This window comes from Streptomyces sp. NPDC037126, assembly GCF_055605965.1.
The window spans coordinates 1-56,255 of sequence record NZ_JBVJTD010000010.1 but is presented as its reverse complement, the minus strand read 5'-3'; the positions used below and the strand labels follow the sequence as shown (position 1 = coordinate 56,255).

The following is a 56,255-nucleotide window of genomic DNA, read 5'->3' as shown; positions in this document are numbered from 1 at the left end:
CTTGCCGCCGCCGGGCAGGCCGGCGACCACCACGACGTCACCGGGGGCGAAGAGCAGGGCCCGCGGGCCGCGCGCGGCGAGGTCGCGCAGGTCCCGGACGGCCGGCTCGGGGTGCTCGGCGCGGCGCTCGCGGGCCGGGGCGCGGCGCTGCCGCGGCACCGCGGCGGCGGTGCCCGTCGCGTACGCCGTGGTTCTGTTCACCGTGATCGCCCTCCCCTGTGTCCCGGTAATATCCATGCCCGGCCAAAGTAAAGAGAAGGTAATGGAATGAGTGCGGCGGCCGGGGGCGCGTACCGCCACGGCGCGGTTACGGAGACGGCCCTGACGGGCGGGGCCGTGGCGTGCAATGATGTGGCCGCCAACTGCATACCGGCCGTTTGAATCCGCGCGGGAGAGTCCCCGGGTCCCCTCTGGACCGCCCGGGGCGCCGAAGGAGCAAGTCCCTCCCTTGAATCTCTCAGGCACCGTTACCGCGCGGGCGAGGCACATCTGAAAAGCGGGCCGCTGTGTCAGTGGCTCCACCCAAGGTGCAAGCCCTGATCGCCCCCGTGGCGGTCCTGGCGAACCTCTCAGGTTCCGATGACAGATGGGGAGGAACGTTCCTCGCCCCATCCCCGTGCCCTGGGAGACGACCGACCGATGAGCAGTACCGAACTCCGCCACACCGCGCTCGATGCCGTGCATCGCTCGCTCGGCGCGACGATGACCGACTTCGCGGGCTGGGACATGCCCCTGCGCTACGGCTCCGAGCGCGACGAGCACCTCGCCGTGCGCACCAAGGCCGGTCTGTTCGACCTCTCCCACATGGGCGAGATCACCGTCACCGGCCCCGAGGCCGCCGACTTCCTGAACATGGCCCTGGTCGGCAACATCGCCTCCATCGGCGTCGGCCGCGCCCGCTACACCATGATCTGCCAGGCCGACGGCGGCATCCTGGACGACCTGATCGTCTACCGGCTCGCCGAGACCGAGTACATGGTCGTGGCCAACGCCTCCAACGCCCAGGTCGTGCTGGACGCCCTGAGCGAGCGCTCCGGGGGCCTCGAGGTCGAGGTGCGCGACGACCGGGACGCCTACGCGCTGATCGCCGTGCAGGGCCCGGAGTCCCCCGGCATCCTGAAGTCGCTCACGGACGCCGACCTGGACGGCCTGAAGTACTACGCGGGCCTGCCCGGCACGGTCGCCGGCGTCCCCGCGCTGATCGCCCGCACCGGCTACACCGGCGAGGACGGCTTCGAGCTCTTCGTGAAGCCGGAGCACGCGGTCGAGCTGTGGCAGGCGCTGACCAAGGCCGGCGAGGGCGTCGGCCTGGTGGCGTGCGGCCTGTCCTGCCGCGACACGCTGCGCCTGGAGGCGGGCATGCCGCTGTACGGGCACGAGCTGACCACCGCCCTGACCCCCTTCGACGCCGGGCTCGGCCGCGTGGTCAAGTTCGACAAGGGCGACTTCGTCGGCCGCACGTCGCTCGTGGAGGCCGCCGCCCGCGCCGAGCAGAACCCGCCGCGCGTGCTCGTCGGCCTGATCGCCGAGGGCCGCCGCGTCCCGCGCGCCGGGTACCCCGTCGTCGCCGGCGGCCAGGTGATCGGCGAGGTCACCTCCGGCGCCCCCTCCCCCACGCTGGGCAAGCCGATCGCCATGGCCTATGTCGACGCCGCGCACGCGGCGCCCGGCACCGAGGGCGTCGGCGTCGACATCCGGGGCAGCCACGAGCCGTACGAGGTCGTGGCGCTGCCGTTCTACAAGCGCCAGAAGTAGACACTGGGCGCGGCCGCGCCCCGCACGGAGCCGGTCCGCGGCGGGCACGTGACCCTGCGCACACCCGCCCGCGCCCACCAGCAGTTTCCGTACTCCCCCCTCACCACCACTCCCGCGCGTACAGGAGAATTCAGGCCATGAGCAACCCCCAGCAGCTGCGCTACAGCAAGGAGCACGAGTGGCTGTCGGCCGCCGAGGACGGCGTCTCGACGGTCGGCATCACCGAGTTCGCGGCCAACGCGCTCGGCGATGTGGTCTACGCCCAGCTCCCCGAGGTCGGCTCCACCGTCGAGGCGGGCGAGACCTGCGGTGAGCTGGAGTCGACCAAGTCGGTCTCCGACCTCTACTCGCCGGTGGGCGGCGAGGTCACCGAGATCAACGAGGACGTCGTCAACGACCCGTCGCTGGTGAACTCCGCCCCCTTCGAGGGCGGCTGGCTGTTCAAGGTGCGCGTCACGGAGGAGCCGGGTGACCTGCTCTCCGCCGACGAGTACGCCGCCCACACCGCCGGCTGAGGAGTAGTGGCCGAATGACTGTCCTGAACACGCCCCTGCACGAGCTGGACCCGGAGATCGCCGCGGCGGTCGACGCCGAGCTGAACCGCCAGCAGTCCACCCTCGAGATGATCGCCTCCGAGAACTTCGCGCCGCTCGCGGTGATGGAGGCCCAGGGCTCGGTCCTCACCAACAAGTACGCCGAGGGCTACCCGGGCCGCCGCTACTACGGCGGCTGCGAGCACGTCGACGTCGCCGAGCAGATCGCCATCGACCGGATCAAGGAGCTGTTCGGCGCCGAGTACGCCAACGTGCAGCCCCACTCCGGCGCCTCCGCCAACCAGGCGGCCCTGTTCGCGCTGGCCCAGCCCGGGGACACCATCCTCGGCCTGGACCTCGCCCACGGCGGTCACCTGACCCACGGCATGCGGCTGAACTTCTCCGGCAAGCAGTTCAACGTGGTCGCCTACCACGTGGACGACTCGGGCCTGGTCGACATGGCCGAGGTCGAGCGGCTCGCCAAGGAGCACCGCCCCAAGGTGATCATCGCGGGCTGGTCCGCGTACCCGCGCCAGCTGGACTTCGCCGAGTTCCGCCGGATCGCCGACGAGGTCGGGGCCTACCTGTGGGTCGACATGGCGCACTTCGCGGGCCTGGTCGCCGCCGGTCTCCACCCGAACCCGGTGGAGCACGCGCACGTGGTCACCTCGACCACGCACAAGACCCTCGGCGGTCCGCGCGGCGGCATCATCCTCGCGAAGAAGGACTTCGCGAAGAAGCTGAACTCCTCGGTCTTCCCGGGCTTCCAGGGCGGCCCCCTGGAGCACGTGATCGCGGCCAAGGCGGTCTCCTTCAAGGTCGCCGCCTCGGAGGACTTCAAGGAGCGCCAGCGCCGTACGGTGGAGGGCGCCCGCATCCTCGCCGAGCGCCTGACCGCGGCGGACGCCCGCGAGGCCGGTGTCAACGTGCTGTCCGGCGGCACCGACGTGCACCTGATCCTGGTCGACCTGCGCGAGTCCGAGCTGGACGGCCAGCAGGCCGAGGACCGCCTCCACGAGGTCGGCATCACGGTCAACCGCAACGCGGTCCCGAACGACCCGCGCCCCCCGATGGTCACCTCGGGCCTGCGGATCGGCACGCCCGCCCTCGCCACCCGCGGCTTCACGGCCGAGGACTTCGCCGAGGTCGCGGACGTGATCGCCGAGGCGCTGAAGCCGTCGTACGACGCCGAGGCCCTGAAGGCGCGCGTGACGGCGCTCGCCGACAAGCACCCGCTGTACCCGGGTCTGAACAAGTAAGTCACGTTCCGCGGGGTACCGCGCACACTGGAGATGTCCGGTGTGCGCGGTACCCGCCCCCCGTACCACCCCTTGCACCACCCCCGTATTGAGGAGTCCCCCGTGGCCATCTCGGTCTTCGACCTGTTCTCGATCGGCATCGGCCCGTCCAGCTCCCACACGGTCGGCCCGATGCGGGCGGCGCGCATGTTCGCGCGGCGGCTGCGCAACGAGGAGCTGCTGGAGTCCGTCGCGTCGATACGCTCCGAGCTGTACGGCTCGCTCGGCGCGACCGGCCACGGCCACGGCACGCCCAAGGCGGTGCTGCTCGGCCTGGAGGGCGCCTCGCCGCGCACGGTCGACGTGGAGGGCGCGGACCAGCGGGTGGAGGACATCAAGGCGACCGGGCGGCTGAACCTGCTCGGCGAGCACGAGATCGCCTTCGACTTCGACGCCGACCTCGAGCTGCACCGCCGCAAGGCACTCCCCTACCACGCCAACGGCATGACGCTGTGGGCCTACGACGCCTCGGGCGCCGAGCTGCTGTCCAAGACCTACTACTCGGTCGGCGGCGGCTTCGTGGTGGACGAGGACGCGGTCGGCGCGGACCGCATCGTGCTGGACGACACGGTCCTGAAGTACCCCTTCCGCACGGGCGACGAGCTGCTGCGCCTGACGAAGGAGACCGGCCTGTCGATCTCCTCCCTGATGCTGGAGAACGAGCGGGCCTGGCGCACGGAGGAGGAGATCCGCGAGGGCCTGCTGGACATCTGGCACGTGATGCAGGCCTGTGTGCGGCGCGGCATGTCCCGCGAGGGCATCCTGCCCGGCGGGCTGAAGGTCCGCCGCCGTGCGGCCGTCTCCGCCCGCCAGCTGCGCGCCGAGGGCGACGCGCTGGCGCACGCCATGGAGTGGATCACGCTCTACGCCATGGCCGTGAACGAGGAGAACGCGGCCGGCGGCCGGGTGGTGACCGCGCCCACGAACGGCGCGGCCGGCATCATCCCCGCCGTCCTGCACTACTACATCAACTTCGTGCCGGGCGCCGACGAGGACGGGGTCGTGCGGTTCCTGCTGGCCGCGGGCGCGATCGGCATGCTCTTCAAGGAGAACGCCTCCATCTCCGGCGCCGAGGTCGGCTGCCAGGGCGAGGTCGGCTCCGCCTGCTCCATGGCCGCCGGCGCCCTCGCCGAGGTCCTCGGCGGCTCCCCCGAGCAGGTCGAGAACGCGGCCGAGATCGGCATGGAGCACAACCTCGGCCTCACCTGCGACCCGGTCGGCGGCCTGGTCCAGATCCCCTGCATCGAGCGCAACGGCATGGCCGCGGTCAAGGCGGTCACGGCCGCGAAGATGGCCATGCGCGGCGACGGCTCCCACAAGGTGTCCCTGGACAAGGTCATCAAGACCATGAAGGACACCGGCGCCGACATGTCGGTCAAGTACAAGGAGACCGCCCGGGGCGGGCTCGCGGTGAACATCATCGAGTGCTAGCGGACGGTTCACCGGGTTCTGGAGGAACGGTTCACCGGTCACCGGCGGAACGGTTCACCAAGACGGGCGCGGCCCGGGGCCCCGGGCGCTCGGCGCCCGCCCGGGGTGCCTACATCGGCCCCGCGTCGTGCGCCCGCGCGGCGGCGAGCTGCTCCTCGGTGAGGGTCGACGGGTCCGGCCTGCTGACCACGGCCCAGTGCTTCCCGACGGGGCAGCGTGCGTAGCGCGTGGACGGGGTGAGCCGCAGGGATCTGATGCCGACGAACGGTATCCATGTGGCCGTGTAGAGGTGTCCCGCCGAGCACCGGACCACCGACTTCCTGGCCATGCGTCGCCTCCTCGGCACCTCAGACGGACTCGACCTTGAAGCTGCTGCCGTTGCGGGCGCCGAGGCGTGCCGTCACCCGGGGCTGTGCGCGGGCGTCGCGCTCCACGGTCAACTCCTCGGTACCCACGGCGAGCCGGGCCGCACGCTGGCCCTTGTAGCGGAAGAACACGGCGATCTCATGGGATCCCGGCTCGACCGGCACCTCCGTCGTACCCCACCTCGCCGGCCACTCGACCCCGTCGATCTCCACCACCGGCCTCGTGAAGGCACGGTGGAAGGGCATCGCCACCAGCGAGGGACGGATGTCGACGACAACGTTCACCATGACCATCACCGAATTCCTTGCCTAGTCGTACGTCTGCACAGTTGCGTCGATCCGTCCCGAGGGCCTGTGTCACGCCGACGAGGACAGCACCGACTCCGGCCTGAAGCCCCTCGCGATCCCGATCAGGCTGCCCGCCGTGATCAGCACGGTCACCCCGCCCGCGTACAGCAGCAGCCTGGCCGGGCCGAGCGGGTCCAGGGCGATGCCCATCGCCAGCAGGGCGCCGAAGCCCGGCACCATCGCGGCCAGGCTGACCAGGCCGCCGCCGTTGCCCGCGAGCGCCCCGGCACCGGGCTGGGACAGGCGCGGGAAGAGCAGGTTGAGCAGCAGGGCGAGGGCCGCGCCCGCCCAGGTGGCGAGGAGCGGGAGCACCAGCGCGAGCGTCAGGTAGCCGGCGTCCGGCCGCAGACCGTCGTGGTGCAGGGCGCTGGAGAGCGCGAGAGCGAGGGCGCCGAGCGCACTCATCACCGCCCACTGCCCCGTCGTGACGACGAGTGCGTAGCCGAGCAGCCCGCCCGCGATGCTCGCCGGGTTGTACGGGGCGCCGAGCATCGCCTCCAGCGCGCCGGCCCCGGCCTCCGCGCCGACCACGTTGCGCACCGCGAGGCCGGCGCCCACCGTGCCGTGCAGCGCGACGACGCCGGGCATCAGGACGAGCAGCAGCCCGGCCGCGACCGTGTCCCCGTGCGCCCCGTACTGCACGCCGAGCCGGGCGCTGTCGGCCGCGCCGTTCATGTCCGAGTCGTCGGCCAGCAGGGGGAGGGCCACCATCGAGGCGACCGTCAGCACGAACGGCAGGAACACCGTGGCGAAGTTCCGCAGCCGCTCCCGCCTCATCCGCCACAGCAGGGCGGACGTCAGGATCCTGGCCCGCGTCACGTCGAAGGGGAGAGCGCGCCGCGTCACGGGAGCTGCCTTTCCTGCTGCAGTTGCTGATAGACGTCCTCCAGCGGGTTCCGGGCGGGGACCACCTCCCGTACGCCGATCCCCTCCCTGACCAGGTCGGCGACCAGCGTCTCCGCCGCCCCCTCGTCGGGCACCTCCACGACCACGGCGCCCCGCTGCTCCTCGTAGCGGTGGCCGAGCCGGCCGAGGGCCCCCGGTACGTCGCCGGAGCCACGGATGCGCAGCCGGTAGGCGCTGCCGAGCAGCGCGGCGCGCAGCGCGGCCGGTTCGCCCCGGCCCACGATGCGGCCCTCCTGCAGCACGGTCACGTCGTCGGCGAAGCGGGCGGCGTCGGCCAGCGCGTGCGTGGAGACGACGACCGTGTGCCCCTGGTCCGCCAACCTGCGTAAGTGCACGGCGAGTTGCTCCGTAGTGGTCGGGTCGAGGCCGGACATCGGTTCGTCCAGGAGCAGGATCGGCGCCCGTCCCAGGAACGCCTTCGCCAGGCCCGCGCGCTGGTTCTGGCCGCGGCTGAGGCTGCCGATGCGGCGGTCCGCGAGGCCGGTGAGGCCCAGCAGGCCGAGGACCTCCGCGATCCGCTCCTCGGCGGGAGCCGGCGGCAGGCCGAGGACGCGCGCCCAGTACCGCAGGTTGTCCACGACGCTCAGCCGCGGTGCGAGCGCCGAGCGGTGCGTGGCCAGGGCGATCCGGGACTTCGCCGCCGCGTGGGTGTGCGGGTCGGCGCCGTCCACGAGGACCGTGCCCTCGAAGGGCGCGAGGATCCCGGCGAGCACCCGGAACGCCGTCGTCTTGCCGGCGCCGTTCGGGCCGAGCAGTACGTGGATCCCCGCACCGTATTCGAGATCGACGTCCCGGAGCACCGGCCGCCCCCGGTACCCCGCAGAGACATTCAGGACTTCCAGCGTGGCCACCGGTTCAACGTAGCACTGCCGATGAGAGGTCAACTGAGGTGCCATTGTTGTCACTTCCGGTGGGAAGCCGGTCGGTGGGGGGCTGCTTCGCGGGCGACGTGTCCGGCGACCCGTGCAGCAGCGGCATCGACGAGACGACCGAGCAGCCGATCATCACGAGGGCGAAGCTCCACAGGCCCATCAGCAGGATGATCGAGCTGTGCAGCAGGATGTCGAGTACCAGGCCCACCTTGCGCCAGCGGTCGGAGCCCAGGATGCAGACGGCGATGAGGAGTTCGACGACCAGCGCGCCCCAGGTCATGCCGACCACGACCACCGGGTACTTGGAGAGGGCGAGCAGTGGCCCGCGCCACGGCTCGGCGACGCCGAACATGTTGTCGCGCAGGAAGTAGTACTCCGCCGTGCCGTTGGCCCAGTCGGCAACGCCGAACTTGCTGATGGCGGTGTCGAGATAGATGTAGGCGAGCTGGAGCCTGACGGCCCAGAAGGCGGCGTAGGCGACGGCGTGCCCGGACGGGCTCAACGGTTTCGCCGACGGGCTCCACTGCCAGGTCCGGCCGTCCGTAAGGAGGATCGGCAGCATGAGGAGAGACATGATCATGCCCACGGACTCGCCGCCGTCCGGCACGGTGATGCTCACGGCGATCGAGTAGATGGCCCACAGCTGCGGGATCGCCGTCCAGCGCGGCCGGTATCCCACGGCGGCCACGAGGAGCACGGCGACCAGTATCCAGCGGGCGTACTCCGCGTGGGAGGTGCCGCCCACCAGGCAGTACGCGGACGCGGCGCGCACGCCCCCGCAGCGCGCGCCGTTGCTGATGGTCAGGACCGGGGTGAGCAGCGCCTTGGACGGGCTGATAAGCACCACCGTCAGCTCGGCGAAGCAGATCAGTGAGCGCCCCACACCGAACCAGCGCGAGCGGAAGTCGAAGGCGGAGAGCCGGCTCTGGAGCCTGGCGGACTGCTCCTCGACCAGTGCGGAGACAGCGGTACGAGCGGCTATCAGCATGAGACATCCAGGTGGGCGATTCTGGTGACGCGCCGGTCGTACGGCACCAGGTTCCGGTACGACCAGGGCACGACGCGTTCCTGAGTGATGAAGGAGTCCCCGCACACGGTTCTCACGGGGTTGCGGTTCCTGACCTTCTCGGCGGGTCGTGCGGCCGCTTCGTGCAGACACATGTCGAGATTCCCTGCGCACGGCTGCCATTGGGTCACCGAAGTATTGATATAGGCGATCTCGGGACCTTGGGCGCGTTGGCCGCGGTTGAGTCCGAAGAGGTTCGACGGATTTCCCTGCGGGGTCTTGAGGAGATTCCTCGAGTGCTTTCCGTCGAAAGCGTAGGTGCCGATCTGGACGCCCTCGGGATCCTTGGTGAAGAAGGCCCAGATCTCCGGGCTGACTTCATTGAAGTACTGGCGTGCGCCCTTGGAATGGCGACTGCTGAGTGCGTTGCTCGGCAGCGTGTAGAAAAGTGCGACGAGAAGGTAGGCGACCATGACCGCCAGCGTGCTCGCGAAGATGTAGAGCTGCCGCCTTGCGACAGGCGTCGACATGCGCGGTTTTCCTTTCCCCCTGGAACGGACGGGACACTCCCTGCCGTACTGACGCCCCAGCGGGGGGCCTGCCGCGCCGCGGTCGCGGCAGGCCCCCCACGGAGAGACGTCAGAGAGCAGCGGTGACCGCCGCGACGAAGTCGTTCGCGTCGAGCTCGTCCGACTGCTTCAGGTCGAAGCTGTAGCTGGCCGCGGCCGGGGCGATCACCACGACCACGGCGACCTCGGCGCCCGCGGCGACGTTGGTGCCCACGGCGACGTTGATTCCGGCCGCGACGTTCGCCACGGTCACGATGTTGGACTTGGTCCACACCCAGCCGTTGGGCCGCGCGATGTCGGCACTGTTGAGCGTCTTGGCCTTGCTGTCCGAGGCCATGGCCGCCTTGAGGTCGTCGTTCAGCGCCACCATGCCCTGCTGCACCACGAACGGGTCCTTGGACTGGACCGCCGTCGTCACCTTGGCGTGGAAGGCCGGGTCGGCCTGGTGCAGCTTGTTCATCAGGTACGACAGCTGCGCCGGCGTCACCGAGGCGTCGGAGCGGCGGCTGCGGATCTGCTGGGCCAGCTCCGGGTGGTCCTGGGCGGCCTTGCCCTGGCCGAAGACCAGGAAGGCGACCACGTCGCTGTCCGAGTAGCCCTGGGTGGCCTTGGCCGCGGCGGCCGGGGCGGTGTGCGGCGCCCGGGTGTCCGCCGACGCGGTGCCGGCCAGGCCGGTCACCATGGTCGCGGCGAGGACGGCACCGACCAGCGGCTTGTTCAGTCTCATGATCAAGTTCCCCTGTTCGCTGAAAAGGTACCCGATAATTCCCGTCGGATTTACGGGAGTTGCGGTTTTCCTCAACTGATTGAAAAGTATTCGAGAACCCAATCAGCGGCAAGGATCGCCCGAACGGAGGTTGTACAGGGGGCATCAGGCGGCCCGTCAGGAATTTGCTTCCAGCGAGTGCGCGACATGGAGCCACGCCTCTGCGTAATCCCGCGCGATACGGGCCACGTCATCGGCGCGATGGGCCGGAACGCCGTGAACGAGCCTCTGCCACCCCGTGGGGCCCGCCGGATGAATGCTCAGCAGCTGGAGGAATTGGCGTCCCGATTCGGAGTGCCGCACGGAGGGGTCGCGCCGCAGGCTGTCGAGCAGGGCGACGCCGGTGAGGCCGGCGGGACCGCCGGAACCGTCGGAGCCGCGCGGTCCGTCACCGTCGGCGGGACGGCCACCCCTCAGCCTCGGAGGGAGCAGCTCCCGTCCCTGGCGAAATCGCTGACGCACATCGCTCGCCGTCGCCAGGGACGTCCCCGCGCGTCGGGCAAGTTCGCGCAGCGAGATCTGCGGGTCCTGGGCCAGCAGCCGGCCGGCGAGCAGACGCCCTTCGGCCGGATCCAGTGGTCGCGCCCGGCCATCGAGGCCCACCCGCTTGTTCGACTGCGGCTCGTCCCCGGTCGAACACCCTCGCAGAGCCGCCACAGCCTTGGCCGACAGGCAGGTCGCGGAGGCGATGCGCCGATCGGACCAGTGCGGGTACGAGGCGATGATACGCCGTGCGGCCGCCGTTCTGTCGTCGAACGACAGCGGTTTGCCATGAGCCAGGTTGAGCTGGACGGCAAGCAGGAAGGCGGCTTCCTCGTCGCCGTCGAAGTACCGGACCTCGATGTCGGCTTCTCCCCGCAGCCCCGCCGCCCTGATCCGGTGGACCCCGTCGAGCACCCTCATGGTCGGGCGGTGCACGACGACGGGCGGCAGCGGTACGTCGAGATCAGCGAGCGTCCGTATGTGCCGGTCGTCCGCTCCCGACGTGCGGGGCGAACTCATCTCGGACAGCAGGCGGATGGGCACCCGCTCCACCGTCCGGTCCAAGACTCCCCCGAGCCCCTGCTGCGTTGCCGTACCGACCGCTCCGACCGCGGTCTCCGGATTCAACGATGTTGCCGACGCCACAGCACCCTCTCCCCGTGAGTGGAGCCAACTGACGGTCCGTCCGGTGGTCGTCCATCGCCTCGGGAATCGAGCACAATGGGCCGGACTTTCACCTCAGTTGAGATCATCGTGCGTCAGGACCCTAGCCCAGCCACCGACTCGCTTCAACTGATATAAAACCGAAGGACCCCGCAGGTATTCACATGGGTGGAAGCCGAGCCGGCACGGAGGGACGACCGGCCGGGCGGTTACCGGGAGGGCGGCTCCTGCCGGCGTCGTTCCCGCCGCACACTCCCCGTACCGCCCTGACCCTCAGGCTCCCCCGTCGGCCTCGGCAGGGCGCGCCTGATCAGGCGTGTGAAGACGGCCGCCCGCCACCACGAGACGTACATCGTGCAGGGCTTTCAGGTCGTCCAGCGGGTTGCCGCCGACCACCGCGAGATCGGCCCGGAATCCGGGGGACAGGCGTCCCGTGTCGTGGGCCAGGCCGATGGCGTCGGCGGCCTCGACGGTGGCGGATGCGATCACCTCGGCCCTGGACAGTCCTATGTACTCGAGGAACTCCAGGCTGGATGCGAGACCGCCGAAGCCGGAGCGCGGTATCCCCGCGTCCGTGCCGGCGATCAGGCGCACCCCCCGCTCGGCCATGCGGCGGGCCGGGGAGAACGCCTCCCGGGCCCGCTCCGGCCCGACCCGTTCGGCGAACGACCGCCAGTTGGGGTGGCTGGCAGGACACACGCGGATCCCCTTGGCCACGATCTCCGCGACGAGGTCCTCCCGGAGATCGACTCCACCGTCCACCGTCATCCAGGTGCAGTGCTCGATGGTGTCGACCCCCGCGGTGACAGCCGAGGCGATTCCCGCCGTGCCATGTGCGTGGGCGGCGACGTGAAGGCCGGCCGCGTGAGCCTCCTCGACCACCGCGGCCAGTTCCTCCGTGGTGAACTGAGGTTCCCAGACGGCGGGGCCTCCACGGGTCAGTCCGCCCCCGGTCGCCATCACCTTGATCACGTCCGAGCCCTGCCGCGCACCGCGTCGTACGGCTTTCCGGATCTCTTCCTCGCCCTGGACCTCACCGCCGAGGAACCAGCAGTGGCCCTGGCGTGATGTCAGTGGGACACCGGCCGCGACGATGCGCGGTCCGGTCCGCCTCCCCGCAGCCGTCTCGTCCCGCAGCCCGAGGGCAAGTCCGCCGCGGTCGCCGAGGTCGCGGACGGTGGTGACACCGGAGTCGAGGAGCAAGCGGGCACGGCCCGCCATGGCGTCCAGCAGTGTGGCGTCGTCACTCGCCCGCAGGGAGGCGACGGGATCGGGGCCGGCGTCGAAACTCAGATGGACATGGCAGTCGATGAGTCCGGGAAGCACCGTGGCGTCCGGGAACGACAGCGTCCGGTGGTCTCGCGTCGCCTGCGCCGCCACGTCCTCGCGACGGCCGGCGGCGACGATCCTGTCTCCGCTGACGAGGACCGCCGCGTCCGGGACATACTCATCGACGGGGCCGGGCAGCAGGTGCCCTGCGTTGATCAAAAGGTCGGTCACGCCGACTCCTCCGGCTCTGTGTGCTCTTCCTACGTGACGGCATGGGAGGCCCGGCGGCCCAGCGCGTCCGACAGCATGACGAGCTGCCGTACGTCCTCGTCGAGGTTCGGGGTCCGCGGTACCGCCACGGCGGCCGCGCCGTACGGGGCTTCGCGGCCGTCCGCCTGGTCCTTGAAAGCGGCACGCAACCTGTCCGCCAGAAGATCGGCCGCCGACTCGGAACGGACCGGACCCGCCACGTCCGCCTGCCTCAGGTACGGGCTGATGCGCACCAGCCCGTCACGGCACTCGATGGCGCGGCGGTAGTAGCGGCGGTCCACTCCTCGTGGCCGGCTCAGGAGTCCCCGTGGGCTGAAACGGCTGTGGTGCAGCGCGTCTTGCGGGTACGCCTCGTGCAGCAGACTCCACAAGGGGTGCAGGCGGTGGTACATCCTGCGCCGGTGCCGACGCAGGCGCATGACCGCCAGCCGGGTACGGGCGGCCGGGTAGCCGATTCCGACGACGAACAGGACGATCGCCGCGCCGATGAGGTGTCCGGAGATCTTCGTGGCGCCGGGCGAGACCGCGCCGCCCCGCCAGCGCACCACCGTCAGTGCGGCGCGGATCGCGCTGGCGGCGGCAATGGTCCCGAGTGCGAGCCCGATCAGCCGCAGACCTGCGGCAAGGGAGCCCCGGGACGCGCGCAGACAACGCAGGGTCCAGCGCAGCGCCATGGTGAGGGTGTAGGCCAGGTACAGATCCGCGACGAGGTAGAAGGCGGCCAGGCCGGGGACCCGCATGTCGACGCTGTTGTAGTCGCCTCCCGTGTCGTGTCCGGCGGCGGAGACCGTCGCCAGGGAGGTGCCCAGGACCGTGAGCACGAGGGGCAGTGCCTCCCAGCGCGCACGCGCTCGTCCGCGTCCGGAATCGGCGGTGGAGTAGAGGTAGAAGCACATCAGCCAGAAGACCATGCAGAACACGAAGACGTTCTGCATGAGCCGCGGAGCTCCGGCCCCTCCGAGTGAGCGGATGGCCCTCACCGAAGGGGACAGGGCCGACCCGAAGGAGAGAGCAGCGCTCAACAGACACAGGGTGACGGCACGCAAGGGGGCGTCGTGCGGGGCCCTGATGAACTGACAGGTTTTCCAGCCCACGATCAGGACGAAGCCCGCTCCGACGAACAGCACTATCGCGATCACTGCCATCCCTGCCGATCACTGAGAGCGGCCTGGACCCGGCCGGTTGTCGGGTCCAGGGACGAGGGCGAGTCGACGTAGTCCAGCACGGAGGCCCATTCGAGGATGATGGTGGCCACCAACTCGGCCTCCCGCTCGTGCTCCTCCTCGTAGGACGACCGTCGAAGCGCCTTTCTGACGACGTCGGGAGGAAGGTCCGGGAACTGCCCCTTCAGGAAGTCGTCATCCGAGTCCGACCCTCGGTGATTCGCCAGGATATGGCCGATCTCATGCAGAATGATGTGGTCCTGGTGTACTTTGCTGGTCTCGAGTTGGTAGAAGATGTAGTCGGCCGAAGCGGACGCGATCCACAGTCCGAAGGGACCGGGCACCGGCAAGGGATAGGGCATCAGCCGGATAGGGCGCCCGCGTTGCTCTCCGAGCAGTCGGCACAGGGTTTCGACGTTCAGCGGCGGCTGTATGTCGAGTTGTTGCAGCACGTGTCTGCAACGTCGGCGCAGCTTCCATTCGTGCAAAGTGTTTCCCCCGGTCGTGCAAGGTGTTTCGCCGGATTCCCTGGTCATGGTCCGGTTTCACACATGCAACACGGCATGGTTGCGCGTTGCGAGAGACAATCAGGTCATTGGCCGGACGGCCCCTGCCGCTCGGCCTGCTCCAGGCGGTATACGACGTCGAGGAGATCCATGACCTGCTTGCGGCGTTCGGCGGACAGCTCACCGGCCCGCATCGCCATGAGCTTCACGTCGCGTGCGGCGGGATCCTCGGCCGACCGGGCCTGGGCCTCGGCCAGGCGCCGCAACTGCTCCGTGATGCGGTCGCCGGCCTCGCCGTCGAGGAAGTAGGCGGTCGCGACACCGAAGAAGTCGGCCAGTGCCTCGAGGTGTCTCAGCGTCGGGTTGGTCTTGGTGCCCTTGCGCAGCTGCCAGATGTAACTCTGGCTGATCGTGACCCCTTTGTCCCTGATGGCGGCCGCGACGTGTTCGTTGCTGTACTCACGGCCGGCTTCGGATCGGATGGCCGCGAAGAGCTGGTTGAGTTTGTCCGCCAGGCTGCGGTCGGCTCCCTGGGTCATCACGCCTCCTTGCTGCGCACCCCCGACGCGATTCCACTGAGGTGAACAGCTCCAGAGTGTAGCCGGGCCACAGGAGTTGAGAAGAGGGGTGCCCGGGCGCCGAGGCGTGGTGAAGCCCGCGGGAACGGCCCCGGACGGAGGTGTACGAGGTGCCGGTCCGCCGGCGGGCTTGCAGTGGACACCGCCGAGTGCTGAGGTGGCACTGGTGATCGGCCGGGACGGCCGGAGAGAAGGGGGCGGGCTGTGCACGCGGTGGTGGCGGAGGTCTGGCGGGGCGACTTCCTGGAGTCGGTGCACCACGGGACCGTCCACGCGACCGGGCCGCGGGGGCGGACCGTATTGAGCGTCGGCGAGACGGACCGTCCGATGTACCCGCGGTCGGCCAACAAGCCGCTCCAGGCGCTCGGCATGCTGCGCGCCGGACTCGGCCTGGACGGCGAACTGCTCGCGCTGGCCTGCGCCAGCCACTCCGGCGAGGACTTCCACCTCGACGGCGTGCGCCGGATCCTGGAGGGCGCCGGGCTCGGCACGGACGCCCTGCGGTGCACGGCCGGGCTGCCCATCGGCGAGGCCGCGCTGCGCGCCCACCTCGCCGGCGGCGGCGTGCCCACGCCGCTGACGATGAACTGCTCGGGCAAACACGCCGCGATGCTCGCCACCTGCGTCGCCAACGGCTGGGACACCGAGACGTACCTCGACCCGCGCCACCCGCTGCAGCGCGCCCTGCGCGAGACCGTCGAGGACCTGTCCGGCGAGAAGGTCGCCGCGACCGGCGTCGACGGATGCGGAGCGCCCCTGTTCGCCATCGGCTACCGGGGCCTGGCACGCGCCTTCGCCGCGCTGGCCACCGGCGCGCCCGGATCGCTGGAGCGGCGGGTCGCCCGGGCGATGGGCGAGCACCCCGAACACGTCGGCGGCACCGGCCGCGACGTGACCCGGCTGCTGCGCGCGCTTCCGGGCGCGGTCGCCAAGGACGGCGCGGAGGGCGTCTACGCGCTGGCGCTCCCCGACGGCTCCTCCGTCGCCCTGAAGATCGCCGACGGCTCCTCCCGGGCCCGCCCCGTCGTCATGATCGCCGCGCTGCGCAGGCTCGGCGTCCCCGTCGACACCGACGAGGCCCTCACCGGACTGGCCGCCACCCCCGTCCTCGGCCACGGCGAACCCGTCGGCGCGGTACGCCCGGCCGGGGCACTGCTGGACTGACCGGACCCGACGCGGTTCGGGCGCGGCTGATGTTCCTCCAGGGGCTACCGCGCAGTAACCGCCCGGCCCTACGCTGCCTCCAACTCGACGGCAGCGAAGGGGAGTTGGCCATGGGAGCATGGAGACGGATCGCGGCGCTCGCGGGGGCCGCGGCACTGCTGGCGGTGGGCGCGGGCACCTCCCACGCGGGTTCGGCGAGGTTCTCCGGGACGACCGCGATCGGCACGCACAACGCGTACGACAAGGCCAAGTACACCTACTTCGCACAGGCGCTGGACTCGGGCGCCTCGCTGCTGGAGCTCGACGTGTACGTGGACAGCCTCACCCACCGCTGGCGGGTCAGCCACAGCAACCCGCTGGGCGACGACAACAACTGCGAGTCGGCGAAGACGCCGGGCCAGCTGTACAGCACGAGCCGCAACCAGGACCTGGGCAGCTGCCTGGACAACATGGCCGCCTGGAACCAACTGCACCCCGACCACCCGCCGATCGTCGTCAAGGTCGAGATGAAGGTCGGCTTCAACAACAACGCGGGACTCGGGCCGGCCGCGTTCGACACGCTGGTCTCCCAGAAGCTCGGAAGCAGCGTGTACAGGCCGGCCGACCTGCTGGGCGGCACGTACCCCTCCCTGGACGCGGCGGCCAAGGCCGACGCGTGGCCCTCCCGGGACTCCCTCCGCGGGAAGTTCCTCTTCGAGCTGATCCCGGGCACGGTGGAGCAGGCCAACCCGTTCGACCACTACTGGACGGACGAGGAGTACGGCGACCATCTGCGGGACCTGTACGCGGCCGGGCAGATCGGGCAGGCCGAGGCCTTTCCCGCGGTGCTGGGCGCCGAGAACGGCGACCCGCGCGTCAGCCGCTACGACGCCTCGATCCGGCCCTGGTTCGTCTTCTTCGACGGTGACGCGGCGACGTACGTCAACAACGGCTACGACACCTCGTTCTACTCCGCGAACCACTACATCTCGATCATGACGGGCGCCGACGGGGTGTCCCCGGCCATCTCCTCCACGAACCCCACGGACGCCGAGGTCGCCTCACGGCTCGCCCTGCTGGCCAAGGACCACGCCAGCATCATCACCTCCGACTGGTCGGCGAAGTCCGCGCCGGTGCTGAGTTCGGTGACCGACCGAAGCTGAGGTTCCGGATGGCGCCGCAGGGGGCACAAATCCTGCATGCTCCACGGCATCGACGTAAGCGCCTTCCAGTCCTCCGCATATGACACGGACGGCTCCTCCTTCGTCTTCATAAAGGCGACGGAGGGCCGTTCGTACGTCAATCCCCGGCTCACCGCCCAGACCAAGCGGGGCCGTGACACCGGACTCGTCGTCGGCTTCTACCACTTCCTGTGGCCGGGCGACCTCACCGCCCAGGCCGAGTACTTCCTCGAACACGCCCCGGACCGCCCCGGCGACCTCCTCGCCGTCGACTGGGAGACCACCGGCGACGGCACCCACGCGAGCAACGCCGAGAAGGACGCGTTCATCCGCAAGATCAAGCAACTACGCCCGCACAACCGGGTGCTCCTGTATGCGAACAGGGATTTCTGGTTGAACATCGACACGACCTCCTATGCGGGCGACGGCCTCTGGATCGCCGACTACGTCACCGCGGGCAAGCCGCGCATCCAGGCGTCATGGCGCTTCCACCAGTACACGAGCGATCCCCATGACAAGAACGTGGCCCAGTTCGCGGACAAGGCCCATCTGCGCGACTGGGCCACGCCGTAGGGCCGGGAAGCTAGCCCCGGAAGTCCGCCGGGCGTTCCGGGGAGGCTTCCGCCAGGGCCTTGGTGACGGGGGCCGTGCCGGCCTGGAGGCCGTAGACCGGGGTGCCGGGCTGCTGGCGCCAGGATTCGTCGAGGCCGCCCGCGTCGACGGTGTCGAAGCCGAGTTCGTCGATGAGCTCGCGGACGGTCCGCTTGGCGGCCTCGTCGTCGCCGGCGACCGGGAGGGCGAGGCGCTCGGGGTCGCCCGCGGGGCGGGGCCGGTCCAGCAGGTCCTGGGCGTAGGTGCCGTTGAAGGCCTTGATCACCGGGTGGCCCAGGTGCCGTTCGGTCCAGCGGCTCTCGGTGAGGCCCTCGTCCTCGATGGCGGCGATGCGGCCGTCGCGCTGCGGGTAGTAGTTGCCGGTGTCGATCACCACGGCGCCCTCGGCCGCCCCGTCCAGCAGTCCGGCGGGGAGGCCGGGCACCGCCTTCAGGGGGACGGTGACGACGACGATCCGCGCGCCCTTCGCCGCGTCCTGTGCCGGGACGGCGCTCGCCCCGGTCTCCTCGGCCAGTTCCCTGAGCGTCTCGGGTCCTCGGGAGTTCGCCACGGAGACGTCGTGGCCGAGGGCGGTGAGCCGCCGGGTGAGGTTGCCGCCGATGTTGCCCGCGCCGATGATGCCGATCTTCATGTGGGGCCCTCCGGGATAGTTCATGCATGTGCATGCGTCCGTCCCGGGCGACAACCCCGCCGGCGCGGGTCCTATTCCGGCGGGGGGCGAACGGGTGAGCCGGTGCCGCGCACGGCGCAGGGGGCGCCCCTCGCTGCGGACGGGCACCCCCTGCCGGTGGGTCACTTGCTCAGGTAGGTCCAGAACTCGTCGAACGACAGCACCTCGTCGCCGTTGAGGTCGCGGGTCCTGATGATGGCCTCGGCCACCGTGTCGGTGACGTTCCAGTCGCCCCCCTGAGCCAGGGCGGCCTTGAACTCGGCGGCGGTGATGAATCCGTCACCGTCCGCGTCGATCCGCTGGAACTCCTTGCGTGCTTCCTCGATGTCCGCCACCGATCCGCCCCTTTTAGGTCGTGTTTCTCATGCCGTGCTGGCGTACTGACGCTGGTCAGATTAACGGCCCTGCCAGGCCTTCAGCGCCGCGACCATCCACCCGAACTCCTCCTGGAACCGCGGCGGCTCCGGCTCGCCCTTGATGACGCACGCCAACTCCCGGTAACGGGCGACCTCGTGGCCCAGGTCGATACGGCGCAGCACGGCCGCCCGGTCGGTGCCGGCGCCGAACAGTTCGGTCAGCACGGCGTCCGCCTCGGGGGATGCGGGCTCGACGCCCCGTTCCCTCGCGGCGCCGACCAGTCCGACCAGCCGCAGGAAGAACTGCGCCGAGGCGCCGGCCGGGGTCCCCGGGGTGCGGTCGGCCGCGTTGTACTCGATCATCCGGCGCATGGCGGCCCGGAAGTCCGGGGCCTGGAGCAGCTCCGCCAGTTCCACCCAGGCGTCGACCTGTTCCGGGGTGGGGTCGTCCGGCAGGCTCACGCCGAGGCCGCGGGTCCGCTCCCGGATCCAGGGGTCCGCGGTGTCCAGGCCGCGGAAGATCTCCTCCACGAAGTCGTCCACGATCCGCTGTCGTTCCGCGGCCGACAGCCGCGCCAGTCTGTTCATCAGGGTCGTCTCCTCGGCGGTCGAGCCGCGTCGCGCCACGGTCGACAGCACCGCCCGGGTCACCTTCAGCGACCGGATCTGCGCGTCCAGCGCCGCCACATGGGTGGCCGCGACCTCCGCCACCGTCCGCTCCCCCGCCAGCACCTGCCGGACGTCGTCCAGGCCGAGGCCCAGCTCGCGCAGGGTGCGGATCAGCTCCAGACGGGCGACGCAGGCCGCGTCGTACAGCCGGTAGCCGCCGGGGGACCGGGTCACCGGGGTGAGCACGCCCTCGTCGGACCAGTAGCGGATGGTACGCACGGTCAGTCCGGTGGCCCGGGCGAGTTCGCCGATGGTGAGAAGTCCGGTGCCGTCGTCGATCATGTCTGCGAGTCTGGGCCTTCCAGTGGGTGGAGACTCAAGGAGCGGGCGTTGGAGACGTTGCGGGACATTCTCGACGCGGCGGCGCGCGGGGTCTTCCCGCCGGCGGACGGCCGTACGACGGTGGTGCCGCAGCCGTCCCCGCGGGACGCCGGGGTGCTGTCCTTCACCGCGCACTCGGTGGTCTTCACGGACGAGGACCCGGCGTGGGTGCACGACACGCTGGGCGGCCTGGACTGCGACGCCCTGGCGGCCCCGCTGAACCCCCGGTTCCTGGCGGCCCTGCTGGACCGCACCGGGCGCCGCACGGAGACGGTCGACGCGCTGTTCGTGGGCTCGCCGCTGCCGGGCGGGGCGCCGCTCGCGCTGCGGGAGATCGAGGACGCCCGCCATCCCCGCATCCGCTACGCCCGCCGGCGCCGGGACGAGGTGCGCGCCTGGACGGCCGAGGGCGGGGTACTCGTGCTGGGGCGCGGGGTGGGCGGGCGGACGGAGGTGTCGGTGGAGGTGGCCGAGGAGGCGCGGCACCGGGGGCTGGGGCGCCTGCTGGTGAGCGCCGCCCGGCATCTGGTCACGGAGCCGCTGTGGGCCCAGGTCGCCCCGGGGAACGCCCGTAGCGTGCGGGCGTTCCAGGCGGCCGGTTACCGCGCCGTGGGTGCGGAGGCGCTGCTGCTGTCAGCGGAAGATGCCGGTGTGCCCCAGTGAGTAGCGGCCCGGCTGGGGGTAGACGGCGAGGCCGTGGGGGCCGCTGCCGACCTTGATCCGGGCGAGTTCGGTGCCGGTTGCGGTGTCGATGGCGTACACCTCGGAGTTGTAGCGGCCGGAGAGCCACAGCACCTTGCCGTCGGCGGAGACGCCGCCCATGTCGGGGCTGCCGCCGCCGGGCAGGTGCCACTTCTTGGTGAGCCGGTTCTGGGTGAAGTCGAAGATGGAGATGGTGCCCTCGCCGCGGTTGGAGATGTACATCTCGCGGGAGTCGCGGCCGATGTAGAGGCCGTGGGCGCCCTTGCCGGTGTACAGGAACCTCGGCCTGGTGAACTTGTCGCCGTCCAGGATCCACATGCCGTCGGCCATCATGTCGGCGATGTAGAACAGCTTGCCGTCCGGGGAGATCTTGACGTCCTGCGGCATGGCGCCGTGGAACGGCAGCTTCTCCTGGCGGAGCACCTTCATCCGCGCGGTGTCGACCTTGAGGAGCTCGCCGCTGAACTCGCAGGAGACGATGAAGTAGCGGCCGTCGACGGAGAAGTCGGCGTGGTTGACGCCGTAGCAGCTGACCGGAACCGTCTTGACGACCTTCATGGTGTGGGCGTCACGGAAGACCAGCTGACGGTCCATGGAGGCCATGACGACGGCGTACTTGCCGTCGGGGGTGAAGTAGAGGTTGTACGGGTCGTGCACGGCGACCGGCTTGCCCGCCCTGCCGGTTCTCGGGTCGATCGGGGTCAGGCTGTTGCCGAGGTCGTTGTTGACCCACAGGGTCTTCAGGTCCCAGGACGGCACGACGTGCTGGGGCTGGCGGCCGACCGGGATGGTGTCGAGGATCTTGTAGGTCGCGGGATCGATGACGGTGACGGTGTTGGAGTTGGTGTTGGGGACGTACACCCGGGAGGGGAAGTCCCTGACCACCGGGGAGAGCCGGCCCGGGCGGTCGGCCGAGTAGATGTCGGCCGGGTCCTCGACCGGAGGCATCCCGGGCAGCACGTCGACGCGTTCCTTGTCGACCTGCGGCTGGATCGGCGCCTTGCTGGCGATGGCCTGGTTGTCGTGGTGCTGGTCCCCGCCGCTGCACGCGGACAGCAGTGACAGGGCGGTGAGGGCGGCACCGGCGGCCAGGAGGCGGGCGGCTTTCGTGGTTCGCATCAGCTCAGCAGCTCCGTGGTGGTGACCGCGCGCAGGCCACGGCGGTCGAGTTCATGGAGGACGTCGGGGAGGGCGGCGACCGTGTCCGGGTATCCGAAATGCAAACTCACCACCGAGCCGTTGCGCACCTCCGCGAGGACCTTGCGGGTGACGGCGTCGGCTCCGGGGCGGGTGTAGTCGAGCGAGTCGACGTCGTACGACAGCACGTGCGGGTAGCCCGCGGTGCGGGCCAGCCGGGCGACCAGCGCGGAGGCGGTCGGCGAGCGGGAGGGGCGGAACCAGGTGCCGATGGACCCGGTGAGCCGCTTCAGGCGGTCGGCGCAGTCGGTGATCTCGCCTCGGGCGTCCGCCTCGGCGAGGTCGTTGACGGCGATGTGCCGCTGGGTGTGGTTGCCGAGGTCGTGACCGCCGTCGAGGACGCGGCGGGCGATGTCGGGGTGTTCGTCCAGCCAGGTGCCGACGGCGAGCACGGTCAGCCGGGCGCCGTGCCGTTCGGCCGTGGTGAGCAGGGAGTGGGCGATGCCCGGGTCCCCCTGGCCGTGGAAGGTGAGGGCGATGGCCGGGCGGGTGCGCGGGCCGTGGGTGATCTGGGCGGGCTGCCCGGGGTAGGCGCGGGGCGCGGGGGCGGCCCGGGCGCGGGGTGAGGGGGTGCCGGCGGTCGTGGTGCCGGGGGGCGTGATGGTCCCGGCGGTCGTGGTGCCGGAGGGGGCGGGCCGGTCGGCGCCGCAACCGGCGGCGAGCGCGCCGCCGGCGACGAGCCCGGCACCCGCGCGCAGCACCCCGCGTCGGTTGGTGGTGGTCACACGCTCCATTTAAGGGGCGTTAGGTAAGAAAAGCGTCGATTAGCCCGAAAGAGGGATGTTTTCGGGTCGTCTCGACCGCGATGTCCGACTCGTCGGCTAGCGGTCCGCCACCCGCATCTCGAACCAGGTGGTCTTGCCGCGCGGCAGCAGGTCCACGCCCCAGCGGTCGGAGAGCTTGTCGACGAGGAAGAGGCCGCGGCCACTGACGTCCATCTCCTGAACGGGCATCAGGCACGGCAGCCCGCGCGAGGGGTCGCGCACCTCGACGCGGATCCAGCCGGGGCGGCGGCGCATCCGGAGGCCGAAGACCCGGGCGCCGGTGTGCCGTACGGCGTTGCCGACGAGTTCCGACACGAGTAAGACCGTGTCCTCGGTCAGCTTGGGGGTGAGCCGCCAGGTGCGCAGGACGACGACCTGGGCGAGCCTGCGGGCGGTGGCGGCGGATTCGGGGCGGGACGGCAGCGGTACCTCCGCCTCCGTCGGGTTGCCGAACAGTTCGAGCGCCTTGAGCGCCTGTTCGTCCTCGACCGCGGGCGACCAGCGTGCCGCGGCCGCACGGCAGTGTCCCCGCGGCTGTTCCATGCCCTCCAGCCCCGCCATGCCCCCCATGATGGCCGTCCGGAGCCGTCTTGGGGGCCGTTCCGAAGGAATACGCCCCTCGCACGCCCCCGCTTCCCGTGCGTCGACTGGCATATGCCGAAGGCATGTCACTCGTCAGTACACCCGGTCCGACCTGCATGTACGACCCGCCGTCGGGCAATCGACAGGGCCCCTCGACAAGGCAGGTTTAAGGTTGCCTTAAGGCTCCCATAAACCGCCCCATCGAGGGACCCGGATCAGACGTCCCGTCAACTGCAAGGGCCTGCGGGGAAGTTCACCCCGTCGACCTCAGAGGAACTTGGCCTTGCCCGGCCCCTCCTCGACGAAGCTGCGCATGCCCCGCTCACGGTCCTCGGTGGCGAACAGACCCGCGAACCAGTTGCGCTCGACGGCGAGGCCGGTGTCGAGATCGGTCTCGATGCCGGTGTCGATCGACTCCTTGGCGGCGCGCAGCGCGATCGACGGGCCCTGGGCGAGCTTCGCGGCCCAGGCGTGCGCCTGCTCGTAGACCTCGGCGGCCGGGACGACACGGTCCACCAGGCCGATGGCGAGGGCCTCGTCCGCCCTGACCTGACGACCGGTGAAGATGAGGTCCTTGGCCTTGGAGGGGCCGACCAGCCGGGACAGGCGCTGGGTGCCGCCGGCGCCGGGGATCAGGCCGAGCAGGATCTCGGGCTGGCCGAGCTTGGCGTTCTCGGCGGCGATGCGGTAGTCGGCGCACAGGGCCAGTTCGCAGCCGCCGCCGAGCGCGTAACCGGTGACGGCCGCGACGACGGGCTTGGGGATGCGGGCCACGGCGGTGAAGGAGTCCTGCAGAGCGCGGGCGCGCAGGACCATGGCGGCATGGTCCATGTTCTGCATCTCCTTGATGTCCGCGCCCGCCGCGAACACCCGCTCGCCGCCGTAGATCACCACGGCGCGCACGTCGTCGCGGCGCGTGGCCTCCTCGGCGAGTTCCTTCAGCCGGTCCTGGGTGGCGACGTCCAGCGCGTTCATCGGCGGACGGTCGAGGCGCAGGGTGCCGACGCCTTCGGCGACTTCGAGAGAGACGGTCATGCAGGTCAGGTTAACGGCCACTAACGACAACGGGCCCGGTGCCGTAGGTCACAGCACCGGGCCCGCGGGTCGTGGGGCTCACTTGGTCCAGTCGGCCCAGGACATGTTCCAGCCGTTGAAGCCGTTGGCCGGGTCCACCGTGCGGTCGTGGGCGTTCTTCACGACCACCACGTCACCGACGATGGAGTGGTTGAAGAACCAGGCCGCCGGGGTGGAGCTGTCGCCGCCGCCGCGCACGTCGCGCAGGCCGATGCAGCCGTGGCTGGCGTTGTAGTTGCCGAAGGCGTCGCCGCCCCAGTAGTTGCCGTGGGCGAAGGTGCCGGAGGTGGTCAGGCGCATGGCGTGCGGGACGTCCTTGATGTCGTACTCGCCGCCGTAGCCGACCGTCTCGCCGTTCATGCGGGTCACGGCGAGCTTCTCGCTGATGACCATCTGGCCGTTCCAGGTGTCGTAGCCGGGCTTGCCGGTGGTGACCGGGAGGGTCCTGACGACCTTGCCGTCCTGGGTGATCTTCATCGTGTGCTTCTTGGCGTCCACGACGGAGACCTGGTTGCGGCCGATGGTGAACGTCACGGTCTTGTGCTGCTTGCCGTAGACGCCGTCGCGGCCCTCGACGCCGTCCAGGTTCAGGTCGACGGTGACCTTGGTGCCGGACTTCCAGTACTGCTCCGGGCGGAAGTCCAGGCGGTCGTTGCCGAACCAGTGGCCCTCGACGTCGACGGCGGGCTCGGTCCTGATCCTGACGGCCTTCTCGACGGCGCCGGGGTGGGTGATGCCCCGGGTGAAGTTGATCGAGAACGGCATGCCGACGCCGACGGTGGAACCGTCCTCGGGGGTGAAGTAGCCGAGGAAGGTGTTCTTCGGGGTCAGCGTGGTGAACGTGGAGTCCTCGGCGGCCTCGTGGCCGGCGGAGTCCTTGGCGACCGCGTGCACCGTGTACTTGGTGGCGGCGGCCAGATGGGTCGACGGCGTCCAGGTGGCGCCGTCGCCGCTGATCGAGCCGGATATCGCGGTGCCCTTGGTGTCCTTGACGGTCACCTCGGTCAGCTTGCCCTTGGCCACGCCGACCTTGAGCGCGCCGCTGGTGTCGACGCCCGTGGCGCCGGACTTGGGCGAGATGCTCACGGCGGCCGTCGACTGCTGCTTGCCCTGCTGCGTGGCGGTGCCCTTGCCGTCGGCGGAGCCGGCGTCCTTCCCGCCGCCCCCGCCGCACGCCGCGAGCGAGAGCACCAGGGCGCCGGCTATGAGCCCCAACCCCTTACGGCCTCGCCGCCCCGCCTCCGACGCCCCCGGTACAGGCCGTATGTTCAAGTTGTTCTCCCCTCGCCGGGCCTGGTCACAGGCCCGCTCCCCACCACATCGGTGCGCGCATATTAACCGCCCGGATTTGAGGAGGGTGTCAGGCGAATGTCACCGTTCCGTCGCAACTTCCGCCCGGCACCCGCGTTCCGAACCGCGCGCCCCACCTGGTTACTTCACCGCGCTGCCCGCCTTCCATTCCTTCCAGCCCATGTTCCAGCCGCCGAGGCCGTTGTCCGGGGACACCGTCTTGTCCAGGCTGTTGACGACCTCGACGACGTCGCCGACGAGGCTGCGGTCGAAGAACCAGCCCGCGGGGGTGTCCGAGCTGCCGCCCTTGACGTCCCTGAGGCCCACGCAGCCGTGGCTGACGTTGACGACTCCGGGGGCGTCCGGATTCCAGTAGTTGCCGTGCAGGAAGGTGCCGGAGTCGGTGAGCCTCATCGCGTGCGGGACGTCGGGGATGTCGTACTCGCCGCCGAAGCCGACCGTCTGGCTGTTCATGCGGGTCTCCTCCAGCATGTCCATCACCACCATCTTCCCGTTGTACGTGGGGTGCTGGGGGGCGCCCGCGGTGATCGGGACGGTGGCGAGCAGCTGGCCGTCGCGCCGCACCTCCATGGTGTGCTTCTCCGCGTCGACCAGGGAGACCTGGCTGCGGCCGACGGTGAAGGCGAACGTCTTGGACTGCAGGCCGTAGACGCCGTTCGCCGCCTCGACGTCCCGCAGGCCGAGGTCGACGGTGACCTCGGTGCCCGGTTTCCAGTAGCGCTCGGGACGGAAGTCCAGCCGGTTCTTGCCGAACCAGTGCGGGCGGATCTCGACGGGGGGCTGCGCGGTGACGTGCACCGCGCGCTCGACGGCGGCGCGGTCGGTGATGTCGCTGCTGAAGGAGAGGGAGACGATCATCCCGGTGCCGACGGTGGCCCGGTTCTCGGGGGTGACGTAGCCGATGAACCGCCGGTCGGGGACGTAGGTGGTGAAGGTGGTGTGCCGGGCGGACCGGCGGCCCTCGGAGTCCAGCGCGACCGCGTCGACGGTGTACTTGGCGGCGAGTGCCAGCCTGTCGTCGTCCGGCCGCCAGGTCAGGCCGTCGGCACTGATGTGCCCGGGTACCGGCGTGTCCTGCGCGTCCTGCGACTTCACGGCGGTCACCTTCTCCAGGCGCCCGTCGGGCACCCGCACCCGCAGCCGCCCGCCGGGGCGGACCCCCTTGCTGCCGTCGTCGGGTGTGACCCGGATGGCGTCCTTGCGTGCCGGGGGCCCGCCGAGCGCCCCGCCCAGACCCAGCGGTCCCGAGCCGTCCGCGGTGCAGCCTGCCAGCAGCCCCGCCCATGTCAGTACGGCGGCCAGCGCGGCCCCCGCGCGCCGTGCGCGTCCTTGTGCGTGCCTCACACAGGGCTCAACGACGGGGCACGCTCCGGGGAAACGTGAGTGCGACCCATGCGCTGGGCAGAACTGTGGGAAGGACGACACGTTGGGGAGCCGCCGCGCCCGCGCCGGAGGGGGTGTCTGCTGGATCTGGTCGGCTGGGAAAGGACCGAGCTGCGACGCCGACCTGGTCCGGAAGGCACCCCCTACCGTCGGGGCGCAGCCGTACCGGGCGGCCGAGCGTGCTGACAGGCACCCTCGGCCGCCCGGTACGGCGGACCGCGCCGCCCCCGGGCCGAGCCACCGAAAGAGGGGCCGACAGGTGACGAGCGCAGCCGAGCAGCGGGCACCGGCCGGGGAACCGGCCACCGGGAGCGGGCAACCGGCGGCCGGGGTGAACGGCGCCCGGCGCGCCGCCGCGCCCGCCCCCATGGTGTGGCCGGGGGCGCCGACGCCTCTGGGGGCGCGGTTCCGGGTCGGTCCCGACGGGGTCGCGGGCACCAACTTCGCGCTGTGGGCGGCCGGGGCGGAGGCGGTCCGGGTCTGCCTGTTCGACGAGGGCGGCCGGGAGACCCGGGTCCCGCTGACCGAACTGACGCACGAGATCTGGCACGGCTTCGTCCCCGGCGTGATGCCCGGACAGCGGTACGGCTACCGGGTGGAGGGCCGCTGGGACCCGTGGACCGGCGCCCGCTGGAACCCCGCCAAGCTGCTGCTGGACCCGTACGCCCGGGCGGTGGACGGCGAGTTCCGGCTGCCGCCCGAGGTGTACGGCCATGTGCGGGACTGGCCGCAGCAGCAGGTGGCGGACACCGTGCGCGACGACCGGGACTCCGCGCCGCACGTGCCGAAGGGGGTCGTCGTCCATGACGACGACGACTGGTCCGACGACCGCCGCCCCAAGACGCCGTGGGCGGACTCGGTCATCTACGAGCTGCACGTGCGCGGCTTCACCAAGCTGCACCCGGACATCCCCCCGGAGCTGCGCGGCACCTACGCGGGGCTGGCCCACCCGGCCGCGATCGAGCACCTGGTGAAGCTCGGCGTCACGGCGGTCGAGCTGCTGCCCGTCCACCAGTTCGCGCACGAGGACCACCTGCTGCGCCGGGGCCTGGTCAACTACTGGGGCTACAACTCCATCGGCTACTTCGCCCCGCACGCCGCCTATGCGGCCTCCGGCACGGCGGGCGGGCAGGTCGGCGAGTTCAAGCGGATGGTGCGCGCGCTGCACGCGGCCGGCATCGAGGTCGTCCTCGACGTGGTCTACAACCACACCGCCGAGGCGGGCGAGCTGGGCCCGACCCTGTCCCTGAAGGGCATCGACAACCGCGGCTACTACCGTCTCCAGGACGACGCCCGCCGCTACGCCGACTACACCGGCTGCGGCAACACCCTGCACGTGGTGCAGCCGCAGGTGCTGCGGCTGATCACCGACTCGCTGCGCTACTGGGTGACGGAGATGGGCGTGGACGGCTTCCGCTTCGACCTGGCGGCGGCGCTCGCCCGCTCGATGCACGACGTCGACATGCTCTCCCCCTTCCTCGCGGTCATCGCCCAGGACCCGGTGCTGCGCCGGGTGAAGCTCATCGCGGAGCCGTGGGACATCGGCTCCGGCGGCTACCAGGTGGGCGCCTTCCCGCCGCTGTGGACGGAGTGGAACGACCGCTACCGCAACGCCGTCCGGGACTTCTGGCGGCACGCCCTGCCCGACGTCCGCGAGATGGGCTACCGCCTGTCCGGCTCCAGCGACCTGTACGCCTGGGGCGGCCGCCGCCCCTACGCCTCCGTCAACTTCGTCACCGCGCACGACGGCTTCACCCTGCGCGACCTCGTGTCGTACGGGACGAAGCACAACGAGGCCAACGGCGAGAACAACCGGGACGGCACGAACGACAACCGGTCCTGGAACTGCGGGCCGGAGGGCGAGACCGGCGACGAGCGGGTACGGGCCCTGCGGCGCAGGCAGCTCAGGAACCTCCTGACCACCCTGCTGCTGTCCACCGGGGTGCCCATGCTGGTGGCCGGCGACGAACTCGGCCGCACCCAGCGCGGCAACAACAACGCCTACTGCCAGGACAACGAGATCAGCTGGCTGGACTGGTCGCTGCTGCGGGAGCCCGGCTGGCGGGCGCTGTTCGACCTGACCTCCCGGCTGATCGCCCTGCGCCACCGGCACCCGGTGCTGCGCCGCCGCGCGTTCTTCTCCGGCCGCGCCCACTCCGCGGACGGGCTGCGCGACCTCGCCTGGTTCACCTCGCGGGGCGCGGAGATGACCGAGGGCGACTGGTACGCGCCCGCCGCCACGCTCGGCATGTACCTCTCCGGGCGGGACATCCCGGGCCGCGACGAGCGGGGCGCGCCGATCCTGGACGACAGCTTCCTCGCGGTGCTGCACGCGGGCGACCGCCCGACCGGCTTCGTGCTGCCCGGCCCGCCGTGGGCCGACCGGTACGAAGTGGTCGTGGACACCTCCCGGGAGGACCAGACCGAGCCGCCCGGCACCGTCCACGCGGCGGGCACGGAGATCACGGTTCCGGCGCGGGCGGTGCTGCTGCTGAGGGTCGTCTGACCCCCTGCGCGCGCCGTGCGTGACGCGGATCACGCTCGCGGGGTGCAGCGCGGAAGGGGCCCCAGGGCCTTTCTCCAGGTGTACACAGCCGGCGAGGACGGGACCGTGGGATGGAGCAGCGTGGGGCCGGTGAGTACGACGCGTTCGTGGCTGCCCGCTGGTCGGTGTTGTTCCACCTGTCCCGTCTGCTCACCGGAGGCGACCGGCACCGTGCCGAGGACCTGTTGCAGGAGTCCCTGGTCAAGCTCTGGTTCGTCTGGCCGAAGGTCGCCGACGAGGCGCCGGAGGCGTATGTGCGCAAGGTGCTGGCGCGGGCCGCGGCCCGCTCGGCCCGCCGGCGCTGGTGGGGCGAGCGGCCCGTCGAGGAGCTGCCCGAGGTGGCGGCGGCCGGCGACGTGTCGGCGGTCGTGGCCGAGCGTTCCCGGCTGGAGGCGGCGCTGGCGCAGCTGACTCCGCAGCAGCGTGCCGCGGTGGTGCTGCGCTACTACCAGGACCTGCCGGACCGGCAGGTCGCGGAGACGCTGGGGTGCCCGGTGGGCACCGCACGCTCCCATGCCGCGCGCGGGGTGGCCCGGCTGCGCCGGATGCTGTCCGACGTCATCGAGCCGGTGGGGTGAGGGGGGACCCATGGAGCACCTGGAGCACACCGATCACATGGATCGGACGGACCGCCCGGACCACTTCGAGCGCCGGCTGACCAGGCTGATGCACACCACGCAGGAGCAGACGGCGTTCGAACCCCGGCACCGGGAGGGGATCCGCACGGGCGTGCGGGTACGGCGCCGGGTGCGCGCGGCACGCCGGGCCGCCGGTTCCGTCGTGGCGGTGGCCGGGATCGGCCTCGGCCTGTTCCTGTGGCCGCACGGCCACACCGACGACCGGCCGAGCGCGCCGCACCCCCGGCCCATGACGAGTCCGACGCCGCTGCCGACCGAACTGCCCAGCACCTCGGCGACCTCCGAGCCGCCGAGCGCGCCCGAGACGACCATCACCCCGTCGGGGTACCCCACCTCCTCGGAGACCGCCGGCCCGCCGACCGCCACGGCGGGTTCGACCGCCGGCGGCCCGGTCTCCGCCACGCAGGGGCCGCCGCCCACATCCACGTACACCGCGCGGGGCTACGCGACCACACCACCCGCCACCGCGTCGATGAGCGCACCGGTAGGACCGACCGGCTAGCGCACTCCCTCCAGACCGTCCAGGTGTCCTTCGGCATGCCCAAATCACAGGAACAAACGGGGAACAACATGACAAAACTCCGCTCAGGCCGGCTGTCGGCCATGGCCCCGGCGCCCCGGCGCGCCCCCCTTCCGACGCACCACGACGAGCCCGTCCTGGACGTGGCCGTGCCGGTGTACAACGAGGAGAAGGACCTGGAGCCCAACGTCCGCCGGCTGCACGCGCATCTGCGGGACACCTTCCCCTACCCGTTCCGGATCACGATCGCCGACAACGCGAGCACCGACGGCACCTCGGGCATCGCCGACCGGCTCGCGGCGGAGCTGCCCGAGGTGACCTCGCTCCGGCTGCCCCAAAAGGGCCGCGGCCGGGCACTGCGGGCGGCCTGGTCGGGTTCGCGGGCGCCCGTGCTCGCCTACCTGGACGTCGATCTGTCCACCGGGCTCGCGGCGTTGCTGCCGCTGGTCGCGCCGCTGATCTCCGGCCACTCCGACCTGGCCATCGGCACCCGGCTCGCGCCGAGCGCGCGGGTGGTGCGCGGGCCCAAGCGTGAGGTCATCTCCCGCTGCTACAACGTCCTGCTGCGCTGCACGCTCGCCGTCGGCTTCTCCGACGCGCAGTGCGGGTTCAAGGCGGTGCGGCGCGAGGCCGCCGAGCGGCTGCTGCCGCTGGTGCGCGACGGGGAGTGGTTCTTCGACACCGAGCTGCTGGTGCTCGCCGAACGGGCGGGGCTCAGGATCCACGAGGTGCCGGTGGACTGGGTCGACGACCCCGACAGCAGCGTCGACATCCTCGCCACCGCGCTGGCCGACCTGCGGGGGATCGCCCGGATGCGGCGCACCCTGGCCGGTCGCCGCCCCCGGACGGCCTCGTGACGGCGACCCTGCCGCGGCTGCGGATCCCCGCCACGGACGCCACGCCCGGCTCGCGCCTGCGTGCCGCCGCGCGCCGGCACGGTCCGGTCCTCGCCCTGTACGGCACGCTGAAGCTGGCCGGTTTCTGCTCGTTCATGTACCTGCTGTCCTCGGCCGGGGACTACCGCACCAAGGACCCGCGGTTCGGCGGCGGGGCGCACGCCTGGGACGTGCTGGCCACCTGGGACGGCTGGTGGTACCAGCAGGTCGCCCTGCACGGCTACGACCCGCAGCTCGTCCATGTCCCGGGGGCCACCGGTCTGATCACACTGGAGGGCAACTCCGCGGCCTTCTTCCCCCTGTACCCGGCGCTGATGCGGATGGTCATGTCCGTCACCGGCCTCGGCCCGTACGGCGCCGGGATGCTGGTATCGGTCCTCGCCTCCTTCGCCGCCGCCCTCGGCGTCCACGCGGTCGCCGAGCGGTTCGGCGGGCGGCGGGCCGGGCTCGCGGCGGCCGGGCTGTGGGCGGTGTGGCCGGGCTCGGGCGTGGAGTGGGCGGTCTACTCCGACTCCCTCTACGTGGCCCTGGCCGTGTGGGCCTGCCACGCCGTCATGACCCGCCGCTGGCTGACCGCCGGAGTGCTCACCTTCGCCGCCGGCCTCAACCGGCCCACGGCCGCCGCGCTGATCGCCGCGCTCGCCGTCGCCGCGCTGCTCGCGCTGCGCCGCCGCGAGGACGACATCCTGCGCCCGCTGCTCGCCCTGGCCCTGGCCCCGCTCGGGCTGCTCGGCTATCTGCTCTGGGTAGGCAACCGGATGGGCGACCTGAGCGGCTACTTCAAGCTGCAGTCGGGCGCGTGGGCGCACAGCTTCGACTACGGCAAGCAGACGCTGGACGTGCTGACCTCGGTGCCGGTGGGCCACTTCGGCGGCTATCTGTTCGCCTACCCCTTCGCGGACGTCATCGGGGTCGGCGTGGTCGTGCTCGCCCTCGCGCTGCTGCCGCTGCTGATGCGACTGCGCCCGCCCGCCGTGCTGGTCGTGCACACCGTGCTGACGCTCGCCCTGGTCCTCGGCAGCCAGCAGATCTTCGCGAACGTCTCCCGCTATCTGCTGCCCTGCTTCCCGCTGTTCCTGCCGCTCGCGGTCGCGATGCGCCGGCTGAGCCTGCCCGTGCAGTGCGTCCTGCTCGGCATCGCCGCGCTCGCCTCGGGCTCGTACGCGGGGTACGCGCTGTTCGAGCTGGGCGTGCCGTGACCGGTCCGGCTATGCCAGGCTCTCCCGCCACGCCTTGTGCAGGCCCGCGAACCTGCCGGTCCCGGCGATGAGTTCGTGCGGCGGGCCGTCCTCGACGATGCGGCCGTGCTCCATGACGAGCACCCGGTCGGCGATCTCCACGGTGGAGAGCCGGTGCGCGATCACCACCGCGGTGCGGCCGCGCAGCACCGTCGACATCGCCTGCTGGACGGCCCGTTCGCCCGGGATGTCGAGGGAGCTGGTCGCCTCGTCCAGGATCAGGACCGCCGGGTCGGCGAGCAACGCGCGGGCGAACGCGACCAGTTGCCGCTGACCGGCGGAGATGCGGCCGCCGCGCTTGCGGACGTCGGTGTCGTAGCCGTCCGGCAGCGCGACGATGAACTCGTGCGCGCCGATCGCCTTCGCGGCCCGCTCGATCTCCTGCCGCGAGGCGTCCGGGCGGCCGATCGCGATGTTGTCCGCGACGGTGCCGGAGAACAGGAACGCCTCCTGCGTCACCATCACGACCCCGCGCCGCAGTTCGGGCACGGCCAGCTCGCGCAGGTCGACGCCGTCCAGCAGCACGCGCCCCTCGGAGGGGTCGTAGAAGCGGGCGAGGAGCTTGGCGAGCGTGGACTTGCCGGCGCCGGTGGAACCGACCACCGCGACCGTCTGCCCGGCCGGGAGGGTCAGGTCGAAGCGGGGCAGCACCTCGCCGCCGGTGCGGTAGGCGAAGCGGACCCCGTCGAAGACGACCTCGCGGCCGGGGAACTCGCTCTTGCGCGCGGGCAGTTCCCCGGGCTCGGCCGGCTCCGGCACGGACGGCGTCTGGGCCAGCAGTCCCGCGATCTTCTCCAGGGAGGCGGCGGCCGACTGGTAGGAGTTGAGGAACATCCCCAGCCGGTCGATCGGGTCGTACAGCCGGCGCAGGTACAGCACCGCCGCCGCGAGCACGCCCAGGTCCAGCGAACCCGACGCCACCCGGTAGGCGCCCCACAGCACGATCGCCGCGACCGCCGTGTTGGCCACCAGCCGGGACCCCACCACATAGCGGGCCATCTCCAGCAGCCCGTCCCCGTTCGTCCGCTCGTGCCTGCCGTTCAGCACGGCGAACTCGGCGTCGTTCGCCTCCTCCCGGCGGAACGCCCGCACCGGGCGGATGCCGTTCATCGTCTCCACGAACTTCACGATCACCGCCGCCATCGCCGTGGACCGCTCCCGGAAGACCCGCCCCGCCCGCCGCTGGTAGAGCCGGACGAGCAGGTACAGGGGCACGAAGGAGGCCACCGCCACGGCGCCGAGGCCGAGATCCAGCCAGAGCAGCATCGCCGAGATGTAGAGGAAGGACAGCACGACGGTCACCAGCTCCTGCAGGCCGTCGTTCAGCAGTTCGCGCAGCGACTCCACGTCCGTGGTGGAGCGGGAGATCAGCCGCCCGGAGGTGTACCGCTCGTGGAAGTCGATGCTCAGCGCCTGCGCGTGCCGGAAGATCCGGCCGCGCAGGTCGAGGAGCACGTCCTGGCTGACCCGGGCCGAGGTCTCGATGAACGCGAACTGCAGCGCGCCGGAGGCGAGGGCGCACAGCAGGTAGCCGGCGCCGACCGCGAGCAGCGGCCCGTACCGGTGGTCACGGAAGGCCGGTACGGCGTTGTCGATGGCGTACGCCACCAGCAGCGGTCCCGCCTGCACCGCGGTCTGCTGGAGCAGCAGCAGGAAGCTCGTGAGGCCGACGCGGGACCTCATCGGCGCGAGCAGGGAGCGCAGCAGGTCGCCCGTGGCGCCGGGCGGGGCGGGCAGCACGTCCCGGTCGAAGGGGTCGCCGTGCTCCCCGGGGCGCGGGCCCTCCCGGTCCGTGGCGGGGGTGGCGTCGGTCGTGGTGGTCAACGGGAGTCCTCCTGCCCCGGGGAGTGCTCCCCGGACATCAGACGGGCGTACTCGGCGTTGGTGCGCAGCAGTTCCTGGTGGGTGCCGACGGCGGCGATCCGGCCGTCCGAGAGCAGGGCGACCCGGTCGGCGAGCAGCACCGTGGACGGGCGGTGGGCCACGATCAGGGCGGTGGTGTCGGCCAGCACCTGGCGCAGCGCGGCCTCCACGGCGGCCTCCGTGTGCACGTCCAGGGCGGACAGCGGGTCGTCGAGGACCAGGAACTCCGGCCGGCCGACCACGGCCCGGGCCAGTGCGAGGCGCTGGCGCTGGCCGCCGGAGAGGCTGAGGCCCTGTTCGCCGACGCGGGTGTCGGTGCCCTGCGGGAGCGCGTGGGCGAATTCGGCCTGGGCCACGGCGAGGGCCCGGTCGAGGTCCGGCCGCCCGGCGCCGTCCGCCCCCATCAGCACGTTCTCGCCGACGCTCGTGGAGAAGAGCGTGGGTTCCTCGAAGGCCACGGCGACCCTGGCGCGCAGCTCGTCGCGGGACATGGCGGTGATGTCCGTGCCGTTCAGGGTGATGCGGCCCGAGGTGACCTCGTGCAGCCGGGGGACGAGGGCGGTGAGGGTGGTCTTGCCGCTGCCGGTGGCCCCGACCAGGGCCATGGACTCGCCGGGGCGGACGTGGAGGTCGATGCCGTGCAGGAGGGGCGGGGAGCCGGGGGGCGCGTCGGGGTAGCGGAACCGGACGTTCTCGAAGCGGAGCCCCGGCCCGGCCGGGAGCGGACCCGGTGCCGCGTCGCCGGGCCCGCTCCCGGCCGACGCCTTCTCCTCCAGCTCGTCCATCGCCTCGAAGTACCGCTCGGTCGCCGTCGCCGCCTCCTGGCTCATCGCGAGCATGAAGCCGATGGAGTCCACCGGCCAGCGCAGGGCGAGTGCCGTGCTCAGGAAGGCGACCAGGGTGCCCGCGGACAGCTCGCCGTCCGCGACCCGGACCGCGCCGAGCACCAGCGCCGCCCCGATCGCCAGCTCCGGCAGGGTCACGATGACGCCCCAGATGGTCGCGAGCAGCCGGGCCTTGCGCAGTTCGGTGCCGCGCAGGGTGCGGGACAGCTCGCGGTAGGCGCGCGCCTGGCTGCGGTGGCGGCCGAAGCCCTTGACGATGCGGATGCCGAGCACGCTCTCCTCGACCAGCGTCGTCAGGTCGCCGACCTGGTCCTGGGCGCGCCGCGCCACCTCGGCGTAGCGCCGTTCGAACACCACGCAGGTCCACAGCACCGGGACGGCGGGCCCGAGGACGATCAGGCCGAGCACCCGGTCCTGCGTCAGCATGATGACCACGCCGGCGAGGATGGTGACCCCGTTGACCAGCAGGAAGGTCAGCGGGAAGGCGAGGAACATGCGCAGCAGCATCAGGTCGGTGGTGCCCCGCGAGAGCAACTGGCCCGACGCCCAGCGGTCGTGGAAGGCGACCGGCAGCCGCTGCAGACGGCGGTAGAGGGCCGCCCGCATCTCCGCCTCGACGTGCGACAGCGGCCGGGCCACCAGCCAGCGCCGTATGCCGAACAGGACCGCCTCGGCGATCCCCAGGAGCAGCAGGTACAGGGCGCCGAGCCAGACCCCGGCGGGGTCCCGGCCGGCGACCGGCCCGTCCACCATCCATTTCAGGACGAGCGGCATCACCAGTCCCGTGCAGGAGGCGACGACCGCGACGAGGGCCGCGGTGAACAACCGGGCGCGCACGGGCCTGACGTACGGCCACAGCCTCAGCAGGGTGCGTACGGCGGAACGGTCCTCGGTGGTTGCACGTGTCGTGGGCATCACTGGCGAGCGTACGGACCGGCACTGACATCGCCCACCGGGTTTCGGCCGGACCCCGCTCCGCCGTTGGTCCTACGACCTGGGGTTCGGCGGGCCCTACGCGCGGGTCGTAGGCCGGCATCAACCGATCGGACGATGCCGCTTCGAGCGGGCCGGCCGATGTGCCGGACCCCGCCGGAACGGGATTCTCGGAGCATGCCATCCGTCATCGAAGTAACCGATCTGCGCAAGTCCTACGGCGGCCGGGCCGTCGTCGACGGCGTCTCCTTCGCCGTCGAGGAGGGCGAGATCTTCGGGGTGCTCGGCCCGAACGGGGCCGGGAAGACCACCACCGTCGAGTGCGTCGAGGGGCTGCGGGTCCCCGACGCCGGCCGGGTCCGCGTCGCGGGGTTCGACCCCGTCGCCGACCACGAGCAGGTCGCCGGGATCCTCGGGGCCCAGCTGCAGCAGAGCGAACTCCAGCCGAAGCTGACCGTGCGCGAGGCGCTGGAGCTGTACGCGGCCTTCTATCCGCGCCCCGCCGACTGGCGTCCGCTCGCCGAGCGCCTCGGCCTGGCCGACAAGCTGTCCACCCGGTTCGCCAAGCTGTCGGGCGGTCAGCGGCAGCGGCTGTTCATCGCGCTCGCCCTCATCGGCAGCCCGCGCGTCGTCGTCCTCGACGAGCTGACCACCGGCCTGGACCCGCGTGCCCGCCGCGACACCTGGCGGCTCATCGAGGAGGTGCGGGACAGCGGCGTCACGGTGCTGCTCGTCACGCACTTCATGGAGGAGGCGCAGCGGCTCTGCGACCGTATCGCGGTCATCGACAAGGGGCGGGTGGCCGCCCTGGACACCCCGGCCGGGCTCATCCGCCGCTCGGCGGGCGCCACCGTCATCAGCTTCACCCCGTCGGCCCCGCTGGACGACGACGACCTCGCCGCGCTCCCGGCGCTCGCCTCGATCGAGCACAAGGACGGCCGGATCACGCTCTCCGGCACCGACGACACGGTCAACGCGGTCATCACCCTGCTCGCCCGGCACCGCGTCACCGCCCATCAGCTCCGCGTCCTGGACGCCACCCTCGACGACGCGTTCCTCGACCTGACCAAGGAGGCCTCGGCATGAACACCGCCGTCCTGCGCACCGAGTTCCGTCTGTTCCGCCGTGAACCCGGAGCCGTCTTCTGGATCTTCCTGTTCCCGACGCTGCTGCTGGTGATCCTCGGTTCGATCCCGTCGTTCCGGGAGGCCGACAAGTCCCTCGGCGGGCTGCGGCCGGTCGACGCCTACGTGCCCATCGCCGTGCTGATCGCCCTGATCATGTCCGGGGTGCAGTCGCTGCCCCAGGCCCTGACCAACGCCCGGGAGCGGGGCATCCTGCGCCGGATGCGGCTCACCCCGGTGCGGCCGTCCGCCCTGCTGTCCGCGCAGATGATCGTGCAGGGCACGGTGGCGCTGGGCTCGGCGCTGCTCGCGCTCGCCGTGGGCCGGATCGCCTTCGACGTGAAGCTGCCGGAGCAGGCGGGCGGCTACCTGCTGGCGCTGCTCCTCGCGACCGCGGCCGCCCTCGCCCTCGGTTCCGTGGTCTCCGCGGTGTCGCGCACCTCGAAGATCGCCGCGGCGATCGGCTCGGCGGTGTTCTTCCCGATGATGTTCTGCGCGGGCGTGTGGCTGCCGGTGCAGCAGATGCCGCACACGCTGGCCCGGGTGGTGGGCCTGACCCCGTTCGGCGCGGCGGCCCGCGCCCTGAACGAGGCGGCGGCGGGCCACTGGCCCGGCTGGGAGCACCTGGGCGTGCTCGCGGTGTGGACGGTCCTGCTGACGGCGGGTGCCGCCCGCCTGTTCCGCTGGGAGTGAGCGGCGGCCGGGCGGAGAGGGGCGAACGAGCCGTGCAGGACACTGGTGCCATGACCGATGCCGTACCGCAGATGCCCCGGGCCTCCTTCGACAGCTGGGGACCGTACGCGCTGATGGCCGCCGGTGTCGTCGCCGGGGCCCTGTCGGCCCGCCCGGTCGGCATGACCCACACCGCGATGGCCGTCGCGGGGGCGCTCGTGGCCGCGGGTGCCGTACTCCAGGTGTACTGGGGGCGGATGAAGCGCAGGCGGCCGGGGCCGAGCCGGACCGGGGCCTGCCTCTACTTCCTGCGCTGGGCCATCGGCTTCGTGCTGAACGTGCTCAACCCGTTCTTCGCCTTCTACGCCGTGATCGGCTACTACACCGCCGTGCGCGAACTGCCGCGCCGGCTGGTGATGCCCGGTCTCTTCCTGACCGCCGTCACCATGTCGGGCAGCGAGATGGGCGGCATGCCGCCGCACGGGCTGATCCTCTGGCTCGGCTTCTTCCTCGTGCTCGGCGTCAACATGGGCATGGTCAGCGTGTTCACCCGGTTCGCCAGCCAGGAGCAGGCCCGCCTCGGCGTCCAGGCCGAGACCATCGCCGAACTGGAGCGCACCAACACGGCGTTGCAGCAGGCCCTGGAGGAGAACGCGGCCCTGCACGAGCAACTCCTCGTCCAGGCGCGGGAGGCGGGCGTCGCCGACGAACGGCGCAGGCTGGCCGCGGAGATCCACGACACCATCGCGCAGGGTCTGGCCGGCATCATCGCCCAGCTCCAGGTGGTGGCGAGCGCCCCGGACCTCGGCACCGCCCGCACCCATCTGGAGCGCGCCTCCACGCTCGCCCGGCACAGTCTCGGCGAGGCCCGCCGCTCGGTGCACAACCTGGCCCCGGTCGAGCTGGCCTGCGACGGGCTGCCCGAGGCGCTGAAGAAGATCGTCGGCGAGTGGGGGGAACGCACCGCGATACGCGCCGACTTCACGGTCACGGGCACCGCCGAGCAGTTGCACGACGAGGTGTCGTCGACCCTGCTGCGCATCGCCCAGGAGGCGCTGTCGAACGCGGCGCGGCACGCCCGCGCGACCCGGGTCGGGGTCACCCTGTCCTTCATGGGCGACGAGGTCACCCTCGACATCCGCGACGACGGCACCGGCTTCGACCAGGCCGCCGTCCCGGCGCGCACCCGGTCCGGCGGCTTCGGCCTGGCCGGCATGCGGGCCCGCGCCGAGCGCATCGCCGGCTCCCTCACGGTGGAGTCGGAACCCGGCCACGGCACGGCACTCTCGGCTCGCGTACCTTTGGTACGCGATGACCGCTGACTCCCCCATCTCCCTGCTGATCGTCGACGACCATCCGGTGGTCCGCGACGGCCTGCGCGGCATGTTCGAAGCCGCGCCGGGCTTCCGTGTGCTCGGCGAGGCCGCCGACGGTACCGAGGCGGTGCTGCGGGCGGCCGAACTGGACCCCGACGTGGTGCTGATGGACCTGCGCATGCCCGGCGGTTCCGGCGTGGCCGCCATCCGCGAGCTGACCCGGCGCGGAGCCCGCGCGAAGGTGCTGGTCCTCACCACCTACGACACCGACTCCGACACCCTTCCGGCCATCGAGGCGGGCGCCACCGGCTACCTCCTCAAGGACGCCCCCCGCGACGAGCTGTTCACCGCCGTGCGCGCCGCCGCCGAGGGCCGTACGGTCCTCTCCCCCGCCGTCGCCTCCCGGCTGGTCCAGGCGGTCCGCGCCCCCGGCAACGAGCCGCTGTCCACCCGCGAGCGCGAGGTGCTGGCGCTGGTCGCCCGCGGCACGTCCAACCGCGAGATCGCCCGGGAGCTGTTCATCAGCGAGGCGACGGTGAAGACCCATCTGACCCACCTGTACGCCAAGTTGGGTGTCAACGACCGCGCGGCCGCGGTGGCGGTGGGGTACGACCGGGGGATCCTCGGCTAGACCCCGCTTTATTCGCTGGAGCGACCGGCTCCGCCCTCGATACCTTCGGCGTTTGCCGTCGGGCCGCCTGGTCCCGGCCGAGCCGATCGGGGGCCGCATGATCGACGCGTACGAGGATCCGGGCACGCCCGACACCCGCGGCGGCTGGTGGTACCTGTGGTGGCTGGTGCGCCGCCAGCCGGGACGGTCGCTCGCCGCGGCGGTGCTGGGCAGCACGTGGATGGTGCTGATGGCCGCGCAGCCGTACATGATGGCGCGGGCCGTGGACGACGGGCTGGTGCCGGGGCGCGCGGGCGTGCTGGCCGGCTGGACGGCCGCCATGTTCGTGGTCGGGGCGGTGAACGCCTGGCTGAGCATCATGCGGCACCGGGTGATGACCCGGGCCCGGATGGACGCCAACTTCCGTACGGTCAAGGTGGTCGTGGCCCATGTGATGCGGCTGGGGGCCGCGCTGTCGCGCCGGGCGGGCGCCGGTGAGGTGGTGACGATCGGCGTCGGCGACGTGCAGACCCTGGCGCAGGCCCTGACCGTGGTCGGTCCCGGCGTCGGCTCGGTCGTGGTGTACGCGGTGGTGGCCGGGCTGCTGGTGGACCAGTCGGTGTCGCTCGCCGTGGTGGTGCTGGTCGGCGCGCCGGTGATCGCGCTGCTCACCGGGCCGCTCACGCTGCGCCTGCAGGGCGCGGAGAGCGAGTACCGGGAGCGGCAGGGGGTGCTCGCCGCCCGGATCGGGGACCTCGCGTCAGGCCTGCGCGTCCTCAACGGCCTCGGCGGCAAGGGGCTGTTCGCGGACGCGTTCCGCGAGGACTCGCAGCGGCTGCGCGCGCAGGGCTACCGGGTGGGCGCGGCGGCCAGCTGGGTGCAGGCGCTCGGGGTGGGCCTGCCCACGCTGTTCCTCGCCGTGGTCACCTGGCTCGCGGCCCGCCTCACGGCCCAGGGACAGCTCAGCGTGGGCCAGTTGGTGGCGGTGTACGGCTATGTCGCGGTGCTGATCGGGCCGGTGGCGTTCTTCGTGCAGATGGCCTACGACCTGAACCGGGGCGTGGTCGCCGCGCGCCGGGTGGTGCGGCTGCTGCGGCTGGCGGCGGAGCCGGACGAGGGCACGCTGTCCGCGCCCGCCGGGCCGGCCGAACTGCGCGACCCGGCCTCCGGCGTGCGGGTGGTGCCGGGCCGGCTGACCGCGCTGGCCGCCGCCCGGCCCGCCGAGGCCGCGGCCGTGGTCGACCGGCTCGGCCGGTACGGGCGGACCGACGCCACCTGGGGCGGGGTCCGGCTGGACGCGGTCCCGCTGGACGACGTGCGCGGCCGCATCCTCGTCGCGGACAACGAGGCGGACCTGTTCGCCGGACCGCTGCGGGAGGTGGTGGCCGCCGAGCGCGCGGCCGGCGAGGACGCCCTGCGCCGGGCGGTGCACGCGGCCGCCGCGGAGGACGTGGTGCGCGGGCTGCCGGACGGTCTCGACTCGGTGGTGGCCGGGCAGGGTCGCAGCCTGTCCGGCGGGCAGCGGCAGCGGGTGCGGCTGGTGCGGGCGCTGCTGGCCGACGCCGAGGTGCTGCTCGCCGTGGAGCCGACCTCGGCGCTGGACGCGCACACGGAGGCGACCGTGGCCGAACGGCTGCGGGTGGCGCGCGAGGGCCGCACCACGGTGGTGACGAGCACCTCCCCGCTGGTGCTCGACCGCGCGGACACGGTCGTGTTCCTGCTCGACGGGAAGGTCGCGGCGAGCGGGCCGCACCGCGAGCTGCTGGCCCGGGAGCCGGGCTACCGGGCCCTGGTGGCCCGGGACGCGGAGGTCACGGACGCCGAGGAGGTCACACGATGACGGCGGGGACGGCGGGGACGCCGGGCGAGGGGCTGCTGCCGGTCGCGGGCCGCCCGGAGGTGCGGCGGGCCGTGCTGCGCCTGGTGCGCGCCGACGGGCGGGCGTTCGCCGTCGCGCTGCTGCTGAACGCGCTTGCGGCGGGGGCGGGGCTGGCCGGGCCGTGGCTGGTCGGGCGGATCATCGACGAGGTGCGCGCCGGGCACGGGGTCGGCGCGGTGGACCGGCTGGCCCTGTGGATCCTGCTGTGCGCGCTGGCCCAGCTGCTGCTGGCCCGCTGGGCGCGCTATGTCGGGCACCGGTTCGGGGAGCGGACGCTGGCCCGGGTGCGCGAGGAGTACGTCGAGCGGGTGCTGGCGCTGCCCGCGTCCGCGGTGGAGCGGGCCGGCACCGGCGATCTGACCGCGCGCGGCACCGCGGACGTGGCGACCGTCGGGACCACGCTGCGGGACGTCGGCCCGGAGCTGCTGGTCTGCACCGTGCAGGCGCTGTTCGTGCTGGGCGCGGTGTTCGCGCTCGACCCGCTGCTCGGTGCCCTCGGGCTGCTCGGACTGACCCCGATCTGGCTGGCGTTGCGCTGGTACCTGAGGCGCGCCCGGGACGCCTACCTCGCCGAGGGCGCGGCCACCTCCGAGGTCGCGGAGATCGTCGCGTCGACGGCGGCCGGCGCCCGGACCGTCGAGGCGTTCCGGCTGCGGGCGCGGCGCACCGGGGCGAGCCGGGACGCGCTGGAGCGGTCCCGCGCGACCCGCTTCCACACCCTGTTCCTGCGGACGGTGTTCTTCCCGGCGGTCGAGGTGACGTACACCGTCCCGGTCGCCGGGGTGCTGCTGCTGGGCGGCTGGCTGCACGCGCGCGGTGCGGTCGGGATCGGCGCGGTGGTGGCGGCCGCCCTGTACCTGAGGCAGTTCGTCGAGCCGCTGGACCAGATCCTGATGCGGGTGGAGCAACTGCAGAGCAGCGGCGCCTCGTTCGCCCGGGTGGAGGGTCTCGCGGGGGCGCCCCGCTCGGCGCCCGAGGACGGCGGCGCGCTCCCGGCGGACGACCGGATCGACGTGCGCGGGGTGCGCTACGCCTACGAGCGCGGCGGCGAGGTGCTGCGCGGGGTGGACCTGACGGTACGGCCCGGGGAGCGCCTGGCGGTGGTGGGCCCCTCGGGCGCCGGCAAGACGACCCTCAGCAGGCTGCTCGCGGGCGTCGACCGGCCCGGGACCGGCGCGGTGACGGTGGGCGGGGTGCCGGTCGCCGAGCTGGCGCCGGAGCTGCTGCGCCGCCAGGTCGTCCTGGTCACCCAGGAGCACCATGTGTTCCTGGGCACGGTCCGGGACAACCTGCTCGTCGCCGGGCCCGCGGCCACGGACGCGGACCTGTGGGCGGCCCTCGCCGCCGTGGGCGCCGACGACTGGGTGCGGGACCTGCCGGACGGCCTCGGCACCCGCCTCGGTACGGCGGGCCGGGCGCTCGACGGCTCGCAGGCACAGCAACTCGCTCTGGCCCGGGTGGTGCTGGCCGACCCGCACACCCTGATCCTCGACGAGGCGACCGCCCTGCTCGATCCCACGACGGCCCGGCACACCGAGCGCGCCCTCGCCGCCGTCCTCCGGGGCCGTACGGTCATCGCGATCGCCCACCGCCTCCACACGGCCCACGACGCGGACCGGGTGGCGGTGATGGAGGACGGCCTCCTGACGGAACTCGGCACCCACGACGACCTGGTGGCGGCCGGCGGGGCGTACGCGGCACTGTGGCGGACCTGGCACGGGGACCCGGCGGGGCCCCGACGCCCGTAGAGCTGCCGCCGGTGCGGACAGGGGGCCCGCCGCCGGCGCTACCGGGTCCCCCGCGCGCCCGCTCCCCAGAGCCAGTTGCGCCGGCGCGCCCGGCCCACGACGTCGGCGCCGTGCGCGCCGGCCACCACCGTCATCACCGGCCACAGCAGGAAGGTCACCGCGACCTCCGCGTACCCCACGTCCGTACCCACGGCGACGACGAGCAGGTCGGCGGGGTAGAGCAGCGCGCCCAGCGCGCCCCCCACCAGGGCGAGCCCCCGGGTGCCGGTGAACGCGCGGGCTGCGAGGGCCAGTCCGCCAGTGAGCATCAGGCCGATCAGCAGCCCGGCGAGCACACTGCCGCCGACCAGCAGGCCGCAGTACCGCAGATCGGTGACGGCGAGCCCGGTGTCCCCTCCGCGGAGGAACTCGACCACGGCGACGGCGAGGCAGAGGGCGGCCCAGGGCAGGACCGGCGCCCCCGCTACAAGGAGGCCGACCCGCAGCCCGCGTCCCAGTGTTCCCCGCCCGTCCATGCACGCCCCCCGTTCGACCGCCCCCACGGCACCGCACCCTAACCCGGCGCCCGCGCTCCCACGTCCGCCCGTCACCACGCCACCACGCCACCAACGGTCCGCATACCGAACATGAACATCCGGTCAACGAACCATTTCCGGCCAAGTTTGTGACGCGGTCCTGACAGGTGCGGGGGATTCCTGCCACTCTTCCCACGGCCGTCTCACAGCATCCCCACAGCTTCACCCCCACAGGCCGTGGACGGCCCTGCACGTGGTTCCGCGTAACGCCTGTTCTGCCCGGACGCCCCAACCCACCGTCCGGTCTCCCCTGGCCGCGCGACCCGCGGTCACGCAGAAGGAGTCAGTGTTGAGAAGCAATTCCTCTCGCGGACGCACCTCCCACACCCCGCACCGCCCCCTCCCCCACAGCCGCACCGCCACCGTCGCACTCGCCGGTGTCGCCGCCCTGATCGCCGCCGCCGTGCAGACCGGCGCGGCCAGCGCCGCACCGGCCGCGAGGCCGGGGGCCGGCAAGGCCGACCCGGCGCACACCGCCCTGCGGCTCACGCCCTCCCAGCGCGCCGAGCTGATACGCGGGGCGAACGCCACCGAGGCCGCCACCGCGCGGTCTCTCGGGCTCGGCGCCAAGGAGAAGCTCATCGTCAAGGACGTCGTCGAGGACGCCGACGGCACCGTCCACACCCGCTACGAACGCACCTACGCGGGCCTGCCCGTGCTCGGCGGCGACCTGGTCGTGGACTCGCGCTCGGGCAAGACCATGGAGGTCATCCGCGCCACCAGCGCCACGCTGAAGGTCGCCGGCCTCACCCCGGCCGTGTCGAAGGCTTCGGCGGAGCAGCAGGCCGTACGCCGGGCGAAGGCGCTCGGCGGCAGCAGGCCGGCCGCGGACAGCGTCCGCAAGGTGATCTGGGCGGCGAGCGGCAGGCCGGTGCTGGCGTACGAGACCGTCGTCGGCGGCTTCCAGGACGACGGCACCCCGAACAAGCTGCACGTCATCACGGACGCGGCCACCGGCAGGAAGCTCTTCGAGTACCAGGGCATCGAGACGGGCGTCGGCAACACCCGGTACAGCGGCCAGGTGACGCTGACGACGACGCACTCGGGCTCGTCGTACACGCTGAACGACGGGGCGCGCGGCGGCCACAAGACGTACAACCTGAACCACGGCACCTCGGGCACCGGCACCCTGTTCTCCCAGAGCAACGACACCTGGGGCGACGGGACCAACACCAACGCCGCCACCGCGGGCGCGGACGCCCACTACGGCGCCCAGGAGACCTGGGACTTCTACAAGAACACCTTCGGCCGCAGCGGCATCAAGAACGACGGCGTCGGCGCCTACTCCCGCGTGCACTACGGCAACTCGTACGTGAACGCGTTCTGGGACGACAGCTGCTTCTGCATGACCTACGGCGACGGCTCCGGAAACAACGACCCGCTGACCGCCCTCGACGTCGCAGGCCACGAGATGAGCCACGGCGTCACCTCCAACACCGCGGGCCTCGACTACAGCGACGAGTCCGGCGGCCTGAACGAGGCGACCAGCGACATCATGGGCACCGGCGTGGAGTTCTACGCGGGCAACGCCTCCGACCCCGGTGACTACCTCATCGGCGAGAAGATCAACATCAACGGCGACGGCACCCCGCTGCGCTACATGGACAAGCCCAGCAAGGACGGCGGCTCCGCCGACAGCTGGTACTCGGGCGTGGGCGACCTGGACGTGCACTACTCCTCGGGCGTCGCGAACCACTTCTTCTACCTGCTGAGCGAGGGCAGCGGCGCCAAGGTCGTCAACGGCGTCAGCTACGACTCGCCGACCGCGGACGGGCTTCCGGTCACCGGCATCGGCCGGGACAAGGCGCTGCAGATCTGGTACCGGGCGCTGACCACCAAGTTCACCTCCACCACCGACTACGCGGGCGCCCGCACCGGCACCCTCGCGGCGGCCGGCGAGCTGTACGGCACCTCCAGCGCCGAGTACAAGGCGGTGCAGGACGCCTGGGCGGGCGTGGCGGTCGGTGCGCGCTCCGGCGGAGGCGGCGGAGGGGGAGGCGGAGGCGTGTACGACAACAACACGCCATTGGCGATCCCGGACAACGGGCCGGCGGTCACCTCGAACATCACGGTCACCGGCAGGACCGGGAACGCGCCGGGCAACCTCCAGGTGGGCGTCGACATCACGCACACCTGGCGCGGGGACCTGGTGATCGACCTCATCGGCCCGTCCGGCACCGCGTACCGGCTGAAGAACTTCAGCTCCTCCGACTCGGCGGACGACGTCAAGCAGACCTACACGGTCAACGCCGCCGCCGAACCGGCCAACGGAACGTGGAAGTTGAGGGTGCAGGATCAGGCCACATACGACACGGGCACGCTCAACGACTGGAAGCTGACGTTCCCGTAAACCGCACACCACAGGCCTGGTAACTCGGCGCCGTTCGAGGGTCCGGCACCCTCGGACGGCCCGCGTTAACACCCCCGCAACGTTTATCGGACAGACGGTTTTCAGCCAACATCACTTCAGGGACCTGACATGTACGCGTCCTTGATGTCACTCTCTCTCCACCCGCCGCAGCAGCACAGCAACTTCCCAACGCCACACTCTCCGGCCAGTAACCCCACGCTGACCGGACTCCCCCACGAGAAGGAGCTTGCGTGAGCCCCCTCTACGCGCGTCACAAGCGCACCACTCTGGCCATCGCCACCGCTGTCGCCGCCGGAGCCCTCATCTCCACCGGACTGGCCACGAGCGCCTCCGCCCAGACCCCGGCCGAGGCCGCCACCGCCAAGCCCCTGGCCGCCGCCCCCGCGGCGCTGTCGGTGGCCGCCCACACCGACCTGATCCGGCAGGCGCAGGCCGACGCGACCGACACGGCGCACAGGATAGGCCTTGGCGCCAAGGAGAAGCTGGTCGTCAAGGACGTCGTCAAGGACACCGACGGCACCGTCCACACCCGTTACGAGCGCACCTATGCGGGCCTGCCCGTGCTCGGCGGCGACCTGGTCGTGCACACCTCCAAGGCCGGCACGACCGAAGGCATCACCAAGGCCAACAGAGCGACCATCAAGGTGGCCTCGCTCAAGCCGCAGATCACCGCGGCCAAGGCCGAGAAGCAGGCGGTGTCCGCCGCCAAGACGCTCGGCTCCGCCAAGAGCGCCGCGGACGGCGCCCGCAAGGTGATCTGGGCCGGCTCCGGCAAGCCCGTCCTCGCCTACGAGACGATCGTCGGCGGCCTCCAGGACGACGGCACCCCGAACCAGCTGCACGTCGTCACCGACGCGGCCACCGGCAAGAAGCTCTTCGAGTACCAGGGCATCGAGAACGCGACCGGCACCGGCAAGAGCCTCTACTCCGGCACCGTCAGCCTCAGCACCAACCTGTCCGGGTCGACGTACCAGCTGTACGACACCACCCGGGGCGGTCACAAGACCTACAACCTGGCCCACAAGACCTCCGGCACCGGCTCGCTGTTCACCGACGCCGACAACGTCTGGGGCACGGGCACGGCCTCCAGCTCCTCGACGGACCAGACGGCCGCCGCGGACGCCGCCTACGGCGCGCAGGAGACGTGGGACTTCTACAAGTCCACCTTCGGCCGCAGCGGCATCAAGAACAACGGTGTCGGCGCCTACTCCCGCGTCCACTACGGCAACTCGTACGAGAACGCCTTCTGGGACGACAGCTGCTTCTGCATGACCTACGGCGACGGCGCCAGCAACACCCACCCGCTCACCTCGCTGGACGTCGCCGGCCACGAGATGAGCCACGGCGTCACCTCCAACACCGCGGGCCTCGACTACAGCGGTGAGTCCGGCGGCCTGAACGAGGCCACCAGCGACATCATGGGCACCGGCGTGGAGTTCTTCGCCAACAACGCCTCCGACAAGGGCGACTACCTCATCGGCGAGAAGATCAACCTCAACGGTGACGGCACCCCGCTGCGCTACATGGACAAGCCCAGCAAGGACGGCGGTTCGGCGGACTACTGGTCCTCCTCCGTCGGCAACCTGGACGTCCACTACTCGTCCGGCGTCGCGAACCACTTCTTCTACCTGCTGTCGGAGGGCAGCGGCGCGAAGACGATCAACGGGGTCTCGTACAACTCCCCGACGTCCAACGGCTCCACGGTCACCGGCATCGGCCGGGACAAGGCGCTGCAGATCTGGTACAAGGCGCTGACGACGTACTTCACGTCGACCACCAACTACAAGTCGGCCCGCGCGGGCACCCTGTCCGCGGCGTCGGCCCTGTACGGCTCCTCCAGCGCCGAGTACAAGGCGGTGGCCGCGGCCTGGTCGGCGGTGAACGTCAACTAGTTCCCCCCATGTAGGTAGGTGCCGGGCGGCACCCGGACGTAAGACGTCCCGGGTGCCGCCCTACCCTTGTGACCCATGTCCTCGGCGCCTTTCACCTACGAGCCGGTCGGCGCGACCCGCGACGACCTGACGTACTGCCCGCCCGGCTTCCGCCCCATGCTCGTCCGCACCCGCATCGGAGAGGGCCACGAGGTCTTCCGCCGGGCCGCGGAGGCGCTCCTCACCTGGGAGATGCACCGCGGCATGGGGGTGGGCATCGACGCGGGCGCGGACCGCGCGGCCCCCGACGTGGACGTCACCGTCACTCTCGCGGGCATCGTCAAGGCCCCCTGCCGCGTCATCTGGACCACGGAGGAGCCCCGCCGGGCCGGCTGGGCCTACGGCACCCTGGAGGGCCATCCCGAGTCCGGCGAGGAGGCCTTCGTCGTCGACCGCACCGGCGACGGCACGGTGTGGCTGACGGTCGCGGCCTTCAGCAGACCGGCCAAGTGGTACGCGAAAGCCGGCGGCCCGGCGACCCGGGGCTTCCAGCACGCCTACGCCCGCCGCTGCGGCAAGGTGCTGCGGGAGCTGTGCGCGCACCTGTCGGAGGAGTGACCCACCGGCGCGCCCTGCCCGTACCCTCCTGGCCGCGGTCGCGGACGCCGGCTACCGGGACTCCCGGCCAGGGTCGGTGATCGGCAACTGCACGCACTCGTTCAGTGGCGGACGTTGAGGGGAGCACACGGTGAAGGTCTTCATCTCGTCGGACATGGAGGGCACCGCGGGGGTCGTCGACTGGGAGCAGTGCCGGCCGGCGGGAGCCGAGTACGGCTACTACCGGGAGCTGCTGGAGGGCGAGGTCAACGCGGCGATCGAGGGCGCGGCGGCGGCCGGCGCGCGGGAGTTCCTGGTGAACGACTCCCACTCGGCGATGGCCAACCTGCGGCCGGACCGGCTGGCGCACCGGGCGCGTTACCTGTCCGGCCGGCACAAGCCGCTGTACATGATGCAGGGGCTCGACGCGTCGTTCGACGCGGCCTTCTTCGTCTCGTACCACGGCTCGATGTCCGGCGCCCCGGCCACGCTGTCGCACACGTACAACCCGCGTGCGATCGCCGAGGTCCGGCTGAACGGCACGCCGACCGGAGAGGCCGGGATCAACGCCCTGGTCGCGCTGGGGCACGGGGTTCCGGTGGTGCTGATCACCGGCGACGACGTCACCGCCGCGCAGGCGGGGCCGTTCTGTCCCGGCATCAGGGCGGCCGTGGTGAAGAGCTCCGTCTCCCGCTTCGCCGCGGACAGCCTGCATCCGGAGCAGGCCCGCGAGGTGATCAGGCACAACGCCGAGGCCGCGGTCCGGCAGCTGCCGGGCGCCCGGCTCCCCGCGATCACCCTGCCCGCCACCCTGACGGTCCGCTTCCGCAACGCCGACCTGGCCGAGATGGCGACCTGGATCAGCGGTGTGTCCCCCGAGGACGACCTCACGGTCCGCCTCCACTCCGACGACCCGATCCACCTCTACCGCACCTTCGTCACCGTGGTCCTGCTGACCCGGGGCATCGCCGAATAGGCCCGGCGGGCCCCGGGACGCCACGCCGGGCCCGATCCACGCTCACTCCTCGGCGAACAGCTCCGCCGCGTCCGTGGCGTGCACGGCCCGCTGGGCCCAGAGTTCCAGCCGGTCCAGGTCCGTGCAGCTCTCCACGCGCTCACGGACGGAGTCGGGCACAGGGATGTCGCGCCATTCCAGGACGCGGAGGATCATCTCGGCCTTGGCTTCCGCCCGGCCCTGTTCCCGTCCTTCCTCGCGCACCTGCTCGGCCAGCGGGTGGCGCCAGAAGTACTGGATCGCGGTCATCAGGTCCCTCCACATGTGCTTGGCCTGCGGGTCGGTCAGGCATGAGTCGACGAACTGCACGAAGACCGCGGCGGTGTCCGGGTCGATGGTCCGCAGGGCGGACGCCAGGGATTCCAGTATGGCCGCAGCCCCGGGCCCACGCCCGTGTGTCATGGCCGAGAGCACCGCGAGGGGTACGTCCCGTTCGGCCTGCCGCTCGTCCGCGATCACCGGCACGTTGTCCGGGCCCAGCACGAGCGGGCGTACCGTCAGCGAATCCCAGCCCTTGAAACCCAGCCGAATCGGGCGAGAAGCCCACTTGGCGGTGGCGCTGCTCTGGGTGATGACGATGAGCACCGGCTCGCAGCGGTACTTCTCGTACAGGTAGGACAGGTAGTACGGCCAGCTGCCCCGTTTGCGGTCGTCCACCTTCCCCTGCGACTCGACCACCAGCAGGTAGGTGCCCTCGTCCGTCTCCGCCCGCAGCAGCGTGTCCACCCGGCGCTCGACCGGTTCGATCTCCGTGAGGTCCACGTTCAGCGCCGCGATCTCCCGCGGCTCGGGGAAGGGCACGTTCAGCACCCTTTGTAACGCCCGCGTCAGCAGCGCCGGATCCTTCTGGAAGATCCGGTGCAACGCCTCGTGCGACGAGCCGACCATCAGCTCTCCTTCCTGTCCGACGTGATCAACGAGCTACGCCGCCGCGAGTTCGCACCACACGTACTTGCCCCGGTCCCCGAACCGTGCCGACGGCTTCCAGCCCCACACGTCCGCGCACGCCAGCACCAGGCCGAGGCCCCGTCCGTTCTCCGAGTCCGTCGTCCGCTCCAACGACACCGGCGGGTCCGGAGGCGCCGGGTCCGTGTCCCACGCCCCGATCCACACCACCCCCCTCCGGGGTACGGCGCACCCTCAGCGCCGCCGGCCCCTTCGTGTGCCGTACGGCGTTGGAGACCAGCTCCGCCGCCAGCAACTCCACCGTGTCCACCAGACCGATCAGGCCATGCAGCGTGAGAACCAGCCGCATCGTGCGACGGCACACCGTCACTGCTCTCGGGTCGTTGGGGATGTAGAGCGTGTAGTCCCAGGTCTCGGGGATTTCGGGCATGCGTCATCAACTCCGAGGAGAGGAAGAGGATTTCGGGAGCGGTGGCATTGCCGTGGCCGTCACGGCGGGACGGATCGGTGCGCTTCCGCAGTGTGTGCGTTGCGTCACCGACGGTAGGGCTAAAGATTTAAATTCCGCAAGTCGATCGCGTAATGTGACGCCCGAAAGAGTCGCGCCCCCAGGTGTGTTGGGAGTATCAGCGGATGGCGTTGAGGAGTGAGCCGACAGCGCGTCAGTTACGGCTGGCGGTCGAACTGCGAAGGCTCCGCGAGGCGGCGGGTCTCACCGCCAGGGAGGCGGCGGCCCTGCTCGGGGTCACCGCTCCGGTCGTCAGCCAGATCGAGTCCGGTATCGCGGGAGTGAGCGAGCAGCGGTTGCGCCGGCTGGCATCCCATTACGCCTGCACCGACCTGGAGTTCATCGACGCCCTGGTCACCATGGCCACCGATCGGACACGTGGCTGGTGGGAGGAGTACCGGGGTCTGCTCCCCACGTCTTTCCTGGACCTGTCCGAGTTGGAGCACCACGCTCGCCACCTGCGCCACGTAGCAATCCTGTACGTGCCGGGCCTCCTGCAGACGGAGGACTACTCACGTGCCGTGTTCTCGTCCAGGCTGCCAGAACTGACCAGCGAGGAACTTGAGCTGCGCATCCGACATCGAAAGGCGCGGCAGGAGTTCGCTGTCCCGTACGAGGCCGTGATCCATGAGGCGGCACTTCGGATCAGAGTCGGCGACCGTGCCACCTCAAGGGCCCAACTCATGCGGCTCCTGGAGCTCTCCGAAGCGGACCACGTCACCGTACGTGTCATTCCGTTCGACCTGGACGGCTTCGCCAGAGCGTCCAGCACGATGACGTACGTGGACGGCCCCCAGCCGAAGCTGGACACCGTGGTCCGCGACGCGCTCCACGGTTCAGCCTTCATTGATTCCGAGGCTCAGCTCAACACCTATCGAACGAGCTTCCGTAAGGTGAAAGGCGCGTCACTCGAACCCGAACGGTCACGCGCATTCATCCACAGGCTGGCGAAGGAACTGTGAGGAACCCCATGGACAACTGGCGGAAGTCTTCCTACTCAGGCCCCGGTGACGGCAACGAGTGCGTGGAGATCGCCACCCACCCCACCCGCATATCCATCCGCGACTCCAAGGACCCGGCCGCGGGCACCCTCACCGTTGCGGCCGGGTCGTTCGGTCTCTTTCTCGATGCGCTGAAGGCAGCCGCGCGTTAGCGCAGGAGTACTCCCGCGCCCTCCACCACGTCCTCCGGAGGTACCGTCACGAGGCCCAGGTCGGCCGCCGAGGTGAGGAGGCGGTGGGCCGGGAGGATGCGGACCGTGTAGCCGTAGGGGCCGGTGCGGTCGAGGGAGAGGGGGCCCTCGTAGACGCGGCGGCCCTCCAGGTCGGGCGCGCCCGTCGGCTTCAGCGGGACGACCGTCGCGTCGGTGATGCGGTCCTGCGCGTCGACCCGCCCGGACACCGCCTGGACCTCGACGTCGTCCGGGCTCAGCTCGCCGAGGCCGACCCGCACGCGCAGGCCCACCGTCGTGCCGAGTTCCGCCGTGGCCGTCGTCGCGGTCGTCTCGACGTGGTCGACGCTCACCCCGTGCCACGCGGCCCGCACCCGGGCCTTCCACTCGGCGAGGTCCCGCGCGGTGTCCGGGGTCAGCGCGCGGTGCGACTGGGCGGCCGGGGCGTACAGGCGGTCGACGTACTCGCGGACCATGCGCCCGGCCAGCACCTTCGGGCCGAGCAGGGTGAGGGTCTGGCGGACCATCTCGATCCAGCGGTCCGACAGCCCCCCGCGCCCGCGTTCGTAGAACCGCGGCGTGACCCGCTGTTCGAGCAGGTCGTAGAGGGCCGCCGCCTCGATGTCGTCGCGGCGGTCGACGTCCATGCCCGTGCCGTCCGCCGTGGGGATGGCCCAGCCGAAGTCGGGCTGGAACCACTCGTCCCACCAGCCGTCCAGGACGGACAGGTTCAGGCAGCCGTTCAGGGCCGCCTTCATACCGGAGGTGCCGCACGCCTCCAGCGGGCGCAGCGGGTTGTTCAGCCAGACGTCGCAGCCGGGGTAGAGCTTCCGCGCCATCGCCATGCCGTAGTCGGGCAGGAAGACGATGCGGTGGCGGACCCGCGGGTCGTCGGCGAAGCGGACGAGTTCCTGGACCAGGCGCTTGCCGCCGTCGTCCGCGGGGTGGGCCTTGCCGGCGACGACGATCTGGATCGGCCGCTCCGGATGGAGCAGCAGTTCCATCAGGCGGTCGCGGTCGCGCAGCATCAGGGTCAGGCGTTTGTACGACGGCACCCGGCGGGCGAACCCGATCGTCAGCACGTCGGGGTCGAGCGCGCCGTCGATCCAGCCCAGTTCGGCGTTGCCCGCACCGCGCTGCCGCCAGGAGGCCCGCAGCCGCTCCCGCACCTCCAGCACCAGCTGCTCGCGCAGGGTGCGGCGCAGCTCCCAGATCTCCTGGTCCGGGATGTCCGCGACCGGGTCCCAGCGGTCGTCGGCGCCGACGGTCAGCGCGTCCTCGGCCCGCTGGGCGCCGACCTGCCGGGCACCGAGCCGCAGTACCTCCGGGGCCACCCAGGTGGGTGCGTGCACCCCGTTGGTCACGGAGGTGATCGGCACCTCCTCGGCGTCGAATCCCGGCCACAGTCCCGCGAACATCTCCCGGCTGACCTGTCCGTGCAGCAGCGACACCCCGTTGGCCCGCTGGGCCAGCCGCAGCCCCATCACGGCCATGTTGAACAGGTTCGGCTCGCCGCCGGGGTAGGTCTCCATGCCCAGCGCCAGGGTGCGCTGCACGTCGATGCCGGGGAGTTCGGCGTCCGGCCCGAAGTGCCGGGCGACCAGTTCCCGGTCGAAGCGGTCGATGCCGGCCGGGACCGGGGTGTGCGTGGTGAACACGGTCCCGCCGCGCACGGCCTCCAGAGCGGACGCGAAGTCCGTTCCGGCGGCGCACAGTTCGGCGATCCGCTCCAGCCCGAGGAACCCGGCGTGCCCCTCGTTGGTGTGGAAGACCTCCGGTGCCGGGTGCCCGGTGAGCCGGCAGTAGGTCCGCACCGCCCGCACACCTCCTATGCCGAGCAGCATCTCCTGGAGCAGCCGGTGCTCGCTGCCGCCGCCGTAGAGCCGGTCGGTCACCCCGCGTTCGCCGAGGTCGTTCTCCTCCACGTCCGAGTCGAGCATCAGCAGCGGTACCCGGCCGACCTGCGCCAGCCAGACCCTGGCGTGCAGTGCCTTGCCGCCGGGCAGCGCGAGGGAGACCTGGGCCGGGGTGCCGTCGGCCTCCTTCAGCTGGGTGACGGGCAGTTCGTTGGGGTCGAGCACCGGATAGTGCTCCTGCTGCCAGCCGTCCCGGGACAGGCTCTGCCGGAAGTACCCGTGCCGGTACAGCAGCCCGACCCCGATCAGCGGTACGCCGAGGTCGCTGGCCGCCTTGAGGTGGTCGCCGGCGAGGATGCCGAGGCCGCCGGAGTACTGGGGCAGCGCGGCCGTGATGCCGAACTCCGGGGAGAAGTAGGCGACGGCTGCGGGCAGGCCCTCGGCCTGGGCCTGGTACCAGCGCTCGCCGGTCAGATAGTCGTCGAGGTCGTCGGCGACGGCGGTGAGGCGCCGCAGGAACCGGCGGTCGCCGGTCAGCTCGGCGAGCCGTGCCGGGCGCACGCGGCCCAGCAGCCGCACCGGGTCGCCCCCGGCCGCGGCCCAGGCCTCGGGATCGACGGACTGGAACAGGTCGCGCGTTTCAGCGTGCCAGGACCAGCGCAGATTGCGCGCCAGATCGCTCAGCGGCCGGAGGGGTTCGGGGAGAACGGGACGGACGGTGAACCGACGGATCGCCTTCACATTCCACCTCGACGCGTTGCGGGGTGAGACGCACGGCGCTGTACGTCTCGTCGTCACCCCCGACGGTAGTGGTTACCGGGGCGTCGGTGGGGACGTACCGGGCGGGGGTGTCGGGGCGTGGGGAGCGGGCACCGGGGCACTCGAACAAGAGGACCGGTCTTGTGCGTAGACATACGCGTGAGTAGTTAACAAAGTGCCGGATTGCCCACCCGAAAAGGGGGGGAAGGCTCCTCCGGTACACAACCCCACAGGCGTACCACAGCACCTCGCAGGACCCACCTCCCCATATCCATCCGCCCACACCCACGTTGACGCGGACAGGAGCGGTCATGCCCGCCAAGCACCACTCGTCAGTACCTCCGACCAACAGCAAGGCCAAGGCAGCGGCAAGGAAAAATCCGGGCAAGGACGCGGCAAAGCCGGCCGCCGAGGTGCCCGGGCAGTCAGGTCCGGGCGACTCGCCGCCCACACCCCCGGACACCACGCTCGGCCGCATTCCCGTTCTCGACGTACGCCCCGTGGTCCAGCGCGGGCGCCGGCCGGCCAAAGCGGTGGCCGGTGAGTCGTTCGAGGTGTCCGCCACGGTGTTCCGCGAGGGGCACGACGCCGTCTCGGCGAACGTGGTGCTGCGGGACCCGGCCGGCCGGCCCGGTCCCTGGACGCCGATGCGGGAACTCGCCCCGGGCACCGACCGCTGGGGCGCAACCGTCACCCCGGGCGAGCCCGGCCGCTGGACCTACACGGTGGAGGCCTGGTCGGACCCGCTCGGCACCTGGCGCCGCCACGCGCAGATCAAGATCCCGGCGGGCATCGACACCGACCTGGTCATGACGGAGGGCGCGCGCCTGTACGAGCGCGCGGCCGCCGGGGTCCCGGACGAGCAACGGCCGCTCGTGCTGGACACGGTGGCGGCCCTGCGCGCCGAGCACCGCCCGCCCGCCTGGCGCCTCGCGGCGGCGCTGTCGCCGGAGGTGCTCGCGGTGCTGGCCCGCTTCCCGCTGCGGGAGCTGGTCACCGCCTCGGACCCGATGCCCCTGCTGGTGGAGCGTGAACGGGCCCTGTACGGCTCCT

52 protein-coding genes, 2 pseudogenes and 2 riboswitches (1 of these 56 running past the window's edge) are annotated in these 56,255 nt (G+C 71.7%); of the genes and pseudogenes, 26 read left to right on the top strand and 28 right to left on the bottom strand.

Translation table 11 applies throughout. The features are described from left to right. Positions 1–207: the beginning of an AAA family ATPase gene (locus tag ACZ7FF_RS22355; RefSeq protein WP_470814215.1), read on the bottom strand. 504 nt of this gene lie to the left of the window's left edge; 207 of the gene's 711 nt are visible here — the first part of the coding sequence; its start codon is at positions 205–207; its stop codon lies off the left edge, out of view. Positions 208–378: 171 nt separating this feature from the next. Next, positions 379–483: riboswitch (glycine riboswitch) on the top strand. Continuing rightward, positions 484–596, top strand: a riboswitch (glycine riboswitch). Between the two features lie 43 nt (positions 597–639). Between ACZ7FF_RS22355 and gcvT the strand changes: the two genes are divergently transcribed. The 4 genes from gcvT (at position 640) to ACZ7FF_RS22335 (ending at position 5,017) form a co-directional block, all read left to right on the top strand. Beyond that, positions 640–1,755 carry a glycine cleavage system aminomethyltransferase GcvT gene (gene gcvT, locus ACZ7FF_RS22350; protein ID WP_470814011.1) on the top strand — a complete coding sequence of 372 codons (1,116 nt, stop codon included), beginning with the start codon at positions 640–642 and terminating at the stop codon, positions 1,753–1,755. 137 nt (positions 1,756–1,892) lie between these two features. Continuing rightward, positions 1,893–2,270, top strand: coding sequence for a glycine cleavage system protein GcvH (gene gcvH / locus ACZ7FF_RS22345; protein ID WP_470814010.1), 378 nt, complete (start codon positions 1,893–1,895; stop codon positions 2,268–2,270). Between the two features lie 14 nt (positions 2,271–2,284). Further along, positions 2,285–3,547, top strand: coding sequence for a serine hydroxymethyltransferase (glyA, locus tag ACZ7FF_RS22340; protein ID WP_470814009.1), 1,263 nt, complete (start codon positions 2,285–2,287; stop codon positions 3,545–3,547). 102 nt (positions 3,548–3,649) lie between these two features. Continuing rightward, a complete protein-coding gene (locus ACZ7FF_RS22335) occupies positions 3,650–5,017 on the top strand; it encodes an L-serine ammonia-lyase (protein ID WP_470814008.1) in 1,368 nt (455 codons plus the stop codon). 109 nt (positions 5,018–5,126) lie between these two features. Here ACZ7FF_RS22335 and ACZ7FF_RS22330 read toward each other — a convergent pair whose 3' ends face one another. From ACZ7FF_RS22330 to ACZ7FF_RS22275, 12 genes are all read right to left on the bottom strand, one after another. Continuing rightward, positions 5,127–5,345: a hypothetical protein gene (locus ACZ7FF_RS22330; protein WP_470814007.1), complete on the bottom strand. Its 219-nt coding sequence runs from the start codon at positions 5,343–5,345 to the stop codon at positions 5,127–5,129. Positions 5,346–5,364: 19 nt separating this feature from the next. Next, positions 5,365–5,670 (bottom strand): hypothetical protein, encoded by a 306-nt coding sequence (locus ACZ7FF_RS22325; RefSeq protein WP_470814006.1) that lies wholly within the window; start codon positions 5,668–5,670, stop codon positions 5,365–5,367. A 69-nt stretch (positions 5,671–5,739) separates the two neighbouring features. Further along, complete coding sequence (locus ACZ7FF_RS22320; protein ID WP_470814005.1) at positions 5,740–6,576, bottom strand: hypothetical protein; 837 nt, start codon at positions 6,574–6,576, stop codon at positions 5,740–5,742. Next, on the bottom strand, positions 6,573–7,487 hold the full coding sequence (locus ACZ7FF_RS22315) for an ABC transporter ATP-binding protein (RefSeq protein ID WP_470814004.1): 915 nt from the start codon (positions 7,485–7,487) through the stop codon (positions 6,573–6,575). Before ACZ7FF_RS22315 ends, ACZ7FF_RS22320 begins: the two co-directional genes overlap by 4 nt. Before the next feature lie 4 nt (positions 7,488–7,491). Further along, positions 7,492–8,496, bottom strand: a complete 1,005-nt coding sequence (locus ACZ7FF_RS22310) for a sporulation-delaying protein SdpB family protein (protein WP_470814003.1) — start codon at positions 8,494–8,496, stop codon at positions 7,492–7,494. Further along, entirely contained in the window at positions 8,490–9,044 is a 555-nt protein-coding gene (locus ACZ7FF_RS22305) for an SdpA family antimicrobial peptide system protein (protein WP_470814002.1), read from the bottom strand. The genes ACZ7FF_RS22310 and ACZ7FF_RS22305 overlap by 7 nt, the downstream gene beginning before the upstream one ends. A 109-nt stretch (positions 9,045–9,153) precedes the next feature. Next, on the bottom strand, positions 9,154–9,810 hold the full coding sequence (locus tag ACZ7FF_RS22300) for a sporulation delaying protein family toxin (RefSeq protein ID WP_470814001.1): 657 nt from the start codon (positions 9,808–9,810) through the stop codon (positions 9,154–9,156). Between the two features lie 156 nt (positions 9,811–9,966). Then, positions 9,967–10,896, bottom strand: a complete 930-nt coding sequence (locus ACZ7FF_RS22295; RefSeq protein ID WP_470814000.1) for a hypothetical protein — start codon at positions 10,894–10,896, stop codon at positions 9,967–9,969. 372 nt (positions 10,897–11,268) lie between these two features. Then, positions 11,269–12,495, bottom strand: coding sequence for an amidohydrolase family protein (locus tag ACZ7FF_RS22290; RefSeq protein ID WP_470813999.1), 1,227 nt, complete (start codon positions 12,493–12,495; stop codon positions 11,269–11,271). Between the two features lie 29 nt (positions 12,496–12,524). Further along, positions 12,525–13,679 carry an MAB_1171c family putative transporter gene (locus tag ACZ7FF_RS22285; RefSeq protein WP_470813998.1) on the bottom strand — a complete coding sequence of 385 codons (1,155 nt, stop codon included), beginning with the start codon at positions 13,677–13,679 and terminating at the stop codon, positions 12,525–12,527. Further along, positions 13,670–14,149 (bottom strand): hypothetical protein, encoded by a 480-nt coding sequence (locus ACZ7FF_RS22280; RefSeq protein ID WP_470813997.1) that lies wholly within the window; start codon positions 14,147–14,149, stop codon positions 13,670–13,672. The genes ACZ7FF_RS22285 and ACZ7FF_RS22280 overlap by 10 nt, the downstream gene beginning before the upstream one ends. Positions 14,150–14,289: 140 nt before the next feature. Further along, complete coding sequence (locus tag ACZ7FF_RS22275) at positions 14,290–14,742, bottom strand: XRE family transcriptional regulator (RefSeq protein ID WP_470813996.1); 453 nt, start codon at positions 14,740–14,742, stop codon at positions 14,290–14,292. Between the two features lie 243 nt (positions 14,743–14,985). Between ACZ7FF_RS22275 and ACZ7FF_RS22270 the strand changes: the two genes are divergently transcribed. The 3 genes from ACZ7FF_RS22270 to ACZ7FF_RS22260 all read left to right on the top strand — a co-directional run bounded on the left by ACZ7FF_RS22270 (position 14,986) and on the right by ACZ7FF_RS22260 (position 17,678). Further along, the gene (locus ACZ7FF_RS22270) at positions 14,986–15,945 is read left to right on the top strand and encodes an asparaginase (RefSeq protein WP_470813995.1); all 960 of its coding nucleotides are present in this window, start codon (positions 14,986–14,988) and stop codon (positions 15,943–15,945) included. A gap of 110 nt (positions 15,946–16,055) precedes the next feature. Next, the gene (locus ACZ7FF_RS22265) at positions 16,056–17,087 is read left to right on the top strand and encodes a phosphatidylinositol-specific phospholipase C domain-containing protein (RefSeq protein WP_470813994.1); all 1,032 of its coding nucleotides are present in this window, start codon (positions 16,056–16,058) and stop codon (positions 17,085–17,087) included. 36 nt (positions 17,088–17,123) lie between these two features. Continuing rightward, the gene (locus ACZ7FF_RS22260; RefSeq protein ID WP_470813993.1) at positions 17,124–17,678 is read left to right on the top strand and encodes a GH25 family lysozyme; all 555 of its coding nucleotides are present in this window, start codon (positions 17,124–17,126) and stop codon (positions 17,676–17,678) included. Positions 17,679–17,688: 10 nt separating this feature from the next. Here the strand turns inward: ACZ7FF_RS22260 and ACZ7FF_RS22255 are convergent, their stop codons facing one another. The 3 genes from ACZ7FF_RS22255 to ACZ7FF_RS22245 all read right to left on the bottom strand — a co-directional run bounded on the left by ACZ7FF_RS22255 (position 17,689) and on the right by ACZ7FF_RS22245 (position 19,694). Beyond that, a complete protein-coding gene (locus tag ACZ7FF_RS22255; protein WP_470813992.1) occupies positions 17,689–18,348 on the bottom strand; it encodes an NADPH-dependent F420 reductase in 660 nt (219 codons plus the stop codon). A gap of 161 nt (positions 18,349–18,509) precedes the next feature. Next, positions 18,510–18,722 carry an EF-hand domain-containing protein gene (locus ACZ7FF_RS22250; protein WP_470813991.1) on the bottom strand — a complete coding sequence of 71 codons (213 nt, stop codon included), beginning with the start codon at positions 18,720–18,722 and terminating at the stop codon, positions 18,510–18,512. 60 nt (positions 18,723–18,782) lie between these two features. Continuing rightward, the gene (locus ACZ7FF_RS22245; RefSeq protein ID WP_470813990.1) at positions 18,783–19,694 is read right to left on the bottom strand and encodes a helix-turn-helix domain-containing protein; all 912 of its coding nucleotides are present in this window, start codon (positions 19,692–19,694) and stop codon (positions 18,783–18,785) included. A gap of 48 nt (positions 19,695–19,742) precedes the next feature. Between ACZ7FF_RS22245 and ACZ7FF_RS22240 the strand changes: the two genes are divergently transcribed. Beyond that, entirely contained in the window at positions 19,743–20,396 is a 654-nt protein-coding gene (locus ACZ7FF_RS22240) for a GNAT family N-acetyltransferase (RefSeq protein ID WP_470813989.1), read from the top strand. Here the strand turns inward: ACZ7FF_RS22240 and ACZ7FF_RS22235 are convergent. The 6 genes from ACZ7FF_RS22235 to ACZ7FF_RS22210 all read right to left on the bottom strand — a co-directional run bounded on the left by ACZ7FF_RS22235 (position 20,367) and on the right by ACZ7FF_RS22210 (position 26,707). Continuing rightward, on the bottom strand, positions 20,367–21,554 hold the full coding sequence (locus tag ACZ7FF_RS22235) for a YncE family protein (protein ID WP_470813988.1): 1,188 nt from the start codon (positions 21,552–21,554) through the stop codon (positions 20,367–20,369). The two genes, ACZ7FF_RS22240 and ACZ7FF_RS22235, sit on opposite strands and share 30 nt — an antisense overlap. After that, complete coding sequence (locus ACZ7FF_RS22230; RefSeq protein WP_470813987.1) at positions 21,554–22,366, bottom strand: polysaccharide deacetylase family protein; 813 nt, start codon at positions 22,364–22,366, stop codon at positions 21,554–21,556. The genes ACZ7FF_RS22235 and ACZ7FF_RS22230 overlap by 1 nt, the downstream gene beginning before the upstream one ends. An 87-nt stretch (positions 22,367–22,453) precedes the next feature. Then, positions 22,454–22,957, bottom strand: a complete 504-nt coding sequence (locus ACZ7FF_RS22225) for an ATP-binding protein (protein WP_470813986.1) — start codon at positions 22,955–22,957, stop codon at positions 22,454–22,456. Between the two features lie 288 nt (positions 22,958–23,245). Further along, the gene (locus ACZ7FF_RS22220) at positions 23,246–24,013 is read right to left on the bottom strand and encodes an enoyl-CoA hydratase/isomerase family protein (RefSeq protein WP_470813985.1); all 768 of its coding nucleotides are present in this window, start codon (positions 24,011–24,013) and stop codon (positions 23,246–23,248) included. A 78-nt stretch (positions 24,014–24,091) separates the two neighbouring features. Continuing rightward, positions 24,092–25,324 (bottom strand): L,D-transpeptidase, encoded by a 1,233-nt coding sequence (locus ACZ7FF_RS22215; RefSeq protein ID WP_470813984.1) that lies wholly within the window; start codon positions 25,322–25,324, stop codon positions 24,092–24,094. Between the two features lie 159 nt (positions 25,325–25,483). Then, complete coding sequence (locus tag ACZ7FF_RS22210; RefSeq protein ID WP_470813983.1) at positions 25,484–26,707, bottom strand: L,D-transpeptidase; 1,224 nt, start codon at positions 26,705–26,707, stop codon at positions 25,484–25,486. A 298-nt stretch (positions 26,708–27,005) separates the two neighbouring features. Here ACZ7FF_RS22210 and glgX point away from each other — a divergent pair, with 298 nt between their 5' ends. The 5 genes and pseudogenes from glgX (at position 27,006) to ACZ7FF_RS22185 (ending at position 32,544) form a co-directional block, all read left to right on the top strand. Further along, positions 27,006–29,252, top strand: a complete 2,247-nt coding sequence (glgX, locus tag ACZ7FF_RS22205) for a glycogen debranching protein GlgX (RefSeq protein WP_470813982.1) — start codon at positions 27,006–27,008, stop codon at positions 29,250–29,252. A 110-nt stretch (positions 29,253–29,362) separates the two neighbouring features. Then, a complete protein-coding gene (locus tag ACZ7FF_RS22200) occupies positions 29,363–29,869 on the top strand; it encodes a SigE family RNA polymerase sigma factor (RefSeq protein ID WP_470813981.1) in 507 nt (168 codons plus the stop codon). 10 nt (positions 29,870–29,879) lie between these two features. Continuing rightward, a complete protein-coding gene (locus tag ACZ7FF_RS22195; RefSeq protein ID WP_470813980.1) occupies positions 29,880–30,431 on the top strand; it encodes a hypothetical protein in 552 nt (183 codons plus the stop codon). 101 nt (positions 30,432–30,532) lie between these two features. Next, positions 30,533–31,279, top strand: a pseudogene (locus ACZ7FF_RS22190) (dolichyl-phosphate beta-glucosyltransferase); the annotation flags it as partial. Positions 31,280–31,302: 23 nt separating this feature from the next. Beyond that, positions 31,303–32,544, top strand: coding sequence for a hypothetical protein (locus ACZ7FF_RS22185; RefSeq protein ID WP_470813979.1), 1,242 nt, complete (start codon positions 31,303–31,305; stop codon positions 32,542–32,544). Positions 32,545–32,553: 9 nt separating this feature from the next. On the opposite strand, the gene ACZ7FF_RS22180 is transcribed toward ACZ7FF_RS22185, so the two are convergent. Then, a complete protein-coding gene (locus ACZ7FF_RS22180) occupies positions 32,554–34,407 on the bottom strand; it encodes an ABC transporter ATP-binding protein (protein WP_470813978.1) in 1,854 nt (617 codons plus the stop codon). Continuing rightward, the gene (locus ACZ7FF_RS22175; RefSeq protein ID WP_470813977.1) at positions 34,404–36,206 is read right to left on the bottom strand and encodes an ABC transporter ATP-binding protein; all 1,803 of its coding nucleotides are present in this window, start codon (positions 36,204–36,206) and stop codon (positions 34,404–34,406) included. The genes ACZ7FF_RS22180 and ACZ7FF_RS22175 overlap by 4 nt, the downstream gene beginning before the upstream one ends. 195 nt (positions 36,207–36,401) lie before the next feature. Here ACZ7FF_RS22175 and ACZ7FF_RS22170 point away from each other — a divergent pair, with 195 nt between their 5' ends. From ACZ7FF_RS22170 to ACZ7FF_RS22145, 6 genes are all read left to right on the top strand, one after another. Further along, positions 36,402–37,310: an ABC transporter ATP-binding protein gene (locus ACZ7FF_RS22170; protein WP_470813976.1), complete on the top strand. Its 909-nt coding sequence runs from the start codon at positions 36,402–36,404 to the stop codon at positions 37,308–37,310. Then, positions 37,307–38,041, top strand: a complete 735-nt coding sequence (locus ACZ7FF_RS22165; RefSeq protein WP_470813975.1) for an ABC transporter permease — start codon at positions 37,307–37,309, stop codon at positions 38,039–38,041. The genes ACZ7FF_RS22170 and ACZ7FF_RS22165 overlap by 4 nt, the downstream gene beginning before the upstream one ends. 50 nt (positions 38,042–38,091) lie before the next feature. Beyond that, the gene (locus tag ACZ7FF_RS22160; RefSeq protein WP_470813974.1) at positions 38,092–39,342 is read left to right on the top strand and encodes a sensor histidine kinase; all 1,251 of its coding nucleotides are present in this window, start codon (positions 38,092–38,094) and stop codon (positions 39,340–39,342) included. Continuing rightward, positions 39,332–39,967 carry a response regulator gene (locus ACZ7FF_RS22155; RefSeq protein WP_470813973.1) on the top strand — a complete coding sequence of 212 codons (636 nt, stop codon included), beginning with the start codon at positions 39,332–39,334 and terminating at the stop codon, positions 39,965–39,967. The genes ACZ7FF_RS22160 and ACZ7FF_RS22155 overlap by 11 nt, the downstream gene beginning before the upstream one ends. 97 nt (positions 39,968–40,064) lie before the next feature. Beyond that, positions 40,065–41,786 carry an ABC transporter transmembrane domain-containing protein gene (locus ACZ7FF_RS22150; RefSeq protein ID WP_470814214.1) on the top strand — a complete coding sequence of 574 codons (1,722 nt, stop codon included), beginning with the start codon at positions 40,065–40,067 and terminating at the stop codon, positions 41,784–41,786. After that, complete coding sequence (locus ACZ7FF_RS22145; protein ID WP_470813972.1) at positions 41,783–43,573, top strand: ABC transporter ATP-binding protein; 1,791 nt, start codon at positions 41,783–41,785, stop codon at positions 43,571–43,573. The genes ACZ7FF_RS22150 and ACZ7FF_RS22145 overlap by 4 nt, the downstream gene beginning before the upstream one ends. Before the next feature lie 38 nt (positions 43,574–43,611). Here ACZ7FF_RS22145 and ACZ7FF_RS22140 read toward each other — a convergent pair whose 3' ends face one another. After that, positions 43,612–44,088 carry a hypothetical protein gene (locus ACZ7FF_RS22140; protein ID WP_470813971.1) on the bottom strand — a complete coding sequence of 159 codons (477 nt, stop codon included), beginning with the start codon at positions 44,086–44,088 and terminating at the stop codon, positions 43,612–43,614. 349 nt (positions 44,089–44,437) lie between these two features. Between ACZ7FF_RS22140 and ACZ7FF_RS22135 the strand changes: the two genes are divergently transcribed. The 4 genes from ACZ7FF_RS22135 to ACZ7FF_RS22120 all read left to right on the top strand — a co-directional run bounded on the left by ACZ7FF_RS22135 (position 44,438) and on the right by ACZ7FF_RS22120 (position 49,963). After that, positions 44,438–46,498: a M4 family metallopeptidase gene (locus ACZ7FF_RS22135; RefSeq protein WP_470813970.1), complete on the top strand. Its 2,061-nt coding sequence runs from the start codon at positions 44,438–44,440 to the stop codon at positions 46,496–46,498. Positions 46,499–46,749: 251 nt separating this feature from the next. Further along, the gene (locus tag ACZ7FF_RS22130; protein ID WP_470813969.1) at positions 46,750–48,411 is read left to right on the top strand and encodes a M4 family metallopeptidase; all 1,662 of its coding nucleotides are present in this window, start codon (positions 46,750–46,752) and stop codon (positions 48,409–48,411) included. A gap of 75 nt (positions 48,412–48,486) precedes the next feature. Next, on the top strand, positions 48,487–49,008 hold the full coding sequence (locus ACZ7FF_RS22125; protein WP_470813968.1) for a DUF1990 domain-containing protein: 522 nt from the start codon (positions 48,487–48,489) through the stop codon (positions 49,006–49,008). Positions 49,009–49,138: 130 nt separating this feature from the next. Beyond that, positions 49,139–49,963, top strand: a complete 825-nt coding sequence (locus tag ACZ7FF_RS22120) for a M55 family metallopeptidase (RefSeq protein WP_470813967.1) — start codon at positions 49,139–49,141, stop codon at positions 49,961–49,963. Positions 49,964–50,005: 42 nt separating this feature from the next. On the opposite strand, the gene ACZ7FF_RS22115 is transcribed toward ACZ7FF_RS22120, so the two are convergent. After that, a complete protein-coding gene (locus ACZ7FF_RS22115) occupies positions 50,006–50,890 on the bottom strand; it encodes an RpnC/YadD family protein (RefSeq protein WP_470813966.1) in 885 nt (294 codons plus the stop codon). A gap of 33 nt (positions 50,891–50,923) precedes the next feature. Beyond that, positions 50,924–51,338, bottom strand: a pseudogene (locus ACZ7FF_RS22110) (ATP-binding protein). A 203-nt stretch (positions 51,339–51,541) separates the two neighbouring features. Here ACZ7FF_RS22110 and ACZ7FF_RS22105 point away from each other — a divergent pair. Together ACZ7FF_RS22105 and ACZ7FF_RS22100 are read left to right on the top strand one after the other, a co-directional pair. After that, positions 51,542–52,378, top strand: a complete 837-nt coding sequence (locus ACZ7FF_RS22105) for a helix-turn-helix domain-containing protein (RefSeq protein WP_470814213.1) — start codon at positions 51,542–51,544, stop codon at positions 52,376–52,378. Between the two features lie 8 nt (positions 52,379–52,386). Further along, entirely contained in the window at positions 52,387–52,569 is a 183-nt protein-coding gene (locus tag ACZ7FF_RS22100; protein ID WP_470813965.1) for a DUF397 domain-containing protein, read from the top strand. Here ACZ7FF_RS22100 and ACZ7FF_RS22095 read toward each other — a convergent pair. Continuing rightward, positions 52,566–55,184: a glycosyltransferase family 1 protein gene (locus ACZ7FF_RS22095; protein ID WP_470813964.1), complete on the bottom strand. Its 2,619-nt coding sequence runs from the start codon at positions 55,182–55,184 to the stop codon at positions 52,566–52,568. The genes ACZ7FF_RS22100 and ACZ7FF_RS22095 overlap by 4 nt on opposite strands. Positions 55,185–55,513: 329 nt before the next feature. On the opposite strand from ACZ7FF_RS22095, the gene ACZ7FF_RS22090 reads away from it, so the two are divergent. After that, on the top strand, positions 55,514–56,255 hold a 742-nt coding region (locus ACZ7FF_RS22090; protein ID WP_470813963.1), incomplete at its 3' end, for a maltotransferase domain-containing protein.

Coding starts and splice junctions, on each gene's coding strand:
- gcvT (WP_470814011.1), top strand. CDS start 640: ATGAGCAGTACCGAACTCCGCCACACCGCGCTCGATGCCGTGCATCGC.
- gcvH (WP_470814010.1), top strand. CDS start 1,893: ATGAGCAACCCCCAGCAGCTGCGCTACAGCAAGGAGCACGAGTGGCTG.
- glyA (WP_470814009.1), top strand. CDS start 2,285: ATGACTGTCCTGAACACGCCCCTGCACGAGCTGGACCCGGAGATCGCC.
- ACZ7FF_RS22330 (WP_470814007.1), bottom strand. CDS start 5,345: ATGGCCAGGAAGTCGGTGGTCCGGTGCTCGGCGGGACACCTCTACACG.
- ACZ7FF_RS22325 (WP_470814006.1), bottom strand. CDS start 5,670: ATGGTGAACGTTGTCGTCGACATCCGTCCCTCGCTGGTGGCGATGCCC.
- ACZ7FF_RS22310 (WP_470814003.1), bottom strand. CDS start 8,496: ATGCTGATAGCCGCTCGTACCGCTGTCTCCGCACTGGTCGAGGAGCAG.
- ACZ7FF_RS22305 (WP_470814002.1), bottom strand. CDS start 9,044: ATGTCGACGCCTGTCGCAAGGCGGCAGCTCTACATCTTCGCGAGCACG.
- ACZ7FF_RS22300 (WP_470814001.1), bottom strand. CDS start 9,810: ATGAGACTGAACAAGCCGCTGGTCGGTGCCGTCCTCGCCGCGACCATG.
- ACZ7FF_RS22285 (WP_470813998.1), bottom strand. CDS start 13,679: ATGGCAGTGATCGCGATAGTGCTGTTCGTCGGAGCGGGCTTCGTCCTG.
- ACZ7FF_RS22275 (WP_470813996.1), bottom strand. CDS start 14,742: ATGACCCAGGGAGCCGACCGCAGCCTGGCGGACAAACTCAACCAGCTC.
- ACZ7FF_RS22265 (WP_470813994.1), top strand. CDS start 16,056: ATGGGAGCATGGAGACGGATCGCGGCGCTCGCGGGGGCCGCGGCACTG.
- ACZ7FF_RS22260 (WP_470813993.1), top strand. CDS start 17,124: ATGCTCCACGGCATCGACGTAAGCGCCTTCCAGTCCTCCGCATATGAC.
- ACZ7FF_RS22255 (WP_470813992.1), bottom strand. CDS start 18,348: ATGAAGATCGGCATCATCGGCGCGGGCAACATCGGCGGCAACCTCACC.
- ACZ7FF_RS22245 (WP_470813990.1), bottom strand. CDS start 19,694: ATGATCGACGACGGCACCGGACTTCTCACCATCGGCGAACTCGCCCGG.
- ACZ7FF_RS22235 (WP_470813988.1), bottom strand. CDS start 21,554: ATGCGAACCACGAAAGCCGCCCGCCTCCTGGCCGCCGGTGCCGCCCTC.
- ACZ7FF_RS22230 (WP_470813987.1), bottom strand. CDS start 22,366: ATGGAGCGTGTGACCACCACCAACCGACGCGGGGTGCTGCGCGCGGGT.
- ACZ7FF_RS22225 (WP_470813986.1), bottom strand. CDS start 22,957: ATGGCGGGGCTGGAGGGCATGGAACAGCCGCGGGGACACTGCCGTGCG.
- ACZ7FF_RS22220 (WP_470813985.1), bottom strand. CDS start 24,013: ATGACCGTCTCTCTCGAAGTCGCCGAAGGCGTCGGCACCCTGCGCCTC.
- ACZ7FF_RS22200 (WP_470813981.1), top strand. CDS start 29,363: ATGGAGCAGCGTGGGGCCGGTGAGTACGACGCGTTCGTGGCTGCCCGC.
- ACZ7FF_RS22195 (WP_470813980.1), top strand. CDS start 29,880: ATGGAGCACCTGGAGCACACCGATCACATGGATCGGACGGACCGCCCG.
- ACZ7FF_RS22175 (WP_470813977.1), bottom strand. CDS start 36,206: ATGCCCACGACACGTGCAACCACCGAGGACCGTTCCGCCGTACGCACC.
- ACZ7FF_RS22170 (WP_470813976.1), top strand. CDS start 36,402: ATGCCATCCGTCATCGAAGTAACCGATCTGCGCAAGTCCTACGGCGGC.
- ACZ7FF_RS22165 (WP_470813975.1), top strand. CDS start 37,307: ATGAACACCGCCGTCCTGCGCACCGAGTTCCGTCTGTTCCGCCGTGAA.
- ACZ7FF_RS22160 (WP_470813974.1), top strand. CDS start 38,092: ATGACCGATGCCGTACCGCAGATGCCCCGGGCCTCCTTCGACAGCTGG.
- ACZ7FF_RS22155 (WP_470813973.1), top strand. CDS start 39,332: ATGACCGCTGACTCCCCCATCTCCCTGCTGATCGTCGACGACCATCCG.
- ACZ7FF_RS22150 (WP_470814214.1), top strand. CDS start 40,065: ATGATCGACGCGTACGAGGATCCGGGCACGCCCGACACCCGCGGCGGC.
- ACZ7FF_RS22145 (WP_470813972.1), top strand. CDS start 41,783: ATGACGGCGGGGACGGCGGGGACGCCGGGCGAGGGGCTGCTGCCGGTC.
- ACZ7FF_RS22140 (WP_470813971.1), bottom strand. CDS start 44,088: ATGGACGGGCGGGGAACACTGGGACGCGGGCTGCGGGTCGGCCTCCTT.
- ACZ7FF_RS22125 (WP_470813968.1), top strand. CDS start 48,487: ATGTCCTCGGCGCCTTTCACCTACGAGCCGGTCGGCGCGACCCGCGAC.
- ACZ7FF_RS22115 (WP_470813966.1), bottom strand. CDS start 50,890: ATGGTCGGCTCGTCGCACGAGGCGTTGCACCGGATCTTCCAGAAGGAT.
- ACZ7FF_RS22105 (WP_470814213.1), top strand. CDS start 51,542: ATGGCGTTGAGGAGTGAGCCGACAGCGCGTCAGTTACGGCTGGCGGTC.
- ACZ7FF_RS22100 (WP_470813965.1), top strand. CDS start 52,387: ATGGACAACTGGCGGAAGTCTTCCTACTCAGGCCCCGGTGACGGCAAC.